This window comes from Actinosynnema sp. NPDC049800, assembly GCF_040656635.1.
Taxonomy (GTDB): domain Bacteria; phylum Actinomycetota; class Actinomycetes; order Mycobacteriales; family Pseudonocardiaceae; genus Actinosynnema.
In genome coordinates this window covers 112,548-168,816 of the sequence record NZ_JBFAMT010000001.1, presented here as the reverse complement: position 1 = coordinate 168,816, position 56,269 = coordinate 112,548, and the positions used below count along the sequence as shown (strand labels likewise).

Annotated in this window: 53 protein-coding genes and 1 pseudogene (1 of these 54 running past the window's edge); 28 read left to right on the top strand and 26 right to left on the bottom strand. The window is 72.9% G+C overall.

All coding sequences use genetic code 11. The annotated features are described in order from the left end of the window. The 4 genes from AB0I91_RS00795 to AB0I91_RS00780 form a co-directional block, all read right to left on the bottom strand. Positions 1-935, bottom strand: the 5' portion of a protein-coding gene (locus AB0I91_RS00795; protein WP_499612817.1) for a Gfo/Idh/MocA family protein. Its footprint begins 106 nt before the window's first position; only the first 935 of its 1,041 coding nucleotides appear in the window; its start codon is at positions 933-935; the stop codon falls past the left edge of the window. Between the two features lie 16 nt (positions 936-951). Then, a complete protein-coding gene (locus AB0I91_RS00790; protein WP_499634477.1) occupies positions 952-2,292 on the bottom strand; it encodes a DegT/DnrJ/EryC1/StrS family aminotransferase in 1,341 nt (446 codons plus the stop codon). A gap of 2 nt (positions 2,293-2,294) precedes the next feature. Next, positions 2,295-2,546, bottom strand: coding sequence for a hypothetical protein (locus AB0I91_RS00785; protein WP_498772414.1), 252 nt, complete (start codon positions 2,544-2,546; stop codon positions 2,295-2,297). A gap of 228 nt (positions 2,547-2,774) precedes the next feature. Then, positions 2,775-3,635 carry a peptidylprolyl isomerase gene (locus AB0I91_RS00780; protein WP_498772416.1) on the bottom strand — a complete coding sequence of 287 codons (861 nt, stop codon included), beginning with the start codon at positions 3,633-3,635 and terminating at the stop codon, positions 2,775-2,777. A gap of 145 nt (positions 3,636-3,780) precedes the next feature. Here AB0I91_RS00780 and AB0I91_RS00775 point away from each other — a divergent pair, with 145 nt between their 5' ends. Genes AB0I91_RS00775 through AB0I91_RS00765 form a run of 3 tightly spaced genes read left to right on the top strand, consistent with a single transcriptional unit; the run spans position 3,781 to position 6,380 of the window. Next, positions 3,781-4,482 carry an MBL fold metallo-hydrolase gene (locus AB0I91_RS00775; RefSeq protein WP_499612813.1) on the top strand — a complete coding sequence of 234 codons (702 nt, stop codon included), beginning with the start codon at positions 3,781-3,783 and terminating at the stop codon, positions 4,480-4,482. A 6-nt stretch (positions 4,483-4,488) separates the two neighbouring features. Further along, positions 4,489-5,754: a histidine--tRNA ligase gene (gene hisS, locus AB0I91_RS00770; RefSeq protein ID WP_498772420.1), complete on the top strand. Its 1,266-nt coding sequence runs from the start codon at positions 4,489-4,491 to the stop codon at positions 5,752-5,754. After that, complete coding sequence (locus tag AB0I91_RS00765; protein ID WP_499612810.1) at positions 5,751-6,380, top strand: hypothetical protein; 630 nt, start codon at positions 5,751-5,753, stop codon at positions 6,378-6,380. The genes hisS and AB0I91_RS00765 overlap by 4 nt, the downstream gene beginning before the upstream one ends. 336 nt (positions 6,381-6,716) lie before the next feature. Here the strand turns inward: AB0I91_RS00765 and AB0I91_RS00760 are convergent, their stop codons facing one another. Together AB0I91_RS00760 and AB0I91_RS00755 are read right to left on the bottom strand one after the other, a co-directional pair. Then, a complete protein-coding gene (locus AB0I91_RS00760) occupies positions 6,717-7,580 on the bottom strand; it encodes a spermidine synthase (RefSeq protein ID WP_499612808.1) in 864 nt (287 codons plus the stop codon). Between the two features lie 7 nt (positions 7,581-7,587). Further along, positions 7,588-7,995 carry a hypothetical protein gene (locus AB0I91_RS00755; protein WP_499612806.1) on the bottom strand — a complete coding sequence of 136 codons (408 nt, stop codon included), beginning with the start codon at positions 7,993-7,995 and terminating at the stop codon, positions 7,588-7,590. A 19-nt stretch (positions 7,996-8,014) separates the two neighbouring features. On the opposite strand from AB0I91_RS00755, the gene AB0I91_RS00750 reads away from it, so the two are divergent. Further along, the gene (locus AB0I91_RS00750) at positions 8,015-8,377 is read left to right on the top strand and encodes a DUF1304 domain-containing protein (RefSeq protein ID WP_498772811.1); all 363 of its coding nucleotides are present in this window, start codon (positions 8,015-8,017) and stop codon (positions 8,375-8,377) included. On the opposite strand, the gene AB0I91_RS00745 is transcribed toward AB0I91_RS00750, so the two are convergent. Continuing rightward, complete coding sequence (locus AB0I91_RS00745) at positions 8,304-9,797, bottom strand: YibE/F family protein (protein ID WP_499634474.1); 1,494 nt, start codon at positions 9,795-9,797, stop codon at positions 8,304-8,306. The two genes, AB0I91_RS00750 and AB0I91_RS00745, sit on opposite strands and share 74 nt — an antisense overlap. Positions 9,798-9,933: 136 nt before the next feature. Here AB0I91_RS00745 and AB0I91_RS00740 point away from each other — a divergent pair, with 136 nt between their 5' ends. Beyond that, a complete protein-coding gene (locus AB0I91_RS00740; protein ID WP_498772813.1) occupies positions 9,934-10,560 on the top strand; it encodes a nitroreductase family protein in 627 nt (208 codons plus the stop codon). Positions 10,561-10,616: 56 nt separating this feature from the next. Here the strand turns inward: AB0I91_RS00740 and AB0I91_RS00735 are convergent, their stop codons facing one another. Continuing rightward, positions 10,617-11,720: an AAA family ATPase gene (locus AB0I91_RS00735; RefSeq protein ID WP_499634471.1), complete on the bottom strand. Its 1,104-nt coding sequence runs from the start codon at positions 11,718-11,720 to the stop codon at positions 10,617-10,619. After that, on the bottom strand, positions 11,717-12,358 hold the full coding sequence (gene pnuC, locus AB0I91_RS00730) for a nicotinamide riboside transporter PnuC (RefSeq protein ID WP_499634467.1): 642 nt from the start codon (positions 12,356-12,358) through the stop codon (positions 11,717-11,719). The genes AB0I91_RS00735 and pnuC overlap by 4 nt, the downstream gene beginning before the upstream one ends. Positions 12,359-12,404: 46 nt before the next feature. On the opposite strand from pnuC, the gene AB0I91_RS00725 reads away from it, so the two are divergent. Next, positions 12,405-14,309 carry an intein-containing Rv2578c family radical SAM protein gene (locus tag AB0I91_RS00725; protein ID WP_499634464.1) on the top strand — a complete coding sequence of 635 codons (1,905 nt, stop codon included), beginning with the start codon at positions 12,405-12,407 and terminating at the stop codon, positions 14,307-14,309. On the opposite strand, the gene AB0I91_RS00720 is transcribed toward AB0I91_RS00725, so the two are convergent. Together AB0I91_RS00720 and AB0I91_RS00715 are read right to left on the bottom strand one after the other, a co-directional pair. Then, positions 14,306-15,724, bottom strand: coding sequence for an FAD-binding oxidoreductase (locus tag AB0I91_RS00720; protein WP_499634462.1), 1,419 nt, complete (start codon positions 15,722-15,724; stop codon positions 14,306-14,308). The genes AB0I91_RS00725 and AB0I91_RS00720 overlap by 4 nt on opposite strands. 99 nt (positions 15,725-15,823) lie before the next feature. Beyond that, positions 15,824-16,609, bottom strand: a complete 786-nt coding sequence (locus tag AB0I91_RS00715; RefSeq protein ID WP_498772436.1) for an SDR family oxidoreductase — start codon at positions 16,607-16,609, stop codon at positions 15,824-15,826. Positions 16,610-16,717: 108 nt separating this feature from the next. Between AB0I91_RS00715 and AB0I91_RS00710 the strand changes: the two genes are divergently transcribed. From AB0I91_RS00710 to AB0I91_RS00670, 9 genes and pseudogenes are all read left to right on the top strand, one after another. After that, entirely contained in the window at positions 16,718-17,305 is a 588-nt protein-coding gene (locus tag AB0I91_RS00710; RefSeq protein WP_498772438.1) for a TetR/AcrR family transcriptional regulator, read from the top strand. An 87-nt stretch (positions 17,306-17,392) separates the two neighbouring features. Next, positions 17,393-17,794, top strand: coding sequence for a nuclear transport factor 2 family protein (locus tag AB0I91_RS00705; protein ID WP_499612774.1), 402 nt, complete (start codon positions 17,393-17,395; stop codon positions 17,792-17,794). A 72-nt stretch (positions 17,795-17,866) separates the two neighbouring features. Then, positions 17,867-18,481 (top strand): TetR/AcrR family transcriptional regulator, encoded by a 615-nt coding sequence (locus AB0I91_RS00700; RefSeq protein ID WP_498772442.1) that lies wholly within the window; start codon positions 17,867-17,869, stop codon positions 18,479-18,481. Further along, on the top strand, positions 18,478-19,230 hold the full coding sequence (locus tag AB0I91_RS00695; RefSeq protein WP_499612772.1) for a TIGR03084 family metal-binding protein: 753 nt from the start codon (positions 18,478-18,480) through the stop codon (positions 19,228-19,230). The genes AB0I91_RS00700 and AB0I91_RS00695 overlap by 4 nt, the downstream gene beginning before the upstream one ends. Before the next feature lie 56 nt (positions 19,231-19,286). Beyond that, positions 19,287-20,800, top strand: a pseudogene (locus AB0I91_RS00690) (acyclic terpene utilization AtuA family protein). Beyond that, positions 20,797-21,951 carry an acyl-CoA dehydrogenase family protein gene (locus AB0I91_RS00685; RefSeq protein WP_499634461.1) on the top strand — a complete coding sequence of 385 codons (1,155 nt, stop codon included), beginning with the start codon at positions 20,797-20,799 and terminating at the stop codon, positions 21,949-21,951. Before AB0I91_RS00690 ends, AB0I91_RS00685 begins: the two are co-directional and overlap by 4 nt. Further along, complete coding sequence (locus AB0I91_RS00680; RefSeq protein WP_499612770.1) at positions 21,948-23,543, top strand: acyl-CoA carboxylase subunit beta; 1,596 nt, start codon at positions 21,948-21,950, stop codon at positions 23,541-23,543. Before AB0I91_RS00685 ends, AB0I91_RS00680 begins: the two co-directional genes overlap by 4 nt. A gap of 7 nt (positions 23,544-23,550) precedes the next feature. Further along, entirely contained in the window at positions 23,551-25,470 is a 1,920-nt protein-coding gene (locus AB0I91_RS00675; RefSeq protein WP_499634460.1) for an acetyl/propionyl/methylcrotonyl-CoA carboxylase subunit alpha, read from the top strand. A gap of 2 nt (positions 25,471-25,472) precedes the next feature. Further along, positions 25,473-26,630, top strand: a complete 1,158-nt coding sequence (locus AB0I91_RS00670; RefSeq protein ID WP_499612850.1) for an acyl-CoA dehydrogenase family protein — start codon at positions 25,473-25,475, stop codon at positions 26,628-26,630. A gap of 1 nt (position 26,631) precedes the next feature. Here the strand turns inward: AB0I91_RS00670 and AB0I91_RS00665 are convergent, their stop codons facing one another. Then, positions 26,632-27,441 (bottom strand): hypothetical protein, encoded by an 810-nt coding sequence (locus tag AB0I91_RS00665; protein WP_498772452.1) that lies wholly within the window; start codon positions 27,439-27,441, stop codon positions 26,632-26,634. A gap of 939 nt (positions 27,442-28,380) precedes the next feature. On the opposite strand from AB0I91_RS00665, the gene AB0I91_RS00660 reads away from it, so the two are divergent. Both AB0I91_RS00660 and AB0I91_RS00655 read left to right on the top strand, forming a co-directional pair. Continuing rightward, positions 28,381-29,505, top strand: a complete 1,125-nt coding sequence (locus AB0I91_RS00660) for a S8 family peptidase (protein ID WP_499634458.1) — start codon at positions 28,381-28,383, stop codon at positions 29,503-29,505. A gap of 34 nt (positions 29,506-29,539) precedes the next feature. After that, positions 29,540-30,664: a S8 family peptidase gene (locus AB0I91_RS00655; protein ID WP_499612763.1), complete on the top strand. Its 1,125-nt coding sequence runs from the start codon at positions 29,540-29,542 to the stop codon at positions 30,662-30,664. A 1-nt stretch (position 30,665) separates the two neighbouring features. On the opposite strand, the gene AB0I91_RS00650 is transcribed toward AB0I91_RS00655, so the two are convergent. Further along, positions 30,666-31,133: a GNAT family N-acetyltransferase gene (locus AB0I91_RS00650; protein WP_498772458.1), complete on the bottom strand. Its 468-nt coding sequence runs from the start codon at positions 31,131-31,133 to the stop codon at positions 30,666-30,668. A 233-nt stretch (positions 31,134-31,366) separates the two neighbouring features. Between AB0I91_RS00650 and AB0I91_RS00645 the strand changes: the two genes are divergently transcribed. Further along, the gene (locus AB0I91_RS00645) at positions 31,367-32,554 is read left to right on the top strand and encodes a S8 family peptidase (protein ID WP_498772460.1); all 1,188 of its coding nucleotides are present in this window, start codon (positions 31,367-31,369) and stop codon (positions 32,552-32,554) included. 171 nt (positions 32,555-32,725) lie between these two features. Here AB0I91_RS00645 and AB0I91_RS00640 read toward each other — a convergent pair whose 3' ends face one another. From AB0I91_RS00640 to dprE1, 5 genes are read right to left on the bottom strand one after another with little or no spacing between them, the layout of a single operon-like run. Next, positions 32,726-33,676 (bottom strand): decaprenyl-phosphate phosphoribosyltransferase, encoded by a 951-nt coding sequence (locus AB0I91_RS00640; RefSeq protein WP_499634456.1) that lies wholly within the window; start codon positions 33,674-33,676, stop codon positions 32,726-32,728. Beyond that, positions 33,673-34,239, bottom strand: coding sequence for a phosphatase PAP2 family protein (locus AB0I91_RS00635; protein WP_499612758.1), 567 nt, complete (start codon positions 34,237-34,239; stop codon positions 33,673-33,675). Before AB0I91_RS00635 ends, AB0I91_RS00640 begins: the two co-directional genes overlap by 4 nt. Then, positions 34,236-35,933, bottom strand: a complete 1,698-nt coding sequence (locus AB0I91_RS00630) for a hypothetical protein (protein ID WP_499612756.1) — start codon at positions 35,931-35,933, stop codon at positions 34,236-34,238. Before AB0I91_RS00630 ends, AB0I91_RS00635 begins: the two co-directional genes overlap by 4 nt. Further along, positions 35,930-36,685 (bottom strand): decaprenylphospho-beta-D-erythro-pentofuranosid-2-ulose 2-reductase, encoded by a 756-nt coding sequence (gene dprE2 / locus AB0I91_RS00625; protein WP_499634454.1) that lies wholly within the window; start codon positions 36,683-36,685, stop codon positions 35,930-35,932. The genes AB0I91_RS00630 and dprE2 overlap by 4 nt, the downstream gene beginning before the upstream one ends. After that, positions 36,682-38,025 carry a decaprenylphosphoryl-beta-D-ribose oxidase gene (gene dprE1, locus AB0I91_RS00620; protein ID WP_499634452.1) on the bottom strand — a complete coding sequence of 448 codons (1,344 nt, stop codon included), beginning with the start codon at positions 38,023-38,025 and terminating at the stop codon, positions 36,682-36,684. The genes dprE2 and dprE1 overlap by 4 nt, the downstream gene beginning before the upstream one ends. A 49-nt stretch (positions 38,026-38,074) precedes the next feature. On the opposite strand from dprE1, the gene AB0I91_RS00615 reads away from it, so the two are divergent. The 5 genes from AB0I91_RS00615 (at position 38,075) to AB0I91_RS00595 (ending at position 43,507) form a co-directional block, all read left to right on the top strand. Further along, positions 38,075-38,506 (top strand): GtrA family protein, encoded by a 432-nt coding sequence (locus AB0I91_RS00615; protein WP_498772472.1) that lies wholly within the window; start codon positions 38,075-38,077, stop codon positions 38,504-38,506. 65 nt (positions 38,507-38,571) lie between these two features. Next, a complete protein-coding gene (gene aspS / locus AB0I91_RS00610) occupies positions 38,572-40,350 on the top strand; it encodes an aspartate--tRNA ligase (RefSeq protein ID WP_498772474.1) in 1,779 nt (592 codons plus the stop codon). 4 nt (positions 40,351-40,354) lie between these two features. Then, the gene (locus AB0I91_RS00605; protein WP_498772476.1) at positions 40,355-41,296 is read left to right on the top strand and encodes a DUF389 domain-containing protein; all 942 of its coding nucleotides are present in this window, start codon (positions 40,355-40,357) and stop codon (positions 41,294-41,296) included. 111 nt (positions 41,297-41,407) lie between these two features. Beyond that, a complete protein-coding gene (locus tag AB0I91_RS00600; protein WP_498772478.1) occupies positions 41,408-42,607 on the top strand; it encodes a hypothetical protein in 1,200 nt (399 codons plus the stop codon). 51 nt (positions 42,608-42,658) lie between these two features. Continuing rightward, complete coding sequence (locus tag AB0I91_RS00595) at positions 42,659-43,507, top strand: SGNH/GDSL hydrolase family protein (protein ID WP_498772480.1); 849 nt, start codon at positions 42,659-42,661, stop codon at positions 43,505-43,507. Here AB0I91_RS00595 and AB0I91_RS00590 read toward each other — a convergent pair. From AB0I91_RS00590 to AB0I91_RS00570, 5 genes are all read right to left on the bottom strand, one after another. Next, a complete protein-coding gene (locus tag AB0I91_RS00590) occupies positions 43,492-45,288 on the bottom strand; it encodes a glycosyltransferase family 39 protein (protein WP_499634448.1) in 1,797 nt (598 codons plus the stop codon). The genes AB0I91_RS00595 and AB0I91_RS00590 overlap by 16 nt on opposite strands. 29 nt (positions 45,289-45,317) lie before the next feature. Beyond that, positions 45,318-46,526: a bifunctional glycosyltransferase family 2/GtrA family protein gene (locus tag AB0I91_RS00585; RefSeq protein ID WP_498772484.1), complete on the bottom strand. Its 1,209-nt coding sequence runs from the start codon at positions 46,524-46,526 to the stop codon at positions 45,318-45,320. A 38-nt stretch (positions 46,527-46,564) separates the two neighbouring features. Next, positions 46,565-48,358, bottom strand: coding sequence for an ArnT family glycosyltransferase (locus AB0I91_RS00580; RefSeq protein ID WP_499617412.1), 1,794 nt, complete (start codon positions 48,356-48,358; stop codon positions 46,565-46,567). A gap of 83 nt (positions 48,359-48,441) precedes the next feature. Further along, entirely contained in the window at positions 48,442-49,902 is a 1,461-nt protein-coding gene (locus AB0I91_RS00575) for a sensor histidine kinase (RefSeq protein ID WP_498772488.1), read from the bottom strand. Then, on the bottom strand, positions 49,880-50,620 hold the full coding sequence (locus AB0I91_RS00570; protein ID WP_498772490.1) for a response regulator transcription factor: 741 nt from the start codon (positions 50,618-50,620) through the stop codon (positions 49,880-49,882). The genes AB0I91_RS00575 and AB0I91_RS00570 overlap by 23 nt, the downstream gene beginning before the upstream one ends. Positions 50,621-50,768: 148 nt before the next feature. Here AB0I91_RS00570 and AB0I91_RS00565 point away from each other — a divergent pair, with 148 nt between their 5' ends. From AB0I91_RS00565 to mug, 4 genes are read left to right on the top strand one after another with little or no spacing between them, the layout of a single operon-like run. Further along, on the top strand, positions 50,769-51,353 hold the full coding sequence (locus tag AB0I91_RS00565; RefSeq protein ID WP_498772492.1) for a hypothetical protein: 585 nt from the start codon (positions 50,769-50,771) through the stop codon (positions 51,351-51,353). A 9-nt stretch (positions 51,354-51,362) separates the two neighbouring features. Beyond that, positions 51,363-52,022, top strand: a complete 660-nt coding sequence (locus AB0I91_RS00560) for a copper resistance CopC family protein (protein ID WP_499634444.1) — start codon at positions 51,363-51,365, stop codon at positions 52,020-52,022. A 27-nt stretch (positions 52,023-52,049) separates the two neighbouring features. After that, entirely contained in the window at positions 52,050-53,849 is a 1,800-nt protein-coding gene (locus AB0I91_RS00555) for a bifunctional metallophosphatase/5'-nucleotidase (RefSeq protein WP_499634441.1), read from the top strand. Further along, positions 53,846-54,355, top strand: coding sequence for a G/U mismatch-specific DNA glycosylase (gene mug / locus AB0I91_RS00550; protein ID WP_498772498.1), 510 nt, complete (start codon positions 53,846-53,848; stop codon positions 54,353-54,355). The genes AB0I91_RS00555 and mug overlap by 4 nt, the downstream gene beginning before the upstream one ends. On the opposite strand, the gene AB0I91_RS00545 is transcribed toward mug, so the two are convergent. Further along, a complete protein-coding gene (locus tag AB0I91_RS00545) occupies positions 54,332-54,859 on the bottom strand; it encodes a DUF742 domain-containing protein (protein ID WP_499634438.1) in 528 nt (175 codons plus the stop codon). The two genes, mug and AB0I91_RS00545, sit on opposite strands and share 24 nt — an antisense overlap. A 302-nt stretch (positions 54,860-55,161) precedes the next feature. On the opposite strand from AB0I91_RS00545, the gene AB0I91_RS00540 reads away from it, so the two are divergent. Next, positions 55,162-55,383: an RNA-binding S4 domain-containing protein gene (locus AB0I91_RS00540; RefSeq protein ID WP_498772502.1), complete on the top strand. Its 222-nt coding sequence runs from the start codon at positions 55,162-55,164 to the stop codon at positions 55,381-55,383. 82 nt (positions 55,384-55,465) lie between these two features. Here AB0I91_RS00540 and AB0I91_RS00535 read toward each other — a convergent pair whose 3' ends face one another. Both AB0I91_RS00535 and AB0I91_RS00530 read right to left on the bottom strand, forming a co-directional pair. Next, entirely contained in the window at positions 55,466-55,681 is a 216-nt protein-coding gene (locus AB0I91_RS00535) for a hypothetical protein (RefSeq protein ID WP_499634436.1), read from the bottom strand. Continuing rightward, the gene (locus tag AB0I91_RS00530; protein WP_499634434.1) at positions 55,624-55,992 is read right to left on the bottom strand and encodes a hypothetical protein; all 369 of its coding nucleotides are present in this window, start codon (positions 55,990-55,992) and stop codon (positions 55,624-55,626) included. Before AB0I91_RS00530 ends, AB0I91_RS00535 begins: the two co-directional genes overlap by 58 nt. Positions 55,993-56,269: the final 277 nt, after the last annotated feature.

Below are 56,269 nucleotides of genomic sequence, written 5' to 3'. Positions count from 1 at the left end.
ACGGCTTCGTCCGCGGTGACGACCGCGGTGCTGAGCCCCAGCGCGGAGTCCCTGAAGTTGGCCAGCTGGTCGCGGATCGCCTCGCGGACCAGTCTCGGCCGTGCGCGGGCGAGCGGCGCGGCGGAGCCGTGGAACCGGGGGAGCAGGTCCGGCGCCATGGCGGTCTGGTGCGTCGGCATGGGCAGCCGCAGTCGTCCGAGCGGCCCTTCCACCTCCAGGTGGGTTTCCTCTCCGACGAGGGTGTGGGACGCGTACGCCACCGCGACGGTCGCGGTGGACCCGTTGCCCATCCGAACGGTCAGCGAGGCGTTGTCGGTCGCGTCCCTGTCCGGTTCCGGCGGCACGTGGTTCCAGGTCGTGGCCTCGACCGCGACGGGGTCCGGGCAGTTCATCAGGTACCAGGAGAGGTCGAGCACGTGCACACCCAGGTCGGTCAGGGCGCCTCCCGCGCTCTCCCGGAATCCGGCCGGGCTCCACTGCGGGAAGCCCCGGCGGCGCAGCCACCTGCCGGTGATCCTGAGTGGCTGACCGACCGCCCGGACGATTCCCACGCAGTCCCGGAAGACGTGCCGGTACAGCAGTCCGTAGGTGAGGACCAGTCCTCGCTCGTCGGCCGCCTCCGCCATCCGGGCGGCTTCTGCCACGTTGGTCGCGGGTGGTTTTTCGCACATGACGTGCTTGCCCGCCTGAAGGGCTTCCAGGGTGAGCGCGCAGTGCGACGCCGGCCAGGTGCAGATGCTGACGACGTCCACCGCGTCGAGCAGTTCGCGAAGTCCGAGTTGCCTGATGCCGAAGGTCGCGCACATCCGCTCGGCGCGCGGGGCGTCCCGATCGTGTGCCGCGACCAGTTCCACTCCCGGTATTTCCTGGTACGCGGACGCGTGGTTGTGCGCCATCTGCCCGCATCCAATGATTCCGGCTTTGAGTTTCTTCACGGCTGGCGTCCCGATCCTATCGAGTCGGCGAGTGTGCTATTCGTTTCGCGTGTTCGTGGACCTTCCGCACCGCGACGGCGTACGACTCGACGAAGTCGTCGCTCAACGCGGCGGCGTGTTCGATGACCAGGACCGACTCGTACAGGCGTGCCGCCACGGGGCAGTCGTACCGGCTCGGGTCGAGTTCGTCGGTCCCGTGCACGGTCCCGATCAGCGGGTCTTCCGCCGGTTGGTACAAGCGCGAGCGGTTCAACGGTTCGTAGACCCGTGACACCTCGACGTCCAGCTCGGCCGTGAGGGCCTGCGCCAGCAGGTCCGGGGACAGGCCGCCCCACTGTTCGCGGGGGTAGCGGGCGGCCCACTTGTAGGTCGGGGCGACGACGTCCGGCTGAGCCGGGAACGGGTCGACCCCGGGCAGGCTCGTCGCGAGGTCGTCGAGTCGGCGCCAGACCTCGGTCCGCGCCGCCTGGCGCGTCTCGAACTCGTCGAGCTGCGCTCGCGCGAGAGCCGCGGACAGGCCGGGCAGCCGGTCGTTGCCGGCGGGGATCCCGATGGCGTCACCGCAGGGCCGGCCGCAGTTCGCCAGCGAGCAGAGCTGCTCGGCGAGCAGGCCGTCCCGCGTGGTGATCATGCCGCCTTCGCCGCAGGTGAGCGTCTTGCTGGCCTGGAGGCTGAAGGTGCCGGCCGTGCCGATGACGCCGACGGGCTCACCCCGGTAGCGCGCACCGTGCGCGTGCGCGCAGTCCTCGAGCAACGCGATCCCGCGCTCGTCGGCGATGCGCTTCAGCTCCCCGAGGTCGGCGACCCGGTTGTACAGGTGCACCGCGATGATCGCGAACGTCCTGTCGTCGACGAGCGCCTCGACCGAGGACGGGTCCAGGCAGAGGGTCTGCTCGTCGACGTCGGCCAAGCGCGGCACGAAGCCCTTCTCGAGCGCGGCGGTCGCCGTGGCGCTCCACGTCAGGGCGGGGACGATCACGTTGTCCCCGACTACCGGCTTCCTCAGCCCGAGCCGTCGCGCGTGAGCGGAGATCGCGGTCAGCGCCAGCGCGATCGCCCTGGTCCCGTTGCTCACGGGGATGCTGTGGAAGTCGTTCGCGCCATTGCCGTGGACCTGGGTGAATTCCCGGGAGAGGGCCTCCTGCTCCGCGCCCAGCGACCCGACGGGCAGCAGGAGCGGCTCGGCTTCGCACGGCGCGCTGAGCGCCTGGGACGCGGGTTGGAAATCCGCCGCCCGCAAGTAGGAGTCGACGCGCGACCGGTCCGCACCGGTGATTATCGGCGTGCGCGTGGCCGATCCCGGATCGCGGACCGGGGGTCCGCCGAGGGCGACCGGGAGTTCGTCAAGATTTCTCATGGTCAGTCCCGGAGGTCGGAATTTCTGCCAAGGTGCGCCGGCGCGCCGATCACTTGGTCGGCATTCACGCCGGGCGGGCTGTCCGAATTGGACGCAGAGGTGATCTTCGGTCCCCAGACCTCGTCCTTGGCTTCATGACGAGACAGTGTTTCCCCGCTCCCGAACGGCACAAACGCCACTGCGGGATTCGTTTCTGCCCGGTCCGCTTGGAATACGCGAAACGCGCTGATCAATTCCCGCGCGATCACCGTCATTTCACGTCGCCTGGTATGGAGAAAATGTCCTGCCCGGACGCGCGAAGCGCCCGCGGCCCGATCCTCCTTCAAGGACCGGGCCGCGGGCGCGTCAGCGAAACGTAAGGGGCCGGTGGGACCATCCGAGGATGTCGGCCTCACCGGGGCCGACGGGGAAGACGAAGGGGCCCGCTACTCCTCTCCCGAGTAGCGGGCCCCTTCGTGTCCGGGTGGCTGCCGTCGCAGGGGTTAAGCGACCGCGACCGACTCGAACTTGACTTCCTTGTTCGGCTTGCCGCCGCCGGGGCTCGGGTCGAACGCGCCGTCGTGGCCCGCGCGGGCCACCTCGTCGATCAACTTGAGACCGGCCTCGTCGAGGCTGCCGAAGACGGTGTAGTCGGGCGACAGCTGGGCATCGCCGTAGACGATGAAGAACTGGCTGCCGTTGGTGCCCTTCTGCGTCGCCTGGTCGAGGCCGGCGTTCGCCATGGCCAGGTAGCCGCGGCCGTAGGTCAGCTCCGGCCACGTCTCGTTGTCGAACGTGTAGCCGGGGCCGCCGGTGCCGGTGCCCGTCGGGTCGCCGCACTGCAGCATCTGCAGGCCCTCGGTGCCGATGCGGTGGCACGTGCTGCCGTCGTAGTAGCCCTGCTTGACCAGGCTGACGAAGCTGTTCACGGCGCACGGCGCCAGGGCGCGGTCCAGGGTCAGCTTCAGCTCGCCGATGTTGGCCTTGATCGTGGCGGTGGCGGTGCCGGTCGCGGGGGCGCTCGCCTCGGGGGCCTTGGTGCCCTCCTTGGACGCGGGCTCCGTCGACGGCCGGTACTCGCACGTGGCCGGGTCCGCGATGGGCGTCGGGCGCGTGGGCAGCGCCTTCACCTCGGTCGGGATCTCGATCGGGGCCGGGGTGGTCGAGCTGGCGGCGGCGTCGTCGCCGGTGCTGCTGAAGTCGGTCGTGGCGAGGAAGTACACACCGCCCGCGATGACGACGACGGTGACCGCCGTCGCGACGACCGCGATCACCCGGCGCCGCTTCGCGCGCTCCGCCCTGCGGACGAGCTGGCGTTCCAGCTTCCGCTTGGCCTGCTCGCGGCGCTGCACGTTGGTCGGCACCTGCAACCTCCCTGATCTCTGCGTCGACGGCGACGATCGGTCAGCAGTCTAGGGGGCGGGTATGTGACTGGTGTATGCCGGATAGGCTGCTCGGCGTGGTCCACAGCGATCCGTTGTCGATCCGTTGCCGTCGAGAGGTGATCCCGTGCTGGTGATCGGGTTCCCGACCGGCGCTCTGATGGCCAACTGCTTCGTGCTGGCCACGGGCGCGGGCGGGCCGTGCGTGGTGGTCGATCCGGGCCAGGGCGCGGCCGAGCGGGTCGCCGAGGCGTTGCGCGAGCACCGGCTCTCCCCGGTCGCCGTGCTGCTCACGCACGGGCACTTCGACCACACGTTCTCCGTCGCGCCCGTCTGCGACGGCAACGACATCCCCGCGTGGATCCACCCCGACGACCGCGAGATGCTGGCCGACCCGCTCAAGGGCATCAGCGCGCAGTCGCGGGCCTCCTTCGGCGGCAACCTGGAGATGCGGGAGCCGCGCGAGGTGCGCGAGCTGACTGACGGCGCCGAGCTGGACCTGGCCGGCCTCCGGCTGACCGTCGACCACACACCCGGCCATACCGGCGGGTCGGTGATGTTCCGGACCGGCACCGAGGAGGGCGGACGGCTCGTGCTGTCCGGCGACACCCTCTTCGCGGGCTCCATCGGACGCACCGACCTGCCGGGCGGCAACCACCGCGAGATCCTGACGTCGCTGCGCACGAAGGTGCTGACGTTGGCCGACGACACGGTGGTCCTGCCCGGCCACGGACCGACGACGACCATCGGTCGCGAGCGCGTGAGCAACCCGTTCCTGCTGGAACTGGCCTCACCGGGCGCGCCGGCCGCACCGCACCGAGGACTGTAGAGACCCGTGACGACCCCCTTCGCCGCGCCCAAGGGCGTTCCCGACTACTTCCCGCCCACCTCGGCGTCGTTCCTGGCGGTGCGCGACACGTTGGTGGAGTCGGCGCGCCGCGCCGGCTACGGCTACATCGAGCTGCCCGTCTTCGAGGACACCGCGTTGTTCGCGCGGGGCGTCGGCGAGTCGACCGACGTGGTCAGCAAGGAGATGTACACGTTCACCGACCGCGGCGGGCGGTCCATCACGCTGCGGCCCGAGGGCACGGCGGGCGTCATGCGGGCCGTCATCGAGCACGGCCTCGACCGGGGCCAGTTGCCCGTGAAGCTCGCGTACGCGGGCCAGTTCTTCCGCGCCGAACAGCCGCAGGCAGGTCGTTACCGCCAGTTCCACCAGGTCGGCGTGGAGGCGGTCGGCGTCGACGACCCGGCCCTGGACGCCGAGGTCATCGCCATCGCCGACGCCGGCTTCCGGGCGCTGGGCCTGACCGGCTTCCGCCTCGAACTGACGTCACTCGGCGACTCCACGTGCCGCCCGCAGTACCGGGAGAAGCTCCAGGCGTTTCTCGCCGAGCTGCCCCTGGACGACGAGACCCGCCGCCGCGCCGAGCTGAACCCGCTGCGCGTGCTGGACGACAAGCGCCCCGAGGTCCGCGAACTCGTCGCCGACGCGCCCCTCATGGTGGACAACCTCTCCGCCGAGTCCCTCGCCCACTACGAGCAGGTCAAGGGCTACCTCAACGAGCTGGGCGTGAAGTTCGTGGAGAACCCGCGGATGGTCCGCGGCCTCGACTACTACACGAAGACGACCTTCGAGTTCGTGCACGACGGCCTGGGCGCCCAATCCGGCATCGGCGGCGGCGGTCGCTACGACGGCCTCATGGAACAACTCGGCGGCCAACCGCTGTCCGGCGTCGGCTTCGGCCTCGGCGTCGACCGCGCGCTGCTCGCCTGCCAGGTGGAGGGCGTCACGCCGGGCGACCAGACCCGCTGCGACGTCTACGGCGTGCCGCTGGGCGAGGCCGCGAAGTCCCGCCTGGTCGCCCTCTCCGCTCCTTTGCGCGCCGCCGGTGTGCGGTTCGACCTGTCCTATGGTGGCAAGGGCCTCAAGGGCGCGATGAAGGGCGCCGACCGCTCGGGCGCGCGCTTCGCCCTCGTCCTGGGCGAGCGCGACATCGAGGCCGGTGTCGTGCAGGTGAAGGAGTTGTCGTCGGGCGACCAGCGCGAGGTGCCGCTGGCGGACGTGGTGATCTCAGTGCTGGAGGCGTTGGGCCGGTGAGCGAGCGGATTGCCCTTGACCTGCTTGACCCGAAGTCGGTGCGCAAACGCGCGCGGACGGTGGCCATCGGCGCGCTGATCGTCGCCGCCGCGTTCGGCGGGTTGCTCGGGCTGCTCGCCGGCCGGACCGCCGGGCTCGTCGCGGCGGCCGTCTTCGCCGTCCCCCTCCTGCTGCTGGCCTGGTCGGAAGCCAGGAGACGGGTGTGGCTGGAGGGCCACGTCCTCTCCGTCCGCGCCTTCGGCACGCGTTCGGTCGACCTGCACACCGCCGACCAGCTGGACCTGCTGGTGACCGACGTCCGAGGCGCCCGCACCGTCGGCCTCTTCGTCCGCGGCGGCGGCAAGGCGATCAACCTCGCGCTGGCCATCTACGCCGGGACGGGCGGCCGCGAACAGGGCGTCCTCCCACTGCGCAAGCTGGCCGACGTGCTGGCCGGCCGAGGCGACCCCCCTGGCCTCGTCTTCTCCGAACTCCTGGTCGCCCAACTGCGCGCCGAGGCCCGGGGCCTGGCCGCCGCCGACCGCCCGCTCTACCAACTGGGCTCCAAGGCCCCGACCGGCCGCCTCGCCCAGAAGCTGAACCCGGAAGCCATCTCCCGCTTCGTCTCCACCCTCGACCAACCCTGACACCACCACACGTCCACTGGCACGCCCTGCCCACGCCCTTCCCCAAAGGAAGGGCTTCGTGTCATCCCGCCGACCTGGCTCCGCCCTACCGCGCGTGTCAAGGGGGGCGCTGTTCACCGATGCCCGCACCGTCCACTGATGTCGCCCCCCTTGATACGTGTGGTAGCCCGTAGGGAGGTCGGTGGGATGACACGAAACCCGACCAACAACGGACCCGCCGCCGAACCACCCACCGGCCCGTCATCCTGCTGATCTGCCCGTCCGGCGAGGACTCTTTAAAGCACCTACTCCACCCTGCCCATCCACCCTGCCCTCCCACCACCCTGCCCATCCGCCTTAATCGTCGGGCAATCCCCACGTGCCCTTGGGCGGCGCGGGGGACTGGGTGGCCGTCGCGTCGGTCGTCGCCGGCGCGCCGCCGATGAACCGGATCAGCGAGTCGTCGTGCTCGACCCGCCCCGGGAACGGGTCACCGGCCGTCAGCCGGGTCAACGCCGCCACCGGCAGCTCGACGTGCGACCCGACCAGCACGAAGTTGCCGAACCGCCTGCCCTTGAACACCGCCGGCTCCGCCAGCACGCACACGTGCGGGAACACCGCGCGGACCGTCGCGGCCTGGGCCCTGGCGAACGCCAGCTTCCCGCCGTCACCGATGTTGGCCGCGTAGACGCCACCGGCCCGCAGCGCCCGCGACGCCAACGCCACGAACTCCACCGACGTCAGGTGCGCGGGCGTCCGCGACCCGGCGAACACGTCCGTCACCACCAGGTCGAACGCCGCCTCGGGCGCCTTCTCCAGCACCGCCCGCGCGTCGCCGTTGCGGATCCGCAGCCGCCAGTTCCGGTCCAACGGCAGCACGCCCCGCACCAGGTCGACCAACGCCGCGTCGATCTCCACCACCTGCTGGCTGGACCGCGGTCGGGTCACCGCGATGTACCGGGGCAACGTGAGCGCGCCGCCGCCCAGGTGCAGCGCCCGGATCGGCTCGCTGCCCGGCGCGACCAGGTCGGCGACGTGGCCGAGCCGCCGCAGGTACTCGAACTCCAGGTGCCCGGGGTCGTCCAGGTCCACGTGGGACTGCGGCGTGCCGTTCAGGCGCAGCATCCACGCCCTCGGCACGTCCGGGTCCGGGATCAGTTCCGCGATGCCCGAGTCGACCTCACGGCTGATGGTCTCGTCGGCTTTCCGGATCCGTCCCACCCGACGATTATCCCGGTAGCGACTGCGTGCGGCGCTTGCGGTCCGGCAGGCGGTCGACCAGCCTGCCCAAGCGCTCGGTCGTGCCCTGCAACGGCCCGAGCGCGGCGGCCAGCACGCGGATCGACTCGTCCAGCTGCCCGGTGTTGCCGGCCAACGTGGCGATCCGGGGCTCCAGCTCCGTCAGCTGCCGCTGCACCGCCTCCAGCTGGTGCAACGCCTCGGGCATCTCGTTGGCCAGGAACGTGGCGAGCTGCTCCAGCCGTTCCAGCGTGCCCCGCAGCTCCGCGACCTGCGGCAACGCCTGCGCCAGGGGCGTCAGCTTCTCCAGCGCGTCGGCGATCCGCGGCAACGCGAGCACGCCCGACACCAGCCCGGTGGCGACACGGGCGGTGAGACCCAACACGGTCCGCAGCATGGCGGTACGGTACCGATCCGTGCAGCTCGCCGCAGATGTCCTCACCGCGCTGGTCGCGGCCATCCACCTCTACATCGTCGTGCTGGAGATGTTCCTCTGGAACACGCCGCGCGGCCGTGCGACGTTCGGCACCACGCCCGAGTTCGCCGCCGAGTCGAAGGTGCTGGCCGCCAACCAGGGCCTCTACAACGGCTTCCTGGCCGCCGGGCTGATCTTCGCGCTGATCGCCCGGGGCGACACCGGGTTCGCCTTCGCCGTGTTCTTCCTGGTCTGCGTGATCATCGCGGGCCTGTACGGCGCGGCGACGGTCAGTCGTCGGATCCTGGTCGTGCAGTCCGTGCCCGCCGCGATCGCGTTGCTGCTGGTGGTGCTGGCGAGGTAGCCGGGCGGCGCCACGGCCCCTTCGCCGGGTCGTAGCCGGTGCGCAGGTCGCCCCTCACGTGCTTGCGCCACAGCGGATCGGCCGCGGTCCGACCACCCGCGTCACCGGCCTCACCCGACCGGTCCGGCTGGCCCGACCGGTCCGGCTGACCCGACCCGTCCGGCTCACCCGACGCGGGCACGGAGACCGGCTCACGGCCCGCCACGAACGCCGCCAAGGCGGTCGTGATCGGCACCGCCGCCACGAGCCCGATGCTGCCCACCAGCGTCCGCACGACCTCCTGCGCCACCTCCTGCGCGGTCAAAATCTCGCCCAGGCTCCGGCCCGACAGCGTGAACGCCAGCAGCAGCGGCAGCGCCGCGCCCGCGTACGCCATGACCAGCGTGTTCACCACCGACGACAGGTGGTCGCGGCCGATGCGCGACCCCGCCGCGTACAGGTCGCGGAACCCCAGCGACGGGTTCGCCCGCCGCAGCTCCCACACCGCGCTGGTCTGCGTCACGGTCACGTCGTCCAGCACGCCGAGCGCGCCGATGATCGTGCCCGCCAGCAGCAGCCCGCGCGTGTCGATGCCGTGCCCGAGCAGCGACACCAGGTTGGCCGTCTCCTGGTCCAGCCCGGTCAGCTTGCCGAACGCCGAGAACAACGCGCCCAGCACGCAGATCAGGGCCAGGCTCACCAACGTGCCCAGCACCGCCGTGGACGTCCGCGCGGACAACCCGTGCGTCAGGTACAGCACCACGAACATGATCAGCCCCGCGCCGACCACCGCCACGGTCAGCGGGTTCTCGCCGGCCAGGATCGCGGGCAGCACGAACAGCACCAGCACCACGAAGCTCAACGCCAGCGCGCCCAGCGCCGCCAGCCCCTGCCACCGCCCCAGCAGCAGCACGGCCGCCGCGAACAGCACCGCCAGCAGCAGCAACGGCACGCCGCGCTGGAAGTCGGCCAGCTGGTAGGACGTGCTGTCGTTCGGGTCGCCGCCGCCGTAGGACAGCACCACCGCGTCGCCCACGGTGAACGTCGGCGTGCCCGGCTGGTCCGGCACCGGGATCCGGATCTCCCGACCGGCCGCCGCGCCGTCGCTCATCTTCACGGTCACCAGCACGCACCCGGTGGCGCCCGGCTCGCCCGTGTCCGGACCGCACCCGCCCTGCGCCACGGCCGTCACGTCGCCGCGCACCGGCACCTGCGCGAGCCCCGCCTCCGCGCCCGTGCGCTGCTCGTGCCCGAACGGGTACAGCAGCAGCGCGCCGACCACGGTCGCGAGCACGAGCGGCAAGAGCAGGACCAGCAGCAGCTTCCGCACACGTCGGGAAGCAGGCCCGACGGGGCCGTGCCCATGGCCGTGTCCATGGGCGGCGATGAGGTCCTTGGCGCGCACGCGCACATACTGCCCGCCCACCCCGGTCGTCCGCATGTCGGACAGTTCGGTGCGAATTTCGGGGTGAGCCCTTCAACCGCGCCCCGGTCGGTGCCACGCTCGCCGCGTGACCACGAACTGGACACCCACCCACGGCCGGTCCTTCGAGCCGGTCCCATACCGACCGGCCAGGATGCCGGTCGACGAGTCCCTGCGCACGGCCGCCGACCTGCGCGCCCGCATGGGGGACCGCCGCACGGTGCGCATGTTCTCCGCCGATCCCGTGCCCGACCGGGTGGTGCTCGACGCCATCGCGGTCGCCTCCACCGCGCCCAGCGGCGCCCACCAGCAACCCTGGACGTTCGTGCTGGTCAAGGACCCCGCGGTGCGCCGGCGCATCCGTGAGGCCGCCGAGCACGAGGAACGCGTCTCCTACGCGGGCAGGCTCGGCGACGAGTGGCTGGACGCGCTGCGCCCCCTCGGCACCGACGACGTCAAGCCGCACCTGACGGACGCGCCGGAACTCGTCGTCGTGTTCGAGCAGCGGTACTACCTGGAGCCCGACGGCACCCGCCGCAAGCACTACTACGTGGACGAGTCGGTCGGCATCGCGGTCGGCATGCTGCTGACCGCGCTGCACCTGTCCGGGCTCGCCGCGCTGACCCACACGCCGTCGCCGATGAAGTTCCTCGGCGAGGTGCTGGGCCGCCCGCGCAACGAGAAGGCGTTCGCGGTGATCCCGATCGGCTACCCGGCCGACGACTGCGTGGTGCCCGCCCTGGTCCGCAAGTCACTGGACCAAGTCCTCGTCACCGTCTGACCGCCCTCCGGGTCACCAGCCGACCGCCCTCCGGGGTTGATGCCGACCCGGCCGCGTCACCGACCGGGCTCCGACGGATCGGCCTGGGGCAACGGATCGGCGAACCGGAAGTGCGCCGCCACCGCCTCCTCACACGCCGCCACGGCCTGCCGCAGCCGCTCCTCCGGCGACCCCGTGACCAACCGCCACGGCACACCCCGCCGTGCCAACCCGACCCGGAACAAGTCCGTCATCCACTCCCGCAGGTGCTCGCCGTCCCGCCACCCGTCCTGCTCGAACGGCACGCCGACGTGATCGGTCAGCAGGTACAGGGCGGGGCGGCGGGCGTCCGGCGCGATGTCCGGGTGCGGCGCGCCGAGGTACCGGTGACCCCACACCGTCGCCGCCCACGCGTCGTTGTCGCACACCAGTACCGGTCCGTCCACCGCCGCGTCGGCCGACTCCTGCTGCCTGCGCGCCACGTCCTGGAAGTCGCCGACCGTCCACACGAGATCGTCGACCCCCGCCTCGGGGTCGAACGCCCGCGCAGCCGCCAGCTTCAGCTCGGTGTGCTCCCGCCCGTACTCGGGCACCCACGGCGCGGCCAACGCCTGCGCCAACTCCCGCGACAACGTCGTCGTGCCCGTGCTCTCGGCTCCCACCACCACGACCCGCGCGCACAACCCGACCCTGGTCGCCCGCGCGAGCCACCCCCACTGCCCGCGCGGATCGGCCCGCACCGCCGTGCCCGACACGGGAACGGCGCCGCGGTCGAGGTCCACCAGCACGTGCCGCGCGCCGAGCCGCTTGGCCATCTCGTCGCCGTACCGCTCGCTGGAGAACACGACGTCGACCGCCGCCGACGCCGGGTCGCCGTCCAGGATGGCCCGCCGCGCGAGCACCGCCCGTGCCACGCCCATGTGCAGTTCCCACACCACGTCGCTGTGGAAGTCCATCGGGTGGTCGTCCACGTCGCCGAGCACGACGAGACCGGGCGTGCCCGCGTGCTCGGCGCGCAACCACGACACCCGGTCGGCGACCGGGATGGACTCGGCGCCCGACGCCAGCACGGTCACGGTCGTGCGCCGGCTCCGCGCGGCGGCCGTGCGGATGAGGTGGTGGTGACCGGCGTGCGGGGGGTAGAACTTGCCGAGCACCAGCGCGTGGTCGAAGTCGGTCACGCGGCCACCGCCTCGTCCTGGCGCAACGCCTTCGTCCAGTTGCGCAGGCCGAGCACGCACAGCGCCATGAAGCCCACGTAGAGGACCGCGGTCAGCCACAGGCCCTTGTAGGCGTACAACGGAACGTAGATCACGTCCGCGGCGATCCACAGCCACCAGCACTCGACCTTCTTGCGGGTCTGGCCCCACGTGGCCAGCAACGAGAGCACGGTGGTCGCGGAATCCGCCCACGGCACGGTCGAGTTGCTGAACGTGGTGAGCACCCACACCAGCAGGAGGGTGCCCGCCACGCCGGCGGCGAGGAGCCACCACCACTGCTCGCGCGTGGTGCGACCGACCGGCAGCGGGGTGTGCTCGACGCCGCCGCGCAGCCAGGCCCACCAGCCGTACAGCGCGAGCGCCACGTAGACGACCTGGAGGCCCGAGTCCGCGTACAGGCCGCTGGTCGCGAACAGCACGAGGAAGGCGGGGTTGTTGAGGATGCCGATCGGCCAGTTGAGCGGGTTCTGCCGGGCCACCAGCCACACGCAGAGCGCGCCGGTCACGAAACCGGCGACCTCGCCCCAGCTCGTGGCGACGCCGGCGAACGTGAACGCGGTGGTGGTGAAGGGCCACAAGATGACGTCCAGCACAGACACAGGCACTCCGTTTGACCCTTTTTCGAACACGTGTTCGAATGTGGACATGCGATGGGACGGGCAGAAGGACGGGGCGGACCGGCAGCAGGCCCTGCCGGGATTGCCGGGGCTGGTCCGAAGCGTACGAACTCCCGACTTCGCCGACGTCGTGTTCCACGAGGTGAACGCCAAGTCCGTGCTGAACAAGGTGCCCGGCGGCGGCCTGCCGTTCGGGTGGACGGTCAACCCGTACCGCGGCTGCACGCACGGCTGCACGTACTGCCTGACCGGTGACACGCCGGTGCTGCTGGCGGACGGCCGCACCAAGCCCATCGCCGAGCTGGCCGTCGGCGAAGAGGTGTTCGGCACGGCGAACGGCCGGTTCGTGGTCACCCGCGTGCGGGCGCACTGGAAGACCTCCAAGCCCGCCTACCGGGTCACGTTGAGCGACGGCACGCAGGTGGTGGCGGGCGGCGACCACCGGTTCCTCACCGACGAGGGGTGGAAGCACGTCACGCCCGGCCGGTGCGACGACTTCGAGGAGCGGCCGTTCCTGGTCAAGGGCGCGCGGCTGGTCGGGACGGGCCGGTTCGCCTCGCCGCCCGCGCACGGCGACGAGTACCGCGAGGGCTACCTGTGGGGCGCGGTGCGCGGCGGCCTGCCCAGCCACCCGGACGTGCTGGGTCGGGTGCGCGAGTTCGCCGGCGGCCGGGCGCCGCGCGAGCAGGACCTGGTGCGGTGGCCGACCACGCCGGGTGAGGAGTGGTCGAAGGGGTTCCTGGCCGGTCTGTTCGACGCGCGGGGCAGCTCGACGGGCGGCGAGCTGGTGATGTCCAGTTCGGACAGCGCGGTGTTCGAGGCGGCGGTGCTGGCGCTGACGCGGCTGCGCGTGTCGCACGTGGTCGAGGTGCGCGGTGTGCGGATCGTCGGCGGGCTGGCCGAGCGGCTGCGGTTCCTGCACCTCGTCGGACCGGCGATCGGGCGCGGCAACGCCGTGGAGGGCATGGCGGTGCCCTCCACGTCCCGGCTGGCGGTGGTGTCGGTGGAGTCGCTCGGCGTGACGCGGACGTTGTACGACATCACCACCGGCACCGGCGACTTCGTGGCCAACGGCCTGGTCAGCCACAACTGCTTCGCCCGCAACACGCACACCTACCTCGACCTCGACGCCGGGCGCGACTTCGACACCCAGGTGGTGGTGAAGGTCAACGCGGTGGAGGTGCTCGAAGGCCAGCTGCGGTCCAAGCGGTGGCGGCGCGAGCACGTGGCGATGGGCACGAACACCGACCCGTACCAGCGGGCCGAGGGCCGGTACGCGTTGATGCCGGGCATCATCCGGGCGCTGGCCGACTCCGGCACGCCGTTCTCGATCCTCACCAAGGGGACGGTGCTCGCGCGGGACATCCCGCTGCTGGAACGCGCCGCGTCCTCGGTGTCGGTGGGCATCGGGGTGTCGCTGGCGTTGCTGGACCGCGAGCTGCAGTCCGGGCTGGAACCGGGCACGCCCAGCCCGCGGGCGAGGCTCGAGCTGGTGCGCCGGGTCCGTGACGCGGGGTTGCCGTGCGGGGTGTTCGTCGCGCCCGTGCTGCCGCGGCTGACGGACTCGGAGGAGCAGCTGGACGCGTTGCTGGCGTCGATCGCCGAGGCCGGCGCCACGGGCGTCACGGTCCTGCCGCTGCACCTGCGGCCGGGCGCGCGCGAGTGGTTCGCCCGGTGGCTGGTGCGCGAGCGGCCGGACCTGGCCGACGACTACCGGCGGCTGTACGCGCGCGGATCCTATGTGGACGTCCGGTACCGGCGGTGGCTGGCGGCGCGCGTCGAGCCGTTGCTGCGGCGGCACGGCCTGGACCCGCGCGGCGGCCGTGACGCGGTCGGCGTGCCCGGCGACGACGAGGGCGTGTGGCCGGCGGGCAGCCTGCCCGCCTCGACGCCGACCGGCCCGGTCGTGCAGGAGCAGCTGACCCTCCTCTAGCGCACCGCCTGCGGGAACCGCAGCACGCCGTCCGGGTCGTAGCGGCGGGCGACGGCGCGCAGCCGGGGCAGGTTGTGCCGGTAGCCCGTCTCCGCCCAGTCCTCCTGCCGCGGGTCCAGGTAGTTGATGTAGGTGCCGGCGCCGACCAGACCGGCCAACGCCGACTGGACGTCGTCGACCTCGCGGGTGACCAGCTCCGGCGGCAGGTCGCCGACGGTGCCGAAGACCTCGACGGACGTCGGCGCGCCGCGGTGGGGGTAGGCCGTGTCGGTGGGGCCGAGCCGGTCGATCGCACCGCCGAGCGCGCCCACGATGAGCAGCGCGCTCTCCTTGCCCCGCACCGTCTCCGCCACCGCCGCCGGGTCGTCCCACATGCCGTCGGCGATGCGTGAGGACGCGCGGAAGGCGTTGCGGGGCGGGTGCCCCTGGGTCATGATCGCGATCGCGGTCGGGTAGTCGACCTCGGCGTGCTCCAGCGGACCGTCGACGCCCAGGCCGGCGAGGTCCCCGTGCAGCAGGGCCGCGGGGCCGATCGAGCAGCCGGTCAGGTCCACCGAGCCGTCGGGCAGGACCACGCAGGTGCTGGACAGGCGGTCGGGGACCCCGGCGCTCCACGGCTGCCAGGCGCCGAGCAGGTCCGCCGCCGACCCGGCCGGGAACCTCAGCCGGAACACGGTCAGCACCTCCGGCGCGGGAGCGGTGGCGAACTCGAACGAGGTGACCACGCCGAAGTTGCCGCCCCCGCCGCCGCGCAACGCCCAGAACAGGTCCGGCTCGCGGTCCTCGGAGGCGGTGACCAGGCGGCTGTCGACGGTGACCACGCGGGCGGCACGCAGCCGGTCGCACGTGAGGCCGAACGCGCGGTCGACCCAGCCGAGGCCGCCGCCCAGCGTGAGACCGGCGATGCCGACCGACGGGCAGTTGCCCAGCGGCAGGCACCGGCCGGCGGCGGCGAGGGCCGCGTAGACGTCGCCGAGCCGTGCGCCCGCGCCGATCACGGCGGTGCCGTCGGGCCGCACGTCGACGCCCGCCATCGGCCCTAGGTCGACCACCAGGCCGTCGTGCGGGGTGGAGTAGGCGGCGTAGCTGTGCCCGCCGCCGCGCGCGGCCACCCGGATCCGCCCGCGCCGGGCCTCCTCCAGGCACCGCTGCACGTCCTCCGCGCGCACGCAGCGGGCGATCGCGGCCGGCCGGTGGTGGTCGAACAACGAGTTGAACGGCAGCCGCGCGGTGTCGTAGCCGTCGTCGCCCGGCACCAGCAGCTCGCCGGACAGGTGGGCGCGCAGCCGTGCCCACCTCCCGGGCCGAGCCGCCGGCGCGCCGTTCGCCGCCACCGGCCCGCCGGCCGCCACCACGCCGCCCGCAGCCGCCGCCGCGCCCGCCCAGCGCAACACGTTCCGCCGTGAAACCGCCACTCCGGCCTCCTCCTCAGCCCGCCCTCATCGAACAAGGCGGCCGATCACGGCGGAACCGCTGTTCGGACGGCTGAGGAGGAGCCGGTCGACCTCCCCGGGCTACGCGGCCTTGAGTGTGCCGCCGTCGATGACGTAGTCGACGCCGGTGATCCAGGACGCCTCGTCGGACACCAGGAAGGCCACCAGGTTGGCGATGTCCTCCGGCGTGCCGGTGCGGCCCAGCGGGATGCCGCCGATCATCCCGACCAGCGCCGCCCGGGCGTCGTCGAGACCGCCGCCGGTGCTCGCGGCGAGGTCGCCGAGCACCGCGTCCACCGCCGAGGTCTCGGTCATGCCGGGGGAGACCCGGTTGACCCGCACGCCCTTGGACGCCACCTCCTCGGCCAGCCCCTTGCTGTAGTTGGACAGCGCCGCCTTGGCGGCCGAGTAGTGCATCAGCGGGCCGACGGGGACGTGCGCCGCGGACGACGAGATGTGGACGATCACGCCCGAGCCCCGCTCGACCATCCCGGGCAGCAGCGCGCGGTCCAGCCGGACCGCGCCGAGCAGGTTCGTCTCCAGGATCTCCTGCCACGCCTTGTCGTCGATGTCGCGGTACCCGCCCGGCTTCGCCTGGCCGCCGCCCGCGTTGTCGATCAAGATGTCGACCCCGCCGAGCTGCTCGACCGCCTCGTCCGCCAACCGGGACGCCGAGTCCGGGTCGGCCACGTCCGCGGTGGTGAACAGCACGCCCGGCGGCAGCTCCGCGCCGCCCGCCGAACGGGCCGTGGTCAGCACGAGCGCCCCCTCGGCGGCCAGTTTGCGCACGATCCCAGCACCGATGCCCCGCGTGCCGCCGGTGACCACCGCACGCCGTCCCGCCAACCTGCCCGAGTTATTTACCATGAGGTACACAATTCGGGTTCTGTACCGATCGGTCAACAACCTGTGACCCCTCTCACCGGCGAGGATCGAGTACCGTACTGACAGGTCCAGAATCGAGGTGGCGGATCGATGGCCGGTGGACGTCCACGCGCGTTCGACGCCGACGAGGCGTTGGACCAGGCGCTCCGCGTGTTCTGGGAACGCGGCTACGAGGGCGCGGCCCTGTCCGACCTGACCGAGGCGATGGGCATCAACCGCCCCAGCCTGTACGCGGCCTTCGGCAACAAGGAGTCCCTGTTCCGCAAGGCGCTCGACCGCTACACCGAGCGGCAGGCCGTCCACGTGCGGGACGCGCTCGACCAGCCGACCGCCCGTGCCGCCGCCGAGCGCATGTTGTGCGGCGCCGCCGACGTGTCGACCCGGCCCGGCTGCCCGACCGGCTGCCTGAGCCTGCAGGGCGGCCTGGCCATGGGCGAGGACGCCGTGGCGACCCGTGAGCGGTTGGCCGACTGGCGTCGGACGGGTGAGGCCGGGCTGCGTGACCGCTTCGAGCGGGCCAAGGCCGAGGGCGACCTGCCCGCCCACGTGGACGCGGCGGACCTGGCCAAGTTCGTCGTGCTGGTCGCGCAGGGGATCTCGGTGCAGGCGGCGGACGGCGTGGACCGCGAGCAGCTGCACCGGATGGTCGACATCGCCCTGGCCGCCTGGCCGACCTGACTCTGCTCGAACCCGAAAACTGCTGGTCGAACTCCTCTGCGGGCCTGGCGCGACCCTTGTCGTACGGCGTACGGTACAATGTACGGCATGAGTGCTGTGCCGGGTAGTGGAGCGGGGTTCGTGCCGACCGACGAAGACGTGGCGAGCGTGCTCGCGTGGTTCGAGCAGTGGGACGCCCTGGCCGTGGCCAAGGACGTCGAGGCGATGGCCGACATGGCGCTGTTCCCGGTCAACGCGGTGACCGGCGGGTCGGCGCAGTCGTGGGACCGGGCGCGGTTCCTCACCGACATGAGGGCGGCCCTGGGCGACGGCGACGTGCGGATGGAGTCCGTCCGGACGCCGGTGTTCATCAGCGCCGACCTGGTGTTCGTGATCACCGACGCGACCATCACCGCCGATGACTTCTCGCAGGTGGTGAGGTACGGCGACCTGTTGGTGAAGACCGACGGCAAGTGGCTGTTCCAGACCATGGCCCAGGGCGGGTGGTAGCCGGGTGGTCCCTCCGCGCCGACTAACAATCAGTCTTGACTGTTTGTTAGTCGGCGCGGAACACTCGCTGCCATGGCCACCGACACCGGGCAGCGGGAGACGAGGCGCCAGGCCGACCGCAGCCGCGAGACCCGGCGCAAGCTCATGCAGGCCACGGTCGAGTGCCTGGTCGAGCGCGGCTGGGCGGGCACCACGACGACCGTGGTGGCCGAGCGCGCCGGCGTGTCCCGCGGCGCCCAGCTGCACCACTTCCGCACCCGCGGCGAGCTGGTCGCCGCCGCGGTCGAGCACTTGGGCGCGGAGAGCGTCCTCGACCTGAAGGCGCGTGCGCGGCAGGTCGACGAAAGCTCGCCAGAAGATCAGATCGCTGCCGTGGTCGAGCTGATCGCCGACTTCTACGCCAGCGACCTGTTCACCGCCGCCCTCGAGCTGTGGGTCGCCGCACGCACCGATCCCGACCTCAAGACCGTGGTGGTGCCGCTGGAGGTCCGCCTCGGCCGCGAGACGCACCGCCTCGCCGTCGAGCTGCTGGGCGCCGACGAGGCGAAGCCGGGCGTCCGCGAGACCGTGCAGCTCACCCTGGACCTGGTGCGCGGCCTCGCGCTGGCCAACCAGCTCACCGACGACCGCAAGCGACGGGGTCGGATCATCCGGCACTGGGCGCGGATGCTGGAGGACTCGCTGTGATCACCGGACTCCTGGACGACCTGCGCGCCGAGAGCCAGGTGCTGGACGACCTGGTCGCGCCGCTGCCCGACTGGGCCGTCCCGACGCCCGCCGAGGGCTGGACGATCGCCCACCAGATCAGCCACCTGCGCTGGACCGACCGCGTGGCCGCGCTCGCCGCCCGCGACCCCGACGCGTTCACCGCCGCGTTGACCCGGGCCACCGCGGACATGGTGGACGAGGGCGCGCGGGAGCCGATCAGCCTGGACGAGTGGCGGGCGGGCCGCGCCGAGCTGGCCGAGGCGCTCGCGGCGCTGCCGCCGGGCGTGAAGATGCCGTGGTTCGGGCCGCCGATGAGCGCGGCGTCCATGGCCACCGCCCGGCTGATGGAGACCTGGGCGCACGGCCAGGACGTGGCCGACGCGCTCGGCGTGACCCGCGAGCCGACTCACCGGCTCAAGCACGTCGCGCACATCGCCGTCCGCACGTTCGGCTGGTCGTTCCTGGTCAACGGGCTGCCCGTGCCGCAGGCGCCGGTCCGGGTCGAGCTGGTCGCGCCCGACGGCGAGGTGTGGTCGTGGGGCCCGGAGGACGCGGAGAACCGGATCACCGGTCCCGCCCTGGACTTCTGCCTGCTGGCCACCCAACGGCGACACCGCGACGACCTGGCCGTCACGGCGGTCGGCGAGGCCGCCCGCGCCTGGGTCCCGATCGCGCAGGCGTTCGCGGGTCCTCCCGGACCGGGCCGCGGTCGCCGGGAGCGGCCGTGATCCGCGTCGGCAACGCCTCCGGCTTCTACGGCGACCGGTTCTCCGCCGTCCGCGAGATGCTCACCGGCGGCGAGCTGGACGTGCTGACCGGTGACTACCTGGCCGAGCTGACCATGATCATCCTGGGCCGCGACCGGATGAAGGACGCCGCCCTCGGCTACGCCCGCACGTTCCTGCGCCAGCTGGAGCAGAACCTGGCCGACGCGCTGGCCCGCGGCGTCAAGATCGTCTCCAACGCGGGCGGGGTGAACCCGGAAGGGCTGGCCGAGGCGATCGACCGGCTCGGGCTCGGCGCGAAGGTCGCCTACGTGACCGGTGACGACGTGCGCGACCGGTTCCCGGAGTCGTTGACCGCCAACGCCTACCTGGGCGCGTGGGGCATCGCCGAGTGCTTGAGCGCCGGGGCGGACGTGGTGGTCACCGGCCGGGTCACCGACGCGTCGCTGGTCGTGGGGCCTGCCGCCGCGCACTTCGGCTGGGGCCGCGAGGACTTCGACGCGCTGGCGGGCGCGACGGTCGCCGGGCACGTGCTGGAGTGCGGCGCGCAGGCCACCGGCGGCAACTACTCGTTCTTCACGGCGATCGACGCGACCAGGCCCGGGTTCCCGATCGCGGAGATCGAGGCGGACGGCTCGTCGCTCATCACCAAGCACGACGGCACGGGCGGCGCGGTCACCGCGGACACCGTCACCGCCCAGCTGCTCTACGAGATCGGGCCGCCCGCCTACGTCGGACCGGACGTGGTCAGCCACTTCGACACGATCCGGCTCGACCCGCACGAGCGGGGTGTGCGGATCTCCGGGGTGAAGGGCTCCCCGCCGCCGGACACGCTCAAGGTCTGCCTCACCACGCTAGGCGGGTTCCGCAACTCGACCACGTTCGTCCTGACCGGGTTGGACGTCGAGGCGAAGGCGGACCTCGTGCGGCGGCAGGTGGAGGCGGCGATCGGGCCGGCGGAGCTGACCTGGACCTTGGCGCGCACCGATCACGTCGACGCGGACACCGAGGAGACGGCGAGCGCGCTGCTGCACGTGACCATCAAGACGGCGGATCCCCAGCGGGCCAAGGCGTTCGCGCGGGCGGGTGTCGAGCTGGCGCTGGCGTCGTACCCCGGCTTCTACGTCACGGCGCCACCCGGTGACGGCACGCCGTTCGGCGTCTACCGGGCCGCGTACGTGCCGCGTTCGTCGGTGCCGCACCGGGCCGTGCTGCCGGGTGGGAAGGTGGTCGAGGTATGAGCGCTTCCCCGAAGAAGGTGCCGCTGGGTGTGATCGCGGGTGCGCGCTCGGGCGACAAGGGCGGTGACGCGAACCTCGGCGTGTGGGTGCGGACGGACGCGCAGTACGAGTGGCTGCGGGCGGAGCTGACCGTCGAGCGGCTGAAGGAGCTGCTGCCGGAGGCGGGCGAGGTCGACCGGTACGAGCTGCCGAACCTGCGGGCGTTGAACTTCGTGCTGCACGGCCTGCTCGGCGAGGGCGTCGCGTCGTCCACCCGCTTCGACCCGCAGGCGAAGGCGCTGGGGGAGTGGCTGCGCTCCCGGCACGTCGAGATCCCGGAGGACTTGCGGTGACCGCCACGTCGGACCTGTTCGCCACGCCCGAGCGGCGCGACCTGCGCGCGGTGGTGCGGAAGTTCACCGAGCAGGAGGTCGTGCCGCACCTGCCGGACTGGGAGCGCGCCGGTGAGCTGCCCCGGTCGTTGCACCGCAGGGCGGCGGAGATCGGGTTGCTCGGGCTCGGGTTCCCGGAGGCGGTCGGCGGCGCGGGCGACCTGCTCGACACCGTCGTGGCCACCGAGGAGCTGATCCAGGCCGGTGGGTCGTCCGGGCTCGTCGCGGGGTTGCTCACGCACGGGATCGCGTTGCCGCACATCGTGGACTCGGGTGACGAGGGGCTGATCGACCGGTTCGTGCGGCCGACGTTGGCGGGTGAGCTGATCGGGTCGCTCGCCATCACCGAACCGGGTGGTGGTTCGGACGTGGCGGCGCTGCGCACCACGGCCCGTCGTGACGGTGACTCCTACGTGGTGAACGGGACGAAGACGTTCATCACGTCGGGTGACCGGGCGGATTTCGTGACGACGGCGGTGCGGACGGGTGGTCCCGGGCACCAGGGCGTGAGCCTGCTGGTGATCGAGAAGGGCACGCCCGGGTTCGCGGTGGACCGCCGGCTGGAGAAGATGGGCTGGCACTGCTCGGACACCGCCGAGCTGTCCTTCGTGGACGCACGGGTGCCGGCGGCGAACCTGGTCGGCGCCGAGAACGCCGGTTTCGCGCTGATCATGCGGCAGTTCCAGGTGGAGCGGATCTCCTTGGCCGTGCAGGCGTACGCGACGGCCCAGCGCTGCCTGGACCTGGCGTTGGCGCACACGCGCCGGCGCGAGACGTTCGGCAAGCCGCTCATCGCGCGCCAGGTGATCCGTCACCGGCTGGTGGAGATGGCGCAGCGCATCGACCTCGTGCGCACGTACACGCGCGAGGTCGCGGTGAAGGTGCTGGCCGGCGAGGAAGCCGTGGCGCAGGTGTGCTTCGCGAAGAACGCGGCCGTGGAGGCGTGCTCGTTCGTCGTGGACGCGGCGGTGCAGATGCACGGTGGCGCGGGTTATCTCCGCGTTATGGAGGTCGAGCGACACTACCGGGACGCGCGGATCCTCGGCATCGGGGGCGGTGCGACCGAGGTGATGGCGGAGCTGGCGGCACGACGATTGGGGTACACGGCATGACTGCGTTGCGCACGGCGGTGGACCGCCGGTCGGCGGGGTACGCCGAGAACCGGGAGGCGTTGCTGGCCCGGCTCGCCGAGCTGGAGGTCGAGCAGGCCAAGGCGCTCGCGGGCGGTGGGCCGAAGTACACCGAGCGGCACCACAAGCGCGGCAAGCTCCTGGCGCGGGAGCGGATCGAGCTGCTGGTCGACCGGGACAGCCCGTTCCTGGAGCTGTCGCCGCTGGCCGCGTGGGGCACCGACTACCCCGTGGGCGCGAGCGTGGTCACCGGGATCGGGGTGGTCGAGGGCGTCGAGTGCGTGATCGTGGCCAACGACCCGACCGTCCGGGGCGGTGCGAGCAACCCGTGGACGTTGCGCAAGACGTTCCGGGCCAACGACATCGCGGCGCAGAACCGGCTGCCGCTGATCGGGCTGGTCGAGTCCGGCGGCGCCGACCTGCCGAGCCAGAGCGAGATCTTCATCCCGGGCGGGCGGGCGTTCCGCGACCTGACCCGGCTGTCGGCGGCGGGCGTCCCGACGATCAGCACGGTGTTCGGCAACGCGACCGCCGGCGGGGCCTACGTGCCGGGCATGTCGGACCACGTGGTGATGATCAAGGAACGCTCGAAGGTGTTCCTCGGCGGGCCGCCGCTGGTGAAGATGGCCACCGGCGAGGAGTCCGACGACGAGTCGCTCGGCGGCGCGCGGATGCACGGCACGACGTCCGGGCTTGCCGATTTCGTGGCCGAGGACGAGGTGGACGCGCTGCGGCTCACCCGGCGCGTGGTGGCCCGGCTGAACTGGCGCAAGCTCGGTCCCGCGCCGCGGGCCGTCGAGCCGCCGCTGCACGACGAGGAGGACCTGCTCGGCCTGGTGCCGACGGACCTGCGCGTGCCGTTCGACCCGCGTGAGGTGATCGCCCGGATCGTGGACGGGTCGCGGTTCGACGAGTTCAAGCCCGACTACGGCGGCAGCCTCGTGACGGGGTGGGCCGACCTGCACGGGTACCCGATCGGGGTGCTGGCGAACGCGCGCGGCGTGCTGTTCAGCGAAGAGGCGCAGAAGGCCACGCAGTTCATCCAGCTGGCGAACGCGAGCGATACGCCGTTGCTGTTCCTGCAGAACACGACCGGGTACATGGTCGGCGCGCAGTACGAGCAGGGCGGGATCATCAAGCACGGCGCGATGATGATCAACGCCGTGTCGAACAGCCGCGTGCCCCACCTGACCGTGGTGATGGGCGCGTCGTACGGCGCCGGCAACTACGGCATGTGCGGCCGGGCGTACGACCCGAGGTTCCTGTTCACCTGGCCGAACGCCAAGTCGGCCGTGATGGGTCCGAAGCAGCTGGCCGGCGTGCTGTCGATCGTGGCCCGCCAGGCGGCCGCCGCGAAGGGCCAGGACTACGACGAGGAGCACGACGCGGCGATGCGCCGGATGGTGGAGGGGCAGATCGAGCAGCAGTCCGTGGCCGCCTTCCTGTCCGGCCGCCTCTACGACGACGGCGTGATCGACCCCCGCGACACCCGCACCGTGCTGGGCCTGTGCCTGTCGGCGATCCACAGCGGGCCGGTCAAGGGCGCGGACCGCTACGGCGTTTTCCGGATGTGAGGACACGATGATCCGCAAGCTGTTGATCGCCAACCGGGGCGAGATCGCGTGTCGGGTGATCCGCACCTGTCGCGAGGTCGGCGTGTCGCCGGTGGCCGTGTTCTCCGACCCCGACGCGGGTTCGCCGCACGTGCGCGAGGCCGACGCGGCGGTCCGGTTGCCCGGCGCCAGTCCCGCCGACACCTACCTGCGCGGCGACCTGGTGGTGGCCGCCGCCCTCGCCGCCGGCGCGGACGCGGTCCACCCCGGGTACGGGTTCCTGTCCGAGAACGCCTCCTTCGCGCGCGCCGTCCTCGCCGCCGGGCTGACGTGGGTCGGGCCGGACCCCGACGTCATCGACGCGATGGGGTCGAAGGTCGCGGCCAAGAAGAGGCTGGCGGCGGCGGGCGTCCCCGTGCTGCCGGAGCTGGACCCGGAGTCCGCCGGCGAGTTCCCCTTGCTGGTCAAGGCTTCCGCCGGCGGTGGCGGGCGGGGGATGCGGGTGGTGCGGTCCGCCGCCGAGCTGGCCGGGCAGGTGGCCGCGGCCCGCCGCGAGGCCGAGTCGGCGTTCGGCGACGGCACCGTGTTCTGCGAACCGCTGCTGGAGCACGCGCGGCACGTCGAGGTGCAGGTCCTCGCCGACGCGCACGGCACGGTGTGGGCGTTGGGTGAGCGGGAGTGCTCCATCCAGCGCCGCCACCAGAAGATCATCGAGGAGACGCCGAGCCCGGCCGTGACGCCGGAGGCCCGGGAGCGGCTGTTCGAGGCCGCCACCAAGGCCGCGGAGGCCATCGGGTACGTCGGCGCGGGCACGGTGGAGTTCCTGTTCACCGACGACGGCTCGTTCCACTTCCTGGAGGTCAACACCCGCCTGCAGGTGGAGCACCCCGTCACCGAGGAGGTGTTCGGCCTCGACCTCGTCGCCTGGCAGCTCGCCATCGCCGAGGGCGCCCGCCTGCCCGCCGAACCGCCCGCGCCGAACGGCCACGCCGTCGAAGCCCGCGTGTACGCCGAGGACCCCGCGCACGACTGGCGGCCCGCGAGCGGCACCCTGCACCGGTTCGCGGTGCCCGACGGCGTGCGCGTGGACAGCGGCGTGGAGGACGGCAGCGAGGTGGGCGTGCACTACGACCCCATGCTGGCCAAGGTGATCGCCTGGGCGCCGACCCGGCCCGCCGCGATCCGCAAGCTGGCCGCCGCCCTCGACCGGGCCGAGCTGCACGGCCTCGTCACCAACCGGGACCTGCTGGTCCGCACGCTGCGGCACCCGGCGTTCGGCGCGGGCGACACCCACACCGGCTTCCTGGACCAGCACGGCCTCACCACCCCCGAACCGGTCGACGTCCGGCCCGCCGCGCTGGCCGCCGCCCTCGCGCTCGCCGAACGCAGGCGTACCGGCGCCCTTCCGCTGGGCTGGCGCAACCTCGCGTCCCAACCGCAGCGGGCCGTGTTCGAGCACGGCGACGAGGCGGTCGAGGTCGACTACCGGCACACCCGCGCGGGCGTGGAGACGAGCCTGGACCTGACGGTCGTCGCGGCCGCGCCGGACGCGGTGACGCTGGAGCGCGACGGGGTGCGCACGACCTACCCGGTCGCCGTCTACGGGGACCGGGTCGAGGTCGGCCCGACGGGGTCGGGCGCGGTGTCGTTGAGGCTGCGGCCCCGGTTCCCCGAGCCGCGGGCCACCCTGGCCGAGGGTGCGACCGTCGCGCCGATGCCCGGCACGGTGGTGCGGGTCGCGGTCGAGCCGGGGCAGCGGGTCGAGGCGGGCGCGGAGCTGCTCGTGCTGGAAGCGATGAAGATGGAGCACCGCGTGCTCGCCACCACCGGCGGCGCGGTCGCGGAAGTGCTCGTGCGGGCGGGGCAGCAGGTCGACGCGGGCGACGTGCTCGCGGTGGTGGCCGACGAGCCGCGCCCCGAGTCGACCGGAGGGACGGGCGGGGCATGACGATCAACTTCACCGAGAGCGAGGAGCGGCAGGCGCTGCGCAGGGCCGTCGCCGACCTCGCCCGCAAGTACGGCCACGAGTACTTCACCGCCAAGGCGAAGGCCGGCGAGAAGACCGACGAGCTGTGGGCCGAGGCGGGCGCGCTGGGCTACCTCGGCGTGGCCGTGCCCGAGGAGTACGGCGGCGGTGGCGGCGGCATCGGCGACCTGGCCGCCGTGTGCGAGGAGCTGGCCAGAGCGGGCTGCCCGCTGCTGCTGACCGTCGTCTCGCCCGCCATCTGCGCCACGATCATCGCCCGCTTCGGCACCGCCGAGCAGAAGCGGAAGTGGCTGCCCGGGTTCGCCGACGGCACCACCAAGATGGCCTTCGCCATCACCGAGTCCGACGCGGGCTCCAACTCGCACAAGCTCGCCACCGCCGTCCACCGCGACGGCGACGAGTGGGTGCTCGCCGGCGGCAAGTCGTTCATCTCCGGCGTCGACGAGGTCGAGGCGGTGATGGTCGTCGCCCGGCACGTCGACGCCACCGGCCAGCGGCTGCTCCCCTCCTTGATGATCGTGCCGACGGACGCGCCCGGCTTCACCTACCAGCACATCCCGATGGAGGTGCAGTCGCCGGAGAAGCAGTTCACCTGCTTCTTCGACGACGTGCGCCTGCCGCTGGACGCGCTGGTCGGCTCCGAGGACGCGGGCTTGGCCCAGCTGTTCGCGGGGCTCAACCCGGAGCGGATCATGGCGGCGTCCTTCGCCACCGGCATGGCCCGCCGCGCACTCGACCAGGCGAGTGAGTACGCCCGCACCAGAACGGTCTGGGACACGCCGATCGGCGCGCACCAGGGCATCGCGCACCCGTTGGCGCAGTGCGCGATCCAGGTCGAGCTGGCGAGGCTGATGACCCAGAAGGCCGCGGCTCTCTACGACGCTGGGGAGGACCGGGCTGCTGGTGAGGCGGCCAACATGGCCAAGTACGCGGCGGGGGAGGCGGTGGCGGGGGCGGTGGACCAGGCCATCCAGGTCCACGGCGGCAACGGGCTGTCGGCCGAGTACGGACTCGGCGCCATGCTGGCCGCGTCCCGGTTGTCCCGCATCGCCCCGGTCAGCCGGGAGATGATCCTGAACTTCGTGGCGCAGCACACGCTGAGGTTGCCGCGCTCCTACTGAGTCAGGTCCAGTCCCAGCGCAAGCCGACGACGCCGGGCCCGAAGTCCAGCGCGACCGCGTACGCGTAGCCCCACGTGTCCACCGGGGTCTCGCGCACGTCGGTCGGTTCTCCACCGGTCAAACCGGTCGTGAATTGCTCGCACCGCGCGGGTCGGCACCGCGAGTCGTACCGGACCTCCAGGACGTACTCGCGAACGGGGTGGCGGAAGCGCCGCGAGTGGGTGTTGTCGAACGTGGGGTGGTGCGGCGCGACGTGGATCAGCTCGTACTCGACGGCCGTCCGCTCGCCCCGGCGCAGCGGGCGGTCGAGCAGCAGTTCCGCGACCATCAGACCGTTGCGCGGGTCGGCGGAAACCCGCCCCAGTCTGCACGAGCGCAGGGTGCCGATGACCGGCAGCGGGTCGCCGGGCAGCCGGGTGTCGTAGCCGAGCAGCACGCGGTCGACGCCCGAGCGCTCGGCCCGCAGCACCTGCCGCGACCGCACCCGGCGGGTGCTGCCGTCCATCGCGAGCTCCACCTGGTCGCGCAGGCTGAGCCGGGTGAGGTCCTGGTCGGTGCTGGTGTCGATGTCGGCCAGCAGTTCCGCGATGGTCGCGTAGTCGCTCTCGCCGACCCAGCCCTCCGGGCCGGACACGCGGGAACGGGGTCGGGCCTTGCCGCGTGGCCGCGGCGGTCCGAGCAGCGAGCTGAGCCCGCCCGCGCCGACGTCCAGGATCTCCTCCAGGTGGCTGACGGCGGTGAGCGAGTCCGGTCGTTCGGGCCGCCTGCGGCCGGACTGCCAGTAGCTCAGCGCGGCGATGCTGACCGCCACGCCTCGCGTCCGCAGCTTGTGCTGGATGCGTTCCAGGCTGAGCCCTTTGGCGCGGATCGCCGCACGCAATGCGTCCGCGAAGGGGTCGGCCCCCGCATCGATCCGTCGGGGATCGCGCGTCCGCGATTCCGGTCCGACGACTGGCGTAGGCATCTTCGCTCCGTTCTCCCAAGGACAAGGCGAGCGACGTTATCGTGCGAAATCGCCGGGGCGGTACAGCCGATCGGGTTTCCCGCCCTGAATTTGACCGAATCGGACCCGCAAATCCGGTCGGCTGTGGAATCCTTGAATTCTCATTAACAGCGTGGTGCGCCGGGGGTGTGAAGATCCCGGCTACCGCGATCGCCGCACCGCGCTCGGTCATTCGGTCCTGTCCCGGTACGCGCCCCGGCCCATGGCCTCGCGCACCTGGGGTGATGCACGGCACACTCCTCCCGGCGCGGGCTTCGACACCGGTCGCAATCCCCGGCGCCCGCGACCGTTCACGACCGAGGGCGGAACCCCTATGCCGAAGCTCACGTTGACCACCGGGGCAATACTCGGGTCACCGGTGTCGTCGCTGGTGGCGGACCCGGGGTCGGCCGGCGGGGGTGTCATCCGCCCGGTCCGCACCGCGGATCGCCGGTCCAACGGTTACATAGTCACCCCGGAGAACTTCTCCGTGTTGGCGTCGAACACGCCCACCTCTCGTTTCGATCGAGCCGTCGGCCGTATTTTCTCCACAGCGTTGAATCGCTTCTCAATCACGTTGTCCGGCGCGCCGCACGTGCATCTCCGCCGTAGTGCGGTTCCGGCCGGGTTGACATCGCGCCGACCTCCGTGGTGGTTCCCCGAACCGACTCCGGCACGGACACCCACCGCCCGCGCCGAGTTCGGCACACTGGCAGCCCCGCGCGTGATCCGCGCCGGGGACCCCCTTACCCCGCAGAGGAAAGCGCTATGCGAAAGCTCTTACCGGGCGTCGCCGTGGCCGCCTTGACCGTCACCCTGCTCGCCGCGCCCGCCCACGCCGAGGGCGCCGTCCTGCACGCCGGCTCGTCCACGGCGGTGCCCGGCAGCTACATCGTCAAGCTCAAGGACCTCGCCGCGGCCGACGCCGTGACGAGCCGGCTGGCCGGGCGGGTGACCCGCGAGTACCCCGCGTTCGGCGGCTTCGCCGCCTCGCTCACCCCGGCGCGGGCCCGCCGGCTCGCCGCCGACCCGGCGGTGGCGTACGTCGAGCAGGACCAGGTCGTGCGCGCGCACACCACCCAGACCAACGCGCCGTGGGGCCTGGACCGGATCGACCAGACCGCCCTGCCGCTGGACACGACCTACGGCTACACCTCCACCGGCGCGGGCGTCACCGCGTACGTGATCGACACCGGCATCCGGGTCACGCACGCGGAGTTCGGCGGCCGGGCCGCGCACGGCCACGACGTCGTGGACAACGACTCCGTCGCCCAGGACGACAACGGCCACGGCACGCACGTCGCGGGCGTCATCGCCGGCCGCACGTACGGCGCGGCCAAGGGCGCGCGGGTGGTGGGCGTGCGCGTGCTCAACGGCCAGGGCAGCGGCACGGTCGCCGGCGTCATCGCGGGCGTGGACTGGGTGCGGCTGAACGCGAGCCGCCCCGCCGTGGCGAACTTCAGCCTGGGCGGCGGCGCGTCCACCGCGCTCGACGACGCGGTGCGGCGGCTGATCGCCTCCGGCGTCACCGCGTCCGTCACCGCGGGCGGCAGCAACACCGGAGTCGGCTCCACCTCGCCCGCCAGGGTCGCCGAGGCGATCACGTCGGGCGCCCACACGCAGACCGACGCCAGGGCGCCGTTCTCCAACTACGGACCGGGCGTGGACCTGTACGCGGCCGGCGTCGGCATCACGTCGGCGTGGCACACCGGCGACACCGCCACCAACACGCTCAGCGGCACGTCGATGGCGACCGGGTTCGTCACCGGTGTCGCCGCCCGGTACCTCCAGGTCGACCCGGGCGCCCTCCCCGCCCTGGTGCAGACCGAGCTGACCCGCCCCGGGCCGGTGCCGTGGGGCGGCCGGCTCCTGCACTTCCCGCCCACGCGCTAGCAGCCCACCCTCCTCACCCTGCGAAGGAACAGCCATGCGCACACTGCTGTCCGGCCTGGGCGTCGCCGCCCTCGCCGCCGTCACCCTCACCGCGCCGGCGCACGCCGAAGGCGCCGTGCTGCACGCCGGCTCGGCCACCGCCGTGCCCGGCAGCTACATCGTCAAGCTCGAGGACGTCGCCGCCGCGGGCGCGGTCGCCGCCCGGCTCGACGGCCGGGTCACCCGGGAGTTCCCGTCGCTGCACGGCTTCGCCGCGACGATGACCGCGACGCAGGCCCGACGCCTCGCCGCCGACCCGGCGGTGGCCTACGTCGAGCAGGACCAGGTCGTGCGGGCGCACACCACCCAGACCAACGCGCCGTTCGGCCTCGACCGGATCGACCAGCGCGCGCTGCCGGTCGACGGCACGTACAGCTACACGTCGACGGGCCTGCGCACCCGCGCGTACGTGATCGACACGGGCATCCGGGCCACCCACACCGAGATCGCGGGCCGCACGTGCCCCGGCTACGACGCGGTCGACAACGACACCGTGCCGCAGGACGACAACGGTCACGGCACGGCCGTCGCGTCCCTCATCGCGGGCCGCGTGAACGGCGTCGCCAAGCAAGCGGTGGTGTGCGGCGTCCGGGTGCTCAACGGCTCGGGCGGCGGCACGACCGCGGGCGTGATCGCGGGCATCGACTGGGTGGCGCGCAACCACGTCAAGCCCGCCACGGCCAACCTCAGCCTGGGCGGCGGCGCGTCCACCGCGATGGACGACGCGGTGCGCCGGCTCATCGCCGCGGGCGTCACGGCGTCCGTCACGGCGGGCGGCAGCGCCTCCGACGCGGCCAACTACTCGCCCGCCCGCGTCCGGGAGGCGCTCACCTCCGGCGCGGCCACCAGGACCGACACCCGGGCCACGTTCTCCAACTACGGCTCGGTGGTCGACGTCTACGCGTACGGCATGAACATCACCGTCGCGTGGAACACCGGCGACACCGCCACGAACACGCTCAGCGGCACGTCGTTGGCCACGGCGTACGTCACCGGCGTGACGCTGCGGTTCCTCCAGCTCAACCCCGCCGCCACCCCCGCGCAGGTGCACTCGGCGGTCGTCTCCGAGGCGACGCCGCTGTCGTGGGGCCGACTGCTGTACTGGTCGCCGACCCGGTGACCTACTGCTCGGCCAGGTGAGCCGGCGGCGCCGACGACGGGGCGAGCTCGTGGCGCATCACGAGCTCGCCGCCGTCCACCTCGCCGGTGTCGGTGAAGCCGAACGCCGCGTACAGGCCGCGGGCCACCGCGTTGCCGGGCACCACGCTCAGCACCAGCTCGGTGCGGCCCTCCGAGCGCGCCACCTCGGCGATCGCGGCCAGGCCCTTCCGGCCGAGGCCGCGGCCCTGCGCGCGCCGGTCGACCATGAACCGGACGATGTGCAGCGCCTCGGGCCGGTCGCGTTCGAGCAGGGTGAAGCCGACCAGCTCCTCTCCGCTGACCAGCGCAAGAGGTTGCAACTTCGGGCGGTGGATCCAGGCGTCCGCGATCGACTTGAGGTTCGTCGCGACGAACGCCCGCTGCTCCTCATGGACCTCCAGGCCGATGACGGCCCGGTAGTTGTCCTCGGTGACCGGTTCCAAACGCATGTCCGGACGGTAGCGCCGCGGTCACGCGACCGCGCCCGGATTATGGGAACACGCAGGTCAGGCGGTTTATTGACGCTGAGCGCTCAACTGGCAAATGTTCACACTTCCGAGTTAACACCCTGGTTGCCTACGGTGATGACTGTCAGCGAGGGCAAGGTGGCCCAACGTCACCCCCGAGCCCTGCACAGCTCCTCGGGGTGGGTTGGGGTCACCGTCGAAGAACGGAATCCCGCATGCGACAGTCACGACAGGTCCGGTTCCTGGCCGGGGTCGGGGCGACGGCGCTCGTCGTCACCGCGTCCTCCCTGTTGGCCGCCCCGGCGCAGGCCGCCGAGGGCGAGATCCGCGCCGCCGACGCCGCGAACAAGGTCCAGAACCACTTCATCGTCAAGCTCAAGGACGGCTCGGCCGCGTCCGCCCAGAGCCTGGCGGACCAGTACGGCGGCCACGTCGACACCGTCTACCGCAGCGCGCTGAACGGCTTCGCCGTGTCGCTGCCCGAGCAGGCCGCCAAGCGGCTCGCGGCCAACCCGGCCGTCGAGTACGTCGAGCAGGACCAGGTCTTCACGATCCAGGCGACGCAGACCAACCCGCCGTCGTGGGGCATCAACCGCGTCGACCAGCGCAACCTGCCGCTGGACACGTCCTACAGCTACACCTCGACCGGCAGCGGCGTGAACGCCTACGTCATCGACACCGGCGTCCGGATCACCCACACCACGTTCGGCGGTCGTGCGCGCAACGGGTACGACGCGGTCGACAACGACAGCGTCGCGCAGGACGGCAACGGCCACGGCACGCACGTCGCGGGCACCATCGCGGGCAGCCAGTACGGCGTCGCCAAGGGCGCGACGATCTACGGCGTGCGCGTGCTGAACAACGCCGGCAGCGGCACCCTCGCCGACGTGATCGAGGGCATCGACTGGGTGACCGCGAACCACGTCAAGCCGGCCGTGGCGAACATGAGCCTCGGCGGCGGCGTGTCCACCACGATCGACGCGGCCGTGCGCCGCTCGGTCGCCGCCGGCGTCACCTACGCCGTCGCGGCGGGCAACAGCAACGCCAACGCGTCCAACTACTCCCCGGCCCGCGTGGCCGAGGCCATCACGGTGGGCGCGACCACCAACACCGACGCCCGCGCCAGCTACTCGAACTACGGTTCGATCCTGGACATCTTCGCGCCGGGCTCGTCGATCACCTCGGCGTGGCACACCAGCGACACGGCCACCAACACCATCAGCGGCACCTCGATGGCGACCCCGCACGTCGCCGGCGCGGCGGCCCGCTACCTGCAGGGCGCCCGCACGGCGACCCCGGCCCAGGTGTCGAGCTACCTGGTCGGCCAGTCGACCGCGAGCAAGGTGACCAACCCAGGCAGCGGTTCGCCGAACCGCCTGCTCTACCTGGCGCCCAGCGCCTGATCCGCATTACGCCCGAACCGGGGCCGTCCCTGCGGGGGCGGCCCCGGTCGCGTGTCCTGACCTGCGCGTTCAAGGTTTGCTCACCGTTCGTTCAGCGCCCTCTGCGCATACTGGTGCCGCGGCGGCCCACGGCGTCCATAGGTGGTGGCGCAGGGGGGAGGGCCGCCGCGTTCACACGTAGATCGACAGCGCCAGCGACACCACCCAGCAGGCGCCGATCACCTGGAGCACGTGGTCGCGCAGGGCGATGCGCTCGGGCTCTCCCGCGCCACCGTCGTCCACGTCGACCGCGTACCGCAGCACGGCCACCACGAACGGCACGATCGACAGCATCGCCCAGCCGGAGTCGTAGTCGGCGCGCTCGCGCATCTCGAACGCCCACAGCGAGTAGGCCAGGATCATGATCGCGGCGGCGGTGGCCCAGACGAACCGCAGGTAGCTGGCCGAGTAGCGGCGCAGCGACGCGCGGATCTCCGCGCCCGTCCGCTCGTAGAGCACGATCTCGGCGTACCGCTTGCCCGCCACCATGAACAGCGAGCCGAACGCCGTCACCAGCAGGAACCACTGCGACAGCGGGATGCCGGCCGCGATGCCGCCCGCGATGGCGCGCAGCAGGAACCCCGACGCCACGATGCACAGGTCGATCACCGGCTGGTGCTTCCACCCTAGGCAGTAGCCCAGTTGCGCGGCGCAGTAGACGCCGATCACCACGGCCAGCGGCGGGCCGGAGACCAGGGAGACGGCGACGGCCGCGACGAACAGCGCCGTCGCCGCCACGTACGCCGTGCGCGTCGAGACCACGCCGTCCGCGATCGGGCGGCGCCGCTTGGTCGGGTGCGCGCGGTCGGCGTCCACGTCGATCGCGTCGTTGACCAGGTACACCGCGGAGGCGGCCAGGCAGAACGCGACCAGGGCCAGCCCGGTGTCCAGCAGCACCGCCGGCTCGCCCAGGCGGTTCGCCGCGAACGGCGCGGCCAGCACGAGGAAGTTCTTCACCCACTGGTGCGGCCGGACCGCGCGGACCAGGCCGGTGATCGCGCCGGTGCCTCGCGCCGTGGTGCTGCCCGGTTCACCGGTCTCGTTCAGCTCGCCGGTGTCGCTCTTCTGACCGGTGTCGCTCATCTCGCCGCTCCGTCCAGCTTGCGGCCGACCAACCGCCCGAGCACCGCGCCCAACGCCGCGCCCGCCGCGACGTCGGTGGGGTAGTGCACGCCGAGCACCAGCCGGGACAACAGCATGGGCGGCACCAGCACCGGTTCCAGCCGGCGACCGGTGAGCCGCGAGAACAGCACCGCGGCGGCGGCGGTCGACACGGCGTGCGCGGACGGGAAGCTGAGCCGGCTGGGCGTGCCGGCCAGCACGGCGACGGACTCGTCGGCCGGCCGCTGCCGCCGGACCACGCGCTTGACCGCGATGGCGACCGCGTGCGACCCGGCGACCCCGGCGGTCGCGACCAACCAGTCCCGCCGCCGCCCCCGGTCCACGGCCGCGCCCGCGAGCCCCAGCGCCAACCACCCCGCGCCGTGCTCGCCGAACCACGACAACCCGCGCGCCGACGCCACCACCAGCCGGTGGCCGAACGCACCCTGCACCTGGTTCAGGACGGTGATCTCGGCAGACCTGGCGGCCCTCCGGCGATCGGTGGCGGGGCGAGCGGTGGTGTGCGCGGTGGTGTGGGCGGTCATCCCGGCACCTGCCCGGGGCGGAGGGTGGTGCCGCAGTGGCCCCGGGGCGCGGCGAGCCGCACGCCCTCGGCCCGGGCCAGGTCGGTCCGGAGGTAGTCGCGCAGCCGCGCCAACCGCGCCGCGTCGGGGACGGCGTCGCGGCGCACCCAGTCGCGCGCGGCCGGCCCGGTCGAGAGCAGGTGGTAGTCCGCCGCCATCCTCGGGTCGTCCGCGATGCCGGTGAGCCGCGACCACTCGCCGTGCGAGTGGATGAACGTCGGCTTCACCCGGTCGAACACGTAGTCCCGGACGCCGGCCATGTCCCGCGCGCCCCACAGGTCCGCGAGCCTCGGCTCGGCCAGCCCGACCAGGTCGACCACCGCCAGCCTCGACGTCAACGCGGTGCCGCCGATGTCCGGCAGCACCACGGTGGGGCGCGCGGCGCCGAGCACGTCCGCCAGCCCGTTGAACCCGCGCCCGAACGTCTCGGCCACCAGGCACATCGGCACCGTCGGGTCGGCGCGGAACTCCCGCGCCGAGGCGGTGAACCGGGCCGCCGTCGGCAGCACCGCGACGGCCAGGACCACCGACAACACCGCACGCCGCCGGGCCGTCCCACGCCCCAGCACCCGCGCCACGGCGAACACCGCGACCAACGCGCCCAGCACCCACACGGGCGTGGCGAACCGCAGCTGCCCCATCCAGTCGGGCTCCAGCACCGCGAACGCGAGCAACGACAAGCCGAACGGCACCAGCAGCGCGACGAGCGCCGACCCCAGCCGGGAGCCCCGTGCCAGCGCCAGCCCCACGCACAGCGCCACCACCAGCACGGCCAGGGCGCCGGCGTACTGCACCACCTCGCCGACCCGGGTGAACCCCGCGAGGGTGGGCGGGGCCTGGCTCTTCGCCGCCGCCGGCAGCGCCAGCCACCGGCCGAACTCCACCCGCCGCCACGCCACGTAAGCGCCGAACGGCACCAGGAACACCGCCGCGGACAACGCCACCGACCGCACCGCCGCCGCCGACCCGGCCCGGCGCGCCGTCAGCAGCACCAGCAGCGGGTACGCCCCGGCGTAGATCAGCCCGTCCGGCCGGGTCAACGCCGCCAGCGCGACCAGCGCGCCGGCCACCGCCGCCACCCGCCCGGACAGCAGCCGGTCGTCCAACACCGCCGTGCACAGCACCACCGCGAGCCAGCACGTCGCCAGCGCGTACAGCGGGTTCTCCAGCCCGGAGAACACCCAGACCACGAACGACGGCACGGCCGCCAGCACCGCGCCGAACGCCACCGTCACCAGCCCCGGCCGGCGGAACACCCGGCGCGCGGCCGCGTGGCACGCCAGCAGCACGCCCGCGCAGCACAGCACCGCGAGGACCTTGGGGAACAGCACGTAGTCCGGCACGCCGAAGATCGCGCCCCGGTCGAACAACCCGACCAACCGGCCCAGCGCGAGCAGCGCCAACCACGCCGGGTTCGAGTACGCCTCGGTCGGCTCCGCGCCCGGCTGCAGCACCGAGCCCGCGCCGTCGGTGATCGTGCGCGCGTACGCGAACGTGATCGCCGCGTCGTCGACCAGCCAGTGGCCGTACAGCGCGCCGTGCGAGGCGATCAACGCCGTGCCGCCCGCCACCGGCAGGACCCACCGGGCGCGGCGCGCGGGTCGTGCGGCGGGCGCGTGCCCGGTGACGCGCTCGGGCGCGGTCGTCGCGGTCACGTCGGCAACCGCCGGAACACGGCGCGGGGCAGGTGCCGCAGCGCCGACATCACCAGCCGCAGCGGCGCGGGCGCCCACACCAGCTCGCGCCGGTCGCGGACCGCGTTCACGACCACCTGAGCCACCTGGTCCGCGGTGCTCGACAACGGCGGCGGGCGCAGGCCGTCGGTCATCCGGGTGTGCACGAACCCCGGCCGCACCACGGTGACGGTGACGCCGTGCGGGCGCAGCGCCTCGCCCAGCCCCTGGTAGAACGCGTCCATCCCGGCCTTGGTCGAGCCGTAGGCGAAGTTCGACCGCCGCACCCGCTCGCCCGCCACGGAGGACAGCGCGACGATCACGCCGTGCCCCTGCGCGCGCAGCCGCTCGGCGAGCCCGACGCCGACCGACACCGCGCCGGTGTAGTTGACCTCCGCCAGCTCGACCGCCGCCTCGTGGTCCTGCCAGGCGCGCTCGGCGTCGCCCAGCACCCCGAACGCCACCAGCGCCACGTCGATCCCGCCGTCGGCGAAGGCCTTGTCCAGCACGGCGGGGTGACCGCCGACGTCACGCGCGTCGAAGTCCACCGCCGTCACCGGCACGCCCGCCGCCGCCAGCTCCGCCACCGCCGCGTCACGCCGGGGTGAGGGCCGGGCGGCGAGGACCACGCGCGGCTTGCGGGTGGCGGTGTAGCGCCGGACCACCGCCAGCGCGATCTCGGACGTGCCGCCCAGCACGAGCAGGCTCTGGGGTGTGCCCACCGCGTCGATCACAGGTTCAACCTCCTGGACATGTCGGACGCGAAGACGCCGTCCGGGTCGACCGAGGCGCGCACCGCGCGCCACTCTTCGAATCGGGGGTAGCCGCGGCGGACGGCCTCGGCCGTGGTCCGCGACTCCTTGGCCAGGTAGTGCCGCCCGCCCGCGTCGAGCACCAGGCCGTCCAGCTCGTCGCACAGCTCGGCGAGGCCGGGCCGGATCGGCAGGTCCACGCACAACGTCCAGCCCGGCACGGGGAACGACAGCGGCGCGCGGTTGCCCGGCCCGAACCGCTTGAGCACGTTCAACGCCGACACGTGGCCGGACGAGGCGATGCGCTCCACCACCCGCCGGATCACGTCGACCGCGGCGAACGGCACCACGAACTGGTACTGCAGGAACCCGCGCGGGCCGTAGCCCCGGTTCCACTCGCCGATCACGTCGAGCGGGTGCAGGAACTCGGTGATGTTCTGCACCTGCCCGGACCGCGTGGGCGACTTGCGGTACCAGAGCTCGCTGAACGCCCGGCCGGTCGCCCGGTTGAGCAGCCCGGAGGGCAGCACGTCCGGCACGGTGAACAGCCGGGGCGCGTCGAACGCCAGCGGGTCACGGCGCAGCTTCGCGGGCAGGTCGTCCAGCCGCGCGTGGTTCGCCCTGGTCAGCACGCCCCGGCCCAGCCGCGGCCCGGTGGCGGTGGCGTCGAACCACGACACCGACTCGGCGTAGCGGTCGTCGTCGGCGGACTGGCGGGCCAGCAGGTCGTCCAGGTTGTCCACCTGCTCGGTGTCCACCACGAAGTAGGAGGTCTCCACCGGGACGACGCTCAGCGTCGCGCGCAGCACCACGCCGGTCAGGCCCATGCCGCCGACGGTCGCCCAGAACAACGCCGAGCCCTTCCCGTCGGGGGTGAGCGTGCGGACCGAGCCGTCCGCGGTGAGCAGGTCGAGCGACCGCACGTGGTCGCCGAAGCTGCCCACGACGTGGTGGCCCTTGCCGTGCACGTCGGCGGCGATCGCGCCGCCCACGGTGACCTGGCGCGTGCCGGGCAGCACCGGCGGCCACAGCCCGAACGGCAGCAGCGCCCGCATCAGGGCGTCCAGCGAAACGCCCGCCTCCACGTCGACCAGGCCGTCGTCGACCGCGACGCCGCGAATGCGGTCGAATCGGGTCATGTCCAGCACGACGCCGCCCGCGTTCTGCGCCGGATCGCCGTAGCTGCGGCCGAGGCCGCGGGCGATCACCCCCCGTTCGCGGGATTCTTTCACGATATTCGCGACGGCCTCGAAATCACGAGGGGAAACGACCCGCGCGACCGTCGGCGCGGTGCGACCCCAACCGGAGAGCCTGACTAGCATCGGCGCAGACTAACGGACACTGGTATTCCATCCGAGAGGTGTCGAAACGGTGGTGCGAAACGGCGGCGCGACCCGTCAGGCGATGATGTTCGTGCTGGTGGGAGCGCTCTGCGCGGGGCTCGACTACGGGACCTACAGCACACTTCTCGCATTCGGGGCGTGGGTGCACGCCGCCAAGGCGGTCAGTTTCACGATCGGCACCACGGCGGCGTTCTTCCTCAATCGACGGTTGACGTTCGGTGTCCCTGCCGGGGGTGTGCGGCAGGTGGCGGGGTTCGCCCTGCTGTACCTCAGCACATTCATCGCCAACGTATTGGTCAACGCGCTCGTATTGCACCTGTTGCCACCCTTTCGGGTGGAATATGCGGTGGCGTGGCTGATCGCGCAGGGCGTGGCCACGGCCGTCAACTTCGCCGGCCTGCGCGCGGTGGTCTTCCGCGTCGGGAAACCTGGTGGCGTCGGGCACCGGGTCGTTGGCTAGCCTTGACGACCAGCCGTCAGCCGAGCTGACCCCAGAAGCAGCGAACACCGAGGAGAGCAGTTCCCGTGATGCGCACGCACGAGGCCGGGAAGCTCCGCGCCGAGCACGCCGGGCAGTCCGTCACCCTGACCGGGTGGGTGGCACGCAGGCGCGATCACGGTGGCGTGATCTTCATCGACCTCCGGGACGCCTCCGGCGTGGCCCAGGTCGTCTTCCGCGAGGGCGAGATGGCCGAGCGCGCGCACAAGCTGCGCTCGGAGTACGTGGTCAAGGTCGTCGGCGACGTGACCCGCCGCCCCGAGGGCAGCGAGAACCCCGAGCTGGCCACCGGCGACATCGAGGTCTACGCCAGCGAGCTGGTGGTGCTCAACGAGGCCGCCCCGCTGCCGTTCCAGCTCGACGAGCACCTGGAGGTCGGCGAGGAGGCCCGCCTCCGGCACCGCTACCTCGACCTGCGCCGCACCGGGCCGGCCAAGGCCATGCGGCTGCGCAGCGAGGCCAACCGGATCGCCCGCGAGGTGCTGCACGCCGAGGACTTCGTCGAGGTCGAGACGCCGACCCTGACCCGCTCCACCCCCGAGGGCGCGCGCGACTTCCTGGTGCCCGCCCGCCTGCGCCCCGGCTCCTGGTACGCGCTGCCGCAGTCGCCGCAGCTGTTCAAGCAGCTGCTCATGGTCGGCGGCCTGGAGCGGTACTACCAGATCGCCCGCTGCTACCGCGACGAGGACTTCCGCGCCGACCGGCAGCCCGAGTTCACCCAGCTCGACATCGAGATGAGCTTCGTCGAGCAGGACGACGTGATCGCGCTCGGCGAGAAGATCGTCTCCGCGCTGTGGAAGGACCTGGCCGACCACGAGATCGCCCGGCCGTTCCGCCGCATCTCCTACGCCGAGGCCATGGCCAAGTACGGCACGGACAAGCCGGACCTGCGCTTCGACCTCGAGCTCACCGAGCTGACCGAGTACTTCAAGGACACCCCGTTCCGGGTGTTCCAGGCGCCGTACGTGGGCGCGGTCGTCATGCCCGGCGGCGCGTCGCAGCCCCGCCGCACGCTCGACGCCTGGCAGGAGTGGGCCAAGCAGCGCGGCGCTCGCGGCCTGGCGTACGTGCTGGTCCAGGAGGACGGCACGCTCGGCGGCCCGGTCGCCAAGAACCTCTCCGACGCCGAGCGCGACGGCCTGGCCAAGGCCGTCGGCGCGAACCCGGGCGACTGCGTCTTCTTCGGCGCGGGCGACCCGGACGGCGCGCGCGCCCTGCTCGGCGCGGCCCGCGTGGAGATCGCGCACCGGGTCGGCCTGATCGACGAGAACGCCTGGTCGTTCGTGTGGGTCGTGGACTTCCCGATGTTCGAGGCGGTCGACAAGATCGGCGACGACGTGGCGGTGGGCAGCGGCAAGTGGACCGCGCTGCACCACGCGTTCACCTCGCCGACGCCGGAGTGGATCGACCGGTTCGAGGAGGACCCGGGCAACGCCCTGGCCTACGCCTACGACATCGTCTGCAACGGCAACGAGATCGGCGGCGGGTCGATCCGTATCCACCGCGCGGACGTGCAGCAGCGGGCGTTCCAGGTCATGGGCATCACGCCCGAGGAGGCGCAGGAGAAGTTCGGCTTCCTGCTCGACGCCTTCTCCTACGGCGCGCCGCCGCACGGCGGCATCGCGTTCGGCTGGGACCGGATCGCCATGCTGCTCGGCGGGTACGACTCGATCCGCGAGGTCATCGCGTTCCCGAAGAGCGGCGGCGGCTACGACCCGCTGACCGCCGCGCCGGCGCCGATCACCGCGCAGCAGCGCAAGGAGGCGGGCGTCGACTTCAAGCCCGCGCCCGCGGAGAAGCAATAGCACCGTGCTGCACCTGCGCGCCATCTGCCCGGTCGAGCGCACCGACGCGGTGCTGGCCGCGCTGCGACAGGACCCCGGCGTGACGCACGTCGTGGTCCTGCGCGGCGCGGCCGTCGACCCGGCGGGTGACGTGGTGGAGGCCGACGTCGCGCGGGAGGCCACCGACGGCGTCGTGTCCGCCCTGTGCGACCTCGGCGTCGACCGCGACGGCGGCGTCACGCTGGAGCTGATCGACACCGCGCTGTCCGACGCGGCCGACCGCGCCGAGGAGGCCGCGCCCGGTGACGCGGCCGACGCCGTGGTGTGGGAGGAGTTGCTGTCCCGCACCGGCGAGGAGTCGCGGCTCAACGCCACGTTCCTGTCGTTCCTGACCATCGCGTGCCTGCTCGCGGCGGTCGGCGTGGTGACCGACTCGCCGATCACCATCGTCGGCGCGATGGTCGTCGGGCCGGAGTTCGGCCCGCTGGCCGCGATCGCGGTCGGGCTGGTGCTGCGGCGCTGGGACCTGGTGCGGCGCGCCGCGCTGGCGCTGGCGGCCGGGTTCCCGGTGGCCATGGCGATCACCGCGGGCGGCGCGTTCGCGGGCTCGTTCACCGACCTGTTCGACCGGGACATGGTGCTGTCCGCGCACCAGGTCGACTTCGTGTTCCAGGTGGGGCCGTTCTCGTTGATCGTGGCGCTGCTCGCGGGCGCGGCCGGGATGCTGTCGATGACGTCGGCGAAGTCCGCGGCGCTCGTCGGGGTGTTCATTTCGGTCACCACGGTGCCCGCCGCCGGCTACGCCGCGCTGGCCGCCGTTCTCGGTGAGTGGGACATATGTCTCCAGTCGATTGCACAACTCGCGGTGAACCTGGTCGGCATCGTGGCGGCGGCGGCGCTGGTCCTGGCGTTGCGCAACCGCCGGGCGCGGGTCCGGGACCTGGGACGACCGCTCGCCGACGGTTGACCCGGCGCTGATTTCCACAAAAGGTGGAACGGCCGGACCGTGAGCACTACCGTCACGGTGCCCGGACGGGTTCTGTCAGATCGGTCGCCACCGGGAGTAGGGTCGGAGGAGATGAGCGTGGAGATCACCGCCGGCCCGCACGACATCGACGACGCTGCCCCCTCCGAGCTCGACGACGCGGTGGCAGCGGCCCAGTCGGTGCTGAGCAAGAGGTTCGGCGCACCGGTTCGGCTGGCCGACCCCGAGGACCTCGGGGGTGCCGGCCGGTCCGTGGTCGCGCGCGTCCGGGTGGCCCACACCCCGTTCTCGCTGCCCCGCACGCTGGTGGTCAAGCGCTACCCCTCGCCGGTGGCCGACCGCGACCCGTTCGCGCACGAGGTGGTGAGCCACAAGCTGCTCACCGCGCTGCCGTCCGAGGAGCGCCTCACCCCCGAGCTGGTCGCGCAGGACAACGCCAAGCGGCTCGTCGTGCTCGAAGACCTGGGCAAGGCGCCGCGGCTGGCGGAGAAGCTGCTCGGCTCCGACGCGCGTGCCGCGGAACGCGGCCTGCTGTCGTGGGCGCACGCCATGGGCCGGCTGCACGCGACGACCGCCGGGCGTGACGCGGACTTCGACGCGCTGATGCGCCGCCAGGGCGCGCAGTGCTGCGCCGACCCGATCGTGGTGGACGTGCACACGGCGTTGGCCGGGCTGCCCGAGCTGCTGTTCGACTCGTTGGAGGTCGACACGCCCGACTCCGTGCGCGCGTTCGCCGAGCAGGCCGTGCGGGGGTTCGTCACGTCCCGCCGGCGGGCGTTCAGCCCGTCCACGTCGTGCCCGGACAACCACCTCGTGACCAGCAAGGGCGTCCGGTTCCTCGACTTCGAGGGCGGGTGCGTGCGCGACATCGTGTTCGACGCGGCGTGCCTGCGGGTGCCGTTCCCGTCGTGCTGGTGCGCCTACGGGCTGCCCGCGGGCATGTCGGAGGCGATGGTCGCGGCGTGGCGGGCCGAGGTGTCCTCGGTGTGGCCGGACCTGGACGACGACGCGGTGTTCCTGCCGCGGCTGCTGGAGGCGCAGCTGCTGTGGGTGTGGCTCGGCACGTGGCGCGGGCTGCCGGGGCTGGACTCGTCGCTGCCGTCGGGTCACCGGCCGTTGGACTCGCCGCCGCGCGTGGTCGTGCTGACGTCCCGGTGGGTGCGGTTGCGGCAGGACGCGCTGGCGGCGGGCGCGAAGCACATCGCCGCGCACGCCGACGAGGTCATCTCGGCGCTGGTGTCGCGGTACGGCGCGCGGGCCGCGGAACTGCCGCTGTACCCGGCATTCCGATAGCGTTGGGCTGTTCGTCCCCGTCGCGTCACGTGGCTGCGCGATCGTTCCGGTGTGGCCAAGACGGTGCGCACGTTGGTGGTCCTCGGTGACTCGACGACGGTGGGCGTGGGCGACCCCGTGCCCGGTGGGTGGCGCGGCGTCGGCCCGCTGCTCGCGGCGGCGCTGCCGCACGCGCGGTACCTGAACGCCTCGTTCACGGGTGCGCGGGTGGCCTCGGTGCGGCACGAGCAGCTGCCGGAGGTCCTGCCCGCGCGGCCCGACGCGGCCGTGCTGCTGGTGGGCATGAACGACACGCTGCGGTCCGACTTCGACGCCCGGCAGCTCCACCTCGACCTGGACGCGATCGTGGGCGCGCTGGTTTCGGTCGGCTCCGCCGTGGTCACGGTGCGGTTCCACGACCACAGCCGGGTGTTCCGGTTGCCGGGCGCGTTGCGGCGGGCGTTGCGGGCGCGGATCGCCGAGCTGAACGGGATCATCGACGCGGTGGTGCGGCGGCACGGGATCGAGTGCGTCGATTTGGACCGGATGGAAGGCGCGTACTCGGTGCAGACGTGGGCGGTCGACCGGCTGCACCCGTCGGAGTCGGGGCACCGGCGGCTCGCGGCGGCGTTCGCGGCGCGGTTGGCGCGGGCCGGCTGCGAGGTGCCGGGCCGGGTGTCCCTGGTCTGCACGGGCGGGCTCAAGGTGACACCGCTGCACCACGCGGGCTGGCTCGTGGTGAAGGGGATCCCGTGGCTCTGGCGGCGTGGCCGCGACCTGGTCCCCTACGCGGCCACCATCGTGTACCGCTCCTGGGCGGGCCTGCCGGAGCCGCCGCGCTACGTCGTCGACCCGTCCGGTGCGGAGGCGGTGGCCGTGACGACCACCGCCCCGCCCGGGTGGCGTCAGCCGAGCTTGTAGACGGTCGACCCGCCGATCGTCTCGGCCGCGTAGTTCGCCGCCACCCACTCGCTGATCTCGTTGTCGCCGCGCGGCCCGCCGCCCATGCCGCCGCCGGAGACGAAGTAGCCGATCCGGCCGTCCGCCACGTACTGCCGGAACTCCTCCAGCGTGGGCGCGGGGTCGCCGCCGCTCCAGCCGCCGATGCCGATCACGGCCTTGCCCGAGGACAGCGAGAGGTCCGCCGCGCTCTGCGCGCTCACCGTCGCCGCCGCCCACGTGCCGGTGGTGGCCTTGAGCAGCTCGATCACCTCGGCGGAGGTCTCACCCAACGGGCCACCGCCCATCTGGCTCGCGTAGGACGGGGGACCGGACATCGGGATGGACCCGGAGTGCGGGGTGGCGGCCGTCGCCACGCCGAACGCCGCGGTGGAGAGCACCGAGGTGGCCAACGCGAGCGCGGTGACCCGGCGCACGCCCATCACGACCGCCGTGGCCACCAGCACGGTCAGCGCCGCCACGACCCAGCGCAGCGCGGGCAGCCACTCGCCGAACCGCTGGAGCAGCGCGAAGCCCCAGAACCCGGCGGCGGCGACCATCGCCGCCAGCGCGACGCGCACCGGCAGGTGCGCCCGGCCGCGCCACAGCTCCCGGCCGGCGATGGCGACGAGCGCGGCGACGCCCGGCGCGACGGCGACGGTGTAGTAGGGGTGCGAGATGCCGCTCATGAAGCTGAACACGATCCCGTTGCCCACCACCCACAGGCCCCACATGACCAGGGCCGCGCGGGTGCGGTCGGTGCGCGGCAGCCGGCGGGTGAACCACAGCCCCGCGACCACCCCGACGAGCGCGGCCGGGAGCAGCCACGAGATCTCGGCGCCCATGCTCGCGCCGAACAGCCGGCCGATGCCGGTCTCGCCACCGAAGCCCAGGTTGGCGTTGCCGCCGCCCGCGATGACGCCGCCGCCGCCGCGTCCGCCGAAGATCCGGCCCAGGCCGTTGTAGCCCATGGCCAGCTCCCACAGCGAGTCGTCGTCGGACCCGCCGATGTAGGGGCGCGACTCGCGCGGCCACAGCTCGACCAGCGCGATGAACCACCCGGCGGACACGACCACGGCGAGGCCCGCGCCGAGCAGGTGCAGCAACCGCTTGGGCAGCGTGGTCGGCGCGGCGAGCAGGTAGGCGGCGGTGAACGCGGGCAGCACCAGCAGCGCCTGCCCCATCTTGGCCAGGAACGCGAACCCGACCGCGACGCCCGCCAGCGCGAGCCACCGGCCGGAACCCTTCTCCAGCGCGCGCACGGTGCAGTACGCGGCGGCCACCATCAGCAGCACCAGCAGCGCGTCGGGCAGGTTGAACCGGAACATCAGCACGGCCACCGGCGTCACCGCGAGCGCCGCGCCCGCGATCAGCCCGGCCACCGCGCCGGACGTGCGCTTCACCGTGGCGTACAACAACCACACGGCCAGCACGCCCTCGATCGCCTGCGGCGCCAGCACGGTCCAGCTGGAGAAGCCGAAGACGCGGGCGAACAGCCCGCTCACCCACAGCGCGGCGGGCGGTTTGTCGACGGTGATCACGCCACCGGCGTCGAGGCCGCCGAACAGCCACGCGGTCCAGCTCTGCGCGCCCGCCTGGGTCGCGGCGGCGTAGTAGGAGTTGCCCCAACCGGACGCGGTGATGTTCCACAGGTACAGCACCGCCGTGCCGGTCAGCAGCACGACCAGCGCGGGCGTGGTCCGGTTGCGGCCCGGCGGCGCCTTGGCGGTGGGTGCGGGCGCCGTCAGGGTTGCGGTGGTCATGGAAGGGTTCCCTAGGGTCGACGGTGTGGTCATGGAGTGGTCTCCGCGGCGCGGCGCGGCCGGAAGACCCAGTTGCGCAGCAACAGGAAGCGCAGCACGGTGGCGAGGAGGTTGGCGCCGACGACCGCGACCAGCTCGGCCGGGCCGCCGGGCGCGGCGAACAGGTGCAGCAGGGCCAGCGAGCCGCTGGTCAGGGCGAGGCCGAGGCCGAACACGAGCAGCCCTTCGAACTGGTGGCGGCCAGCGCCGCGCCGGCCGCGCACGCCGAAGGTGAACCGGCGGTTGGCCGCGGTGTTGGCGATGGCGGTGACCAGCAGCGCCACCAGGTTCGCGCCCTGCGCGCCGAGCCCGCCGCGCAGCGACACGAACAGCAGCAGGTAGGCCAACGTGCTGATCACGCCGACCGCGGCGAACCGGACCAGCTGCCGGAACAACCCGGCGGGCACGCCCGGCGTCCGCGGTTCCAACGGCTGCCTCCCCAGCTGTGCCCGGAGCTCGCCGATCGGGATCCGCCCGCTCACCAGGCCGCGGGCCACCCGGACGACGCCTTTCAGGTCGGCCACGGCGGTCGACACGAGGTCCACCCGGCTGTCCGGGTCGTCCACCCAGTCCACCGGCACCTCGTGGATGCGCGCGCCGGCCCGTTCGGCGAGCACCAGCAGCTCGGTGTCGAAGAACCACCCGGTGTCCTCGACGTGCGGCAGCAGCCGCCGGGCGACGTCGGCCCGGATCGCCTTGAACCCGCACTGCGCGTCGGTGAACCGGGTGGCGAGCGCGCCGCGGAGGATCAGGTTGTAGCAGCGGGAGATGAACTCGCGCTTCGGCCCGCGCACCACCCGCGCGCCGCGGGCCAGCCGGCTGCCGATCGCCAGGTCCGAGTGCCCGGAGGTCAACGACGCCACCAGCGGCGCGAGAGCGGCCAGGTCGGTGGACAGGTCCACGTCCATGTACGCCAGCACGGCGGCGTCCGACGCGGTCCAGACCGCTTTCAGCGCCCGGCCGCGCCCCTTCTCCGCCAGGTGGACCGCGGTCACGCCGGGCAGCTCGCGGGCCAGCTCGTCGGCGACGGCGCGCGTGCCGTCCGTGCTCGCGTTGTTCGCGATGGTGATCCGGAACGTGTGGGGGAAGGTCTCGGTGAGGTCGGCGTGCAGCTTGCGCACGCACGGTGCGAGGTCGCGTTCTTCGTTGTACACGGGCACCACCACGTCGAGCACGGTGGTCGTCGTGAGCGTGGTCATGAGCTCACCCTCGGGCGCTTGGCTGGGCGGCTCGTGTGTCATCGCTGTGCGCCGGCTGTGAGGTCGTAGACGTCGACGCCGTCGACGGTCGTCGCGGTGAACGCCTCCGCCACCCACTCGGCGATCCGCTGGGACGCGTCGCTGCCCGTCTCGGCCGGCATCAGGGCCCCGCCGAGGAAGTAGTGGATCCGTCCACTTCGGACCAGCTCCTGGAACTCCGCCAGGGTCGGCGCGGGATCGGTGCCGTTGAACCCGCCGACGGCCATCACCGGCGCACCGCTGTCGAGCTGGTAGCCGGCCGCGTTGTTGGAGCCGACGGCCGCCGCCGCCCAGGTGAAGCCCTCGCTGCCGCGCAGCAGCGCCACCAGCTCGTCGCCCGGCGTCGGCGCGTTGAGCAGCCCGCCCATCCCGCCACCGCCGGCGCGGACGTTGTTCGTCGCCCCGCCGGGGCCCATGATGACGAGCCCGCCGGGTCGGTTCGTCAGCGCCGGACCGGCGCTGGGGATCGCGCCGGAGTGCGGTGTCGCGGCCGTCGCCATCGAGTAGGCCCCCGGCCCGAGCAGCGCGGCGACGACGGCGACCGGCACGACCACGGCGGCGGGCGCGGAGGCGGCGAGGAACAGGCCCACCGCCCCGACCAGGCCGAGGACCAGCACGACCGCGGCCAGCGGGGCGGACCAGTCCAGCAGCAGCAGGTAGCACTGCAGCGCGGTCACGGCCAGCGCGCCGGACAACGCCGCCGCCGCCACGGGATCCTGCCGCCTGCGCCACAACGCGACCGCGCCGATCCCGGTCAACGCGCCGACCGCGGGCGCCAGCGCGACCGTGTAGTAGGCGTGGATGATGCCGTTCATGAAGCTGAACACCACGGCGGTGACCACCAGCCAGCCGCCCCACAGCGCGAGCCCGACCCGCTCGGTCGCGCGTCCGGCCCACCACCCGGCGACCAGGAGCACCAGCGCGGTCGGCAGCAGCCAGGCGATCTGACCGCCCATCTCGTCGCCGAGCAGCCTGGCCCACCCGCCCGAGCCCCGACCGCCGCCGCCGACGCTGCCGATCTCCTCACCGGTCAACCGGCCGAGACCGTTGTAGCCCAACGCCAGCTCCAGCACGCTGTCCGCCTGCGAGCCGCCGATGTAGGGCCGTGACCCGGCGGGTGTCAGCTCCACCGCCAACACCCACCAGCCACCGGCGACGACCACCGCGCCCAACGCCGCGCCCAGGTGCCAGACCTTGCGCAGCAGCGGGGCCGGCGCGAACGCCAGGTACACCAACCCGAACGCGGGCAGCACCAGGAACGCCTGGAGCATCTTCGCCAGGAACGCGAACCCCACCGCCACGCCCGCCAAGACCAGCCAGCGCACCGAGGCCTTCTCGGTGGCGCGGACCGTGGCGTACGCGCCCGCCACGAGCAGCAGCAGCATCAACGCGTCGGGGTTGTTGAACCGGAACATCAGCACCGCCACCGGCGTCAGCGCCAGCACCGCGCCCGCGATCAGCCCGGCCGCCTCACCGGCCGCGCGGCGCACGGCGGCGTGCAGGAGCCACACGCTCGCCACGCCCATCAACGCCTGCGGCACCAGGATGCTCCAGGCGTTGACGCCGAACAGCCGGGCCGACAGACCCATGACCCAGGTCGCCGCGGGTGTCTTGTCGACGGTGATCGCGCCGGCCGGGTCGGTCGCGCCGAAGAACCACGCGTGCCAGCTCTCGGCGCCGGCCTGCGCGGCGGCGGAGTAGTAGGCGTTGGCCCAACCGGAGTCGCCCAACCGCCACAGGTACAGCACCGCCGTCCCGGCCAGCAGCAGCAACAGGGGGAGTCTCGCTCGCATGGGGCCGAGCCTGTCGGCGAACCCTGGGCGGTCCTTGTGCCCCGGCTGTGAGCGGGCTGTGCGCGATCACGCCCCCGGGCGGGTCACCGCGGCAGGTGCACGGTGAACGTGGTCCGGCCGGGCCTGCTCGCCAGCCGCACGGTCCCGTCGTGCGAGGCCACCACGGCGGCCACGATCGACAGGCCGAGCCCGGTGCTGCCGGCCGCGCGGGACCGCGACGTGTCGCCCCGGCTGAACCGCTCGAACACCTCGCCCTGCCGGTCGGGCGGGATGCCGGGGCCGTCGTCGCTCACCGACACCCGCACCCCACCCTCCACAGTGGACAACGTCGTGATGACCGTGGTGCCCGGCGGCGTGTGCGTGCGCGCGTTGGACAGCAGGTTCGCCAGCACCTGGTGCAGCTTGTGCGCGTCACCGGTCACCTCGACGGCGTCGGGCGGCAGCTCCAGCCGCCACTCGTGCTCGGGACCGGCGATGCGGGCGTCGCTGACCGTGTCGACCACCAGCCGCGACAGCTCCACCGGGTCGCGGGCCAGCGGACGTCCCGCGTCCAGCCGGGCCAGCAGCAGCAGGTCCTCCACCAGCGACGTCATCCGCACCGCCTCGGACTCCACCCGCCGCATGGCGTGCCCGATCCGCGGCGGCACCTCGTCGGACGTGCGGCGGGTCAGCTCGGCGTACCCGCGGATCGCGGCCAGCGGGGTGCGCAGCTCGTGGCTCGCGTCCGCGACGAACTGCCGGACCCTGGTCTCGCTGGCGTGCCGGGCCTCCAGCGCGCTGCCCACGTGCCCGAGCATCCGGTTCAGCGCCAGGCCGACCTGGCCGACCTCGGTGCCCGGGTCGGCGTACTCGTCGGGCACCCGCTCGGCCAGCGCCACCTCGCCCTCGTGCAGCGGCAGCTCGGCCACCCGGCTCGCGGTCGCGGCGACCCGTTCCAGCGGGCGCAGCGTGCGGCGCACGATCAGCGCGCCCGCCAGGCTCACCGCGACCAGCCCGGCCAGCGCCACGCCGCCGAGGATCCAGCCCATCCGCCGCACCGTCGCGTCGACGTCGGCCATCGGCAGCCCGGTGATCACCTTCGTGCCGGTCGGGGTGGTGGTGGCGATCATCCGGTGGTCGCCCAGCTCCTCGCCCAGCCACACCGTGCGCGGCCGGCCGTCCGCGGGCACCTCCTCGGCCAGCGCGGTGACGTCGGTCGACAGCCTGGTCCGGTCGCCGCTGCCCCGGGCCAGCCGCTCGGCGTTGGTGCCGCCGTCGGGGTGCTTGATCAGCACCAGCGTGCCCGGACCGAACCCGGGCTGGTCCAGCGGGTCGGCCAGGCCCGGGAACGGCGGCGGCGGCACGTCCCGCCGCACCCTGGTCGTGGTGTCGACCAACTGGTCGTCCAACCGGGCGATCAGGGTGTCCCGCAGCGCGAACCCGGTCGCCACGCCGATGATCGCGCACACGACCGCCAGCAGCACCACCTGGGCCGCCACCAGCTTGGTCCGCAGCGGCCAGCCCGCCGTCCGCGACGGGCGCTCAGGCGGAGGGCTTGAGGACATAGCCCGCGCCCCGCATCGTGTGGATCATGGGCGTTCTGCCCGCGTCGATCTTCTTGCGCAGGTAGGAGATGTACAGCTCGACGATGTTGGCCTGCCCCCCGAAGTCGTAGCTCCACACCCGGTCCAGGATCTGCGCCTTCGACAGCACCCGCTTGGGGTTGCGCATCAGGAACCGCAGCAGCTCGAACTCGGTCGCGGTGAGGTCGATCGCGACGCCGCCGCGGCGCACCTCGCGCGTCTCCTCGTCCAGCACGAGGTCGCCGACCACCAGCTCGGTGCCCGCGCCCGCCTCGGTGACGCCGGTGCGGCGCAGCAGGCCGCGCAGCCGCAGCACGACCTCCTCCAGGCTGAACGGCTTGGTCACGTAGTCGTCGCCGCCCGCGGTGAGCCCGGCGATCCGGTCCTCGACCGCGTCCTTGGCGGTGAGGAACAGCACCGGCAGGCCGGGCAGGTCCGCGCGCAGCCTGCGCAGCACCTCCAGCCCGTCGAAGTCGGGCAGCATCACGTCCAGCACCACCACGTCGGGCCGGAACTCGCGCGCGACCCGGACGGCGGACGTGCCGTCGAGCGCGGTGCGGACCTCCCAGCGCTCCATCCGCAACGCCATGGACATCAGCTCGGCCAACGTGGACTCGTCGTCCACCACGAGGACCCGCACCGGACTTCCGTCCGGGCGGCGGAGTTCAGGGGACGTCCCCGAAGCGGACACTGGGCGCATGCTCCGATCCTGGACCCGGCGGTTGAGCCGGACCTGTGCCGCTCCTGTGTACCACCTGTGAACCCGCCCGACCGGCCGCGGCGCACGCACAGGCAGCGCCCAACGGCCGCACAGCCGGCTCACAGGCTCGCCCGAGACGGTGGTCGCCATGACTACCGAAACCGAGCAGCACCCGACCTGGGGTGAAGAGCCGCCGCCGCAGGCCGCCGCTGCGGGAACCGGCTGGAACGGCCGCAAGAGCCTCGCCGCGGTCGCGATCGCCCTCGGCATCGCCGCCGTCGGCGGTGGTGTCATCTACGCCGCGAGCAACTCCGACGCGGCCCGGGGCATGGGCGGGCCCGGCGGGTACGGGCGGGCCAACGGCGGCCTGGTGATCATGGGCGGCCCGTTCGGCGACACCCAGCACGGCGAGTTCCAGAACGGCGAGGTCACCGAGGTCGGCGACTCCTCCATCACGGTGAAGAGCGCCGACGGGTTCAGCGAGACCTACCTGGTCGACGACGACACGCAGGTCAACGGCGGCCAGGGCGACCTCGACGACATCGCCGCGGGCGACGTCGTGACGGTGATCGCCGGTGAGCCCACCGGGTCCGCCGACGGCAAGGCCACCGCGGACAGCATCATGGAGGGCAACATGATGCGCGGCGGGCCGCAGCAGAAGCAGGGCGACGGCCAGCCGCCCGCCAGGCAGGGCGGCCCGACCGACCAGCAGGGGACCCCGCCGACCCGGTAGAACTACGGCATGACCCGACTGGCGCTCTCGGCACTGCTGGCAACCCTGGTCCTGTTCGGGGCGTCGCCCCACGCGCACGCGCACACCGAGCTGGTCTCGAGCGACCCGGCGAGCGGCGCGTCGCTGGCGCAGCGGCCCACGCTGCTCACGCTGACGTTCACCGAGCCGGTGCCCGCCGAGAGCGCCGAGGTCACCGTCATGGCCGTCGACGGCAGCGCCTGGCCGACGGGCGAGGTCACCGCCGACGGCGCGAAGCTGACCGTGCCCCTGCTGGAGTCCTCGTCGCCCGCCGGGCAGCACACGGTGACGTGGCGGGTCGAGTCGCTGGACGGCGACTTCGTCGACGGCACGTTCGCCTTCACGGTGACCGCGCCGCCGGCGCAGCAGCCGCCGGCCGCCACGACGCCCGCCGCGCCGCCCGCCGTGACGTCGGCGGGCGACGCCCCGACCACCTCGTCGACCACCGCCGCCACCGGCTCGGTGGCCACGCTCACCCAGTCGACCACCCGCGCGCCAGACCCGGCCGCCACCCCCGCCGCCGACGACGGCGGCGTGCCGCTGTGGGTGTGGATCCTGATCGTGGCGGTGCTGTCGGTGATCGGCATCGCCGTCGGCGTCGGCCTGAACCGGCGGGCGAAGGGCGAGGACGCGGAGAAGCCGGCCGAGTAGTCAACGGTCAATGGCTACGGTCGCCCCATGACCGGATCCCCTCTGCACCGCCGCGCCCTGCTCACGGGCGGCGCCGCGGCCGTGCTCGCCGCGGCCGGGTTCCGCACGGCGGCACACGCCGCGCCGGACGACCGGGCCGGCGGGCGGCGGTTCACCCTCACCGTCCTCGGCACCACGGACCTGCACGGCAACGTCTTCAACTGGGACTACTTCGCCGACCGCGAGTTCGACGACAGCGGGCACAACGACGTGGGCCTGGCGAAGCTGTCCACGCTGGTCAAGGCGGTCCGCGAGGAACGCGGCGCGCACCGCACCCTGCTCGTCGACGCGGGCGACACCATCCAGGGCACGCCGCTGGCCTACTACTACGCCAAGGTCGAGCCCATCGGCCGCCGCCGCGTGCACCCGATGGCCGCCGCGATGAACGAGCTCGGCTACGACGCCGCCGCGCTCGGCAACCACGAGTTCAACTACGGCATCCCCCTGCTGCGGGCGTTCGAGAAGCAGCTGGACTTCCCGCTGCTGGCCGCCAACGCGATCGACTCGGCCACCGGCGAGCCCGCGTTCCGCCCGTACGTGATCAAGACCGTGTGGCGGACCGGCGCGCCGCCGCTGCGGGTCGGCATCCTCGGCCTGACCAACCCCGGCATCGCGATCTGGGACAAGGCGCACGTCGACGGGAAGATGACCTTCCCGGGCGTGCTGGAGCAGGCCCGCGAGTGGGTGCCGAAGGTGCGCGCGGCGGGCGCGGACCTCGTGGTGGTCGCCGCGCACTCCGGTGCGGACCTGTCGTCGTCGCTCGGCGACCTGCTGCCCTTCCCGGAGAACTGCTCCGCCCTGGTCGCCGAGGAGGTGCCGGGCATCGACGCGATCCTGGTCGGCCACGCGCACACCGAGATCGCGCAGCGGTTCGTCACCAACAAGGCAACCGGCAGGCAGGTGCTGCTGACCGAGCCGCTGTTCTGGGGCAAGCGGCTGAGCCTGATGGAGTTCGACCTGGCGTGGACGCCGGGGCGGGGCTGGCGCGCCGAGGCGTCCCGCTCGCAGGTGCTCAACACCAACACCGTCCCCGAGGACCCGGCCGTCGTGCGGCGGCTGCGCGCCGACCACGACAAGGTGGTCGCCTACGTCAACTCCAAGATCGGCACGTCGAGGTCGGCGATGTCCGCCGCGACCGCGCGGTACGAGGACACCGCCGCGCTCGACTTCGTCAACCTCGTGCAGGGCACGGCGTTGAAGGCGTCGCTGACCGAGGCGTTGCCGGTGCTGTCGCTGGCCTCGCCGTTCAACAAGGCGGCGGCGATCCCGGCGGGCGACGTGTCGGTGCGCGACGTGGCCGGGCTCTACGTCTTCGACAACACGCTGTTCGGCGTGCGGCTCACCGGCGCGCAGCTCAAGGACTACCTGGAGCGGTCGGCGGCCTACTTCAAGGCGGTCGGCACGCCCGGGCCGCACCAGCCGGACGCGCTGACCAACGCGAACGGCACGCCGGACTACCTCTACGACGTGGCGGCCGGCCTCGACGCGCCGCTGACCTACGACATCGACCTGGCGCGGCCGGTCGGGCAGCGGATCACCGGGCTGGCCTACGACGGCGTCGCGGTCACGGCCGAGCAGGCGTTCGCGGTGGCGGTGAACAACTACCGGCAGTCCGGCGGCGGCAACTTCCCGCACATCGCGACCGCTCCGGTGCTGCACAACCAGCAGCTGGAGATCCGGCAGCTGATCATCGACTGGGTGCGCGAGCGCGGCGAGATCGACCCGGCCGCGTTCCACCGGGTCGGCTGGCGGCTGGTCGTCGACGGCACGCCGGTGGTGGTCGGGTGACGTTGCCGGACATCGTCGGGCCGGGGTTGGACGTGCTGTTCTGCGGCATCAACCCCGGCCTGCTGTCGGCGGCCAAGGGGCAGCACTTCGCCCGGCCGGGCAACCGGTTCTGGCCGGCGCTGCACCTGTCCGGGTTCACGCCGCGCCTGCTGACCCCCGCCGAGCAGGACGAGCTGCCGCGGTACGGGCTGGGCATCACGAACCTGGTCGCCCGGCCGACGGCGCGGGCCGACGAGCTGACCGCCGAGGAGCTGCGGGCGGGCGGTGCGCGGCTGACGTCGTTGGCGCGGCGGCACCGGCCGAAGGTGGTGGCGGTCGTCGGCGTGACGGCGTACCGGGCCGCGTTCGGGCGCAAGGCGGCGGCGATCGGCCCGCAGGAGGAGACGATCGCGTCGTCGCGGCTGTGGGTGCTGCCGAACCCCAGCGGGCTCAACGCGCACTACCAGCTGCCCGCGCTGGCCGAGGTCTTCGGCCGGTTGCGGCTAGAGGTTGCGCAGGCCGACTAGCACCCGTTCGAGCAGCGTGAAGTCCGCGCCGGTGGCCGCGGCGGCGTTGTCGTGCATGGCGACCACGCCCATCGAGATGAGGTCGCCCAGCAGGACCCGCGCCACCCCGAGCGGCACGGCCAGCAGCGCGGAGACCTCGGCGACCGACCGGGGGTAGTTGGCGCACAGCTCCACGATCGACCGCTGCTCCGCGGTGCTCTCCCGCATGGCGATCGCGATGCCGTCCCGCTCCAGCGAGACCAGGGTCTCCAGCCTCAGGTCGTAGTCGGACGCCGTGCGGCCGCCCGTCCACGCGTAGGGGCGGACCAGGGGACCGGAGAACTCCTCGGCGGCGGGTTCCGGCTCGTGCTCCGGCCAGGGCTCGCGGTCGGGCCGGGGTTCCGGCGGCTCCACGTAGTCGTAGGGTGCGTCGAACGGCGCGGTCTCCTCGAGGGGGTCGTCCGGCTGCTCGTCCAGGCTGCGCCGGAGCGCGGCCGAGCCGAACCGGGCGCCCGTGGCGCCCACCTCGCCCCGTAACGACCTCCGCCGCCGGGGCGGCTCGGGCTGTTCCGTAGGCTCTTGCTCGAGACTGCGCCGCAACGCGGGCGAGCCGAACCTGGCGCCGGTCGTGCCGACGTTCCCGCGCAGGGACCGGCGGCGTCTGCGCTCGCCGCCGGTCGGCTCCGGGTCAGAGCTGCCTGTGCTCACATTCCGGGAACCGTAGACCGAACCACGTTCGGTTGATGTCGGGCGTGTTTCGACTCCGTGCAATCCTCGTTAACCGCGGCACGTGCGGACGCACGTGCACGCTGGAGGATGATGGGACGATGCGCATCCGCGAGGTCGAGATCTCCGACGACATGATCAGGTTGGGCCAGTTCCTCAAGCTGGCCGGCTTGGCGGACAACGGCGCGCACGCCCGTGACCTGGTCGAATCCGAGGAGGTCACGGTGAACGGCCGCCTGGAGACCCGCCGCGGCGCCCAGCTGCGCCACGGCGACGTGATCGCCGTGGGCCCGGAGAAGGCCCGCCTGGTTACCGGTCGCTAGCACCGGGGCCTTGCGGAGCCCCGCAACCGGCTCCGCGCCCCCGGTCGGGCTGGCGGCGCGGCGATGGCCGTGGTCCGGGTGCTCAGCGCGGCGGGGTGCCCTGGCGGCGGTAGGCCCACTCCTCGTGCCAGCAGTGCGGGTAGACGCCTCGCTGGAAGTAGGCCGCCACGCCGTCGATCGGGGCGGTCGCGCGGTCGTGGTAGAGCAGCCAGTAGGGCAGCACGGTGGCGACGACCCAGTTCACCACGACCAGCGGCAGGTAGAAGGGGCCGAACAGGCGCGCCTGGAACACGTGCACGGCCTCGTGCTCGTCCACGCCCATCGCGATGCCGGCCTGGACCGGCCGACCGTGGTGGCGAAGCCCTCGATCACCCCGTCGCGCAGGCCCAGCGTGCCCCGGTGCCTGCTGAACGCCGCGTCCACCCGGTTGCCGCGCGCCAGCGCGTAGGCCAGGAACGCCGCGCCCGCCACCGTGTTCGGCAGGCTCCACGTGGCGTCCAGCACGGCGAGCCCGACCCCGCGGGAGCCGCGCGGGTACAGCCGGGTCCGCCACGCCCACGCGCCGTGGAACGCGGCCAGCAGTCCGGCGATCACCGACACGACGACCACGGGGACCATTGTGGCCCGAAAAGTGGCCGTGGTCACTCTCCACCGACCCGCTTCGGTAAATGTCGAACAGTTCCTCACCCGAAGTGCCCGATCCGTTGCGCCGAATAGCTGCTGCCGCACTGTGAATGGGTGATCGCAGTCCGCTGCGGTGCGGTCTCGGCGCAGGGCCTTAAGTCCTTATTCGGACGCATTCCGGCCCGGTTCGGACCCCGCCCGGAAACTCGCTGTAACGGAACCCGTCCCAGATCCGATTGACGTGTCCCGCGTGCGCACGGGC

What these genes read in the sequence shown, in the direction of transcription:
- AB0I91_RS00790 (WP_499634477.1), bottom strand. Translation starts at nt 2,292, where the DNA reads ATGAGAAATCTTGACGAACTCCCGGTCGCCCTCGGCGGACCCCCGGTC.
- AB0I91_RS00785 (WP_498772414.1), bottom strand. Translation starts at nt 2,546, where the DNA reads ATGACGGTGATCGCGCGGGAATTGATCAGCGCGTTTCGCGTATTCCAA.
- AB0I91_RS00755 (WP_499612806.1), bottom strand. Translation starts at nt 7,995, where the DNA reads ATGCTGCGGACCGTGTTGGGTCTCACCGCCCGTGTCGCCACCGGGCTG.
- AB0I91_RS00745 (WP_499634474.1), bottom strand. Translation starts at nt 9,797, where the DNA reads ATGCGGACGACCGGGGTGGGCGGGCAGTATGTGCGCGTGCGCGCCAAG.
- AB0I91_RS00740 (WP_498772813.1), top strand. Translation starts at nt 9,934, where the DNA reads ATGCCGGTCGACGAGTCCCTGCGCACGGCCGCCGACCTGCGCGCCCGC.
- AB0I91_RS00725 (WP_499634464.1), top strand. Translation starts at nt 12,405, where the DNA reads ATGCGATGGGACGGGCAGAAGGACGGGGCGGACCGGCAGCAGGCCCTG.
- AB0I91_RS00715 (WP_498772436.1), bottom strand. Translation starts at nt 16,609, where the DNA reads ATGGTAAATAACTCGGGCAGGTTGGCGGGACGGCGTGCGGTGGTCACC.
- AB0I91_RS00710 (WP_498772438.1), top strand. Translation starts at nt 16,718, where the DNA reads ATGGCCGGTGGACGTCCACGCGCGTTCGACGCCGACGAGGCGTTGGAC.
- AB0I91_RS00705 (WP_499612774.1), top strand. Translation starts at nt 17,393, where the DNA reads ATGAGTGCTGTGCCGGGTAGTGGAGCGGGGTTCGTGCCGACCGACGAA.
- AB0I91_RS00700 (WP_498772442.1), top strand. Translation starts at nt 17,867, where the DNA reads ATGGCCACCGACACCGGGCAGCGGGAGACGAGGCGCCAGGCCGACCGC.
- AB0I91_RS00680 (WP_499612770.1), top strand. Translation starts at nt 21,948, where the DNA reads ATGACTGCGTTGCGCACGGCGGTGGACCGCCGGTCGGCGGGGTACGCC.
- AB0I91_RS00675 (WP_499634460.1), top strand. Translation starts at nt 23,551, where the DNA reads ATGATCCGCAAGCTGTTGATCGCCAACCGGGGCGAGATCGCGTGTCGG.
- AB0I91_RS00660 (WP_499634458.1), top strand. Translation starts at nt 28,381, where the DNA reads ATGCGAAAGCTCTTACCGGGCGTCGCCGTGGCCGCCTTGACCGTCACC.
- AB0I91_RS00655 (WP_499612763.1), top strand. Translation starts at nt 29,540, where the DNA reads ATGCGCACACTGCTGTCCGGCCTGGGCGTCGCCGCCCTCGCCGCCGTC.
- AB0I91_RS00650 (WP_498772458.1), bottom strand. Translation starts at nt 31,133, where the DNA reads ATGCGTTTGGAACCGGTCACCGAGGACAACTACCGGGCCGTCATCGGC.
- AB0I91_RS00645 (WP_498772460.1), top strand. Translation starts at nt 31,367, where the DNA reads ATGCGACAGTCACGACAGGTCCGGTTCCTGGCCGGGGTCGGGGCGACG.
- AB0I91_RS00640 (WP_499634456.1), bottom strand. Translation starts at nt 33,676, where the DNA reads ATGAGCGACACCGGTCAGAAGAGCGACACCGGCGAGCTGAACGAGACC.
- AB0I91_RS00635 (WP_499612758.1), bottom strand. Translation starts at nt 34,239, where the DNA reads ATGACCGCCCACACCACCGCGCACACCACCGCTCGCCCCGCCACCGAT.
- dprE1 (WP_499634452.1), bottom strand. Translation starts at nt 38,025, where the DNA reads ATGCTAGTCAGGCTCTCCGGTTGGGGTCGCACCGCGCCGACGGTCGCG.
- AB0I91_RS00600 (WP_498772478.1), top strand. Translation starts at nt 41,408, where the DNA reads ATGAGCGTGGAGATCACCGCCGGCCCGCACGACATCGACGACGCTGCC.
- AB0I91_RS00590 (WP_499634448.1), bottom strand. Translation starts at nt 45,288, where the DNA reads ATGACCACCGCAACCCTGACGGCGCCCGCACCCACCGCCAAGGCGCCG.
- AB0I91_RS00585 (WP_498772484.1), bottom strand. Translation starts at nt 46,526, where the DNA reads ATGACCACGCTCACGACGACCACCGTGCTCGACGTGGTGGTGCCCGTG.
- AB0I91_RS00580 (WP_499617412.1), bottom strand. Translation starts at nt 48,358, where the DNA reads ATGCGAGCGAGACTCCCCCTGTTGCTGCTGCTGGCCGGGACGGCGGTG.
- AB0I91_RS00575 (WP_498772488.1), bottom strand. Translation starts at nt 49,902, where the DNA reads ATGTCCTCAAGCCCTCCGCCTGAGCGCCCGTCGCGGACGGCGGGCTGG.
- AB0I91_RS00570 (WP_498772490.1), bottom strand. Translation starts at nt 50,620, where the DNA reads ATGCGCCCAGTGTCCGCTTCGGGGACGTCCCCTGAACTCCGCCGCCCG.
- AB0I91_RS00565 (WP_498772492.1), top strand. Translation starts at nt 50,769, where the DNA reads ATGACTACCGAAACCGAGCAGCACCCGACCTGGGGTGAAGAGCCGCCG.
- AB0I91_RS00560 (WP_499634444.1), top strand. Translation starts at nt 51,363, where the DNA reads ATGACCCGACTGGCGCTCTCGGCACTGCTGGCAACCCTGGTCCTGTTC.
- AB0I91_RS00555 (WP_499634441.1), top strand. Translation starts at nt 52,050, where the DNA reads ATGACCGGATCCCCTCTGCACCGCCGCGCCCTGCTCACGGGCGGCGCC.
- AB0I91_RS00540 (WP_498772502.1), top strand. Translation starts at nt 55,162, where the DNA reads ATGCGCATCCGCGAGGTCGAGATCTCCGACGACATGATCAGGTTGGGC.